The sequence below is a fragment of the Pseudomonas sp. SMN11 genome (assembly GCF_052041945.1).
Taxonomy (GTDB): domain Bacteria; phylum Pseudomonadota; class Gammaproteobacteria; order Pseudomonadales; family Pseudomonadaceae; genus Aquipseudomonas.
Genome location: NZ_JBKGGW010000026.1, coordinates 1 through 55,594 on the forward strand (window position 1 = coordinate 1; position 55,594 = coordinate 55,594).

52 protein-coding genes, 2 pseudogenes and 1 riboswitch (1 of these 55 cut by a window edge) are annotated in these 55,594 nt (G+C 62.5%); of the genes and pseudogenes, 29 read left to right on the top strand and 25 right to left on the bottom strand.

All coding sequences use genetic code 11. The annotated features are described in order from the left end of the window. Nucleotides 1-51: 51 nt before the first annotated feature. Nucleotides 52-984, bottom strand: coding sequence for a LysR family transcriptional regulator (locus tag ACLEJU_RS19710; protein WP_435425393.1), 933 nt, complete (start codon nt 982-984; stop codon nt 52-54). A 124-nt stretch (nt 985-1,108) separates the two neighbouring features. Between ACLEJU_RS19710 and ACLEJU_RS19715 the strand changes: the two genes are divergently transcribed. Next, nucleotides 1,109-1,369 carry a DUF2790 domain-containing protein gene (locus ACLEJU_RS19715; protein ID WP_435425394.1) on the top strand — a complete coding sequence of 87 codons (261 nt, stop codon included), beginning with the start codon at nt 1,109-1,111 and terminating at the stop codon, nt 1,367-1,369. Between the two features lies 1 nt (nt 1,370). Here the strand turns inward: ACLEJU_RS19715 and ACLEJU_RS19720 are convergent, their stop codons facing one another. Further along, complete coding sequence (locus ACLEJU_RS19720) at nt 1,371-2,066, bottom strand: tRNA (adenine(22)-N(1))-methyltransferase (protein ID WP_435425395.1); 696 nt, start codon at nt 2,064-2,066, stop codon at nt 1,371-1,373. A 139-nt stretch (nt 2,067-2,205) separates the two neighbouring features. On the opposite strand from ACLEJU_RS19720, the gene ACLEJU_RS19725 reads away from it, so the two are divergent. The 4 genes from ACLEJU_RS19725 (at nt 2,206) to ACLEJU_RS19740 (ending at nt 7,696) form a co-directional block, all read left to right on the top strand. After that, nucleotides 2,206-2,565, top strand: a complete 360-nt coding sequence (locus ACLEJU_RS19725; RefSeq protein ID WP_435425396.1) for a RidA family protein — start codon at nt 2,206-2,208, stop codon at nt 2,563-2,565. A gap of 59 nt (nt 2,566-2,624) precedes the next feature. Then, on the top strand, nt 2,625-4,721 hold the full coding sequence (locus tag ACLEJU_RS19730) for a TonB-dependent receptor family protein (protein ID WP_435425397.1): 2,097 nt from the start codon (nt 2,625-2,627) through the stop codon (nt 4,719-4,721). A 209-nt stretch (nt 4,722-4,930) separates the two neighbouring features. Further along, complete coding sequence (locus tag ACLEJU_RS19735) at nt 4,931-6,931, top strand: peptidase U32 family protein (protein WP_103447254.1); 2,001 nt, start codon at nt 4,931-4,933, stop codon at nt 6,929-6,931. A 207-nt stretch (nt 6,932-7,138) separates the two neighbouring features. Continuing rightward, nucleotides 7,139-7,696, top strand: coding sequence for a TetR/AcrR family transcriptional regulator (locus ACLEJU_RS19740; RefSeq protein ID WP_435425401.1), 558 nt, complete (start codon nt 7,139-7,141; stop codon nt 7,694-7,696). A 110-nt stretch (nt 7,697-7,806) separates the two neighbouring features. On the opposite strand, the gene ACLEJU_RS19745 is transcribed toward ACLEJU_RS19740, so the two are convergent. The 5 genes from ACLEJU_RS19745 to ACLEJU_RS19765 form a co-directional block, all read right to left on the bottom strand. Continuing rightward, on the bottom strand, nt 7,807-9,210 hold the full coding sequence (locus tag ACLEJU_RS19745; protein ID WP_435425398.1) for an efflux transporter outer membrane subunit: 1,404 nt from the start codon (nt 9,208-9,210) through the stop codon (nt 7,807-7,809). Then, nucleotides 9,197-12,337 carry a multidrug efflux RND transporter permease subunit gene (locus tag ACLEJU_RS19750; protein ID WP_435425399.1) on the bottom strand — a complete coding sequence of 1,047 codons (3,141 nt, stop codon included), beginning with the start codon at nt 12,335-12,337 and terminating at the stop codon, nt 9,197-9,199. Before ACLEJU_RS19750 ends, ACLEJU_RS19745 begins: the two co-directional genes overlap by 14 nt. Nucleotides 12,338-12,352: 15 nt before the next feature. Beyond that, the gene (locus ACLEJU_RS19755; protein WP_435425400.1) at nt 12,353-13,495 is read right to left on the bottom strand and encodes a MexC family multidrug efflux RND transporter periplasmic adaptor subunit; all 1,143 of its coding nucleotides are present in this window, start codon (nt 13,493-13,495) and stop codon (nt 12,353-12,355) included. 220 nt (nt 13,496-13,715) lie between these two features. Next, entirely contained in the window at nt 13,716-15,110 is a 1,395-nt protein-coding gene (locus ACLEJU_RS19760) for an aspartate aminotransferase family protein (protein WP_435423667.1), read from the bottom strand. An 85-nt stretch (nt 15,111-15,195) separates the two neighbouring features. Next, the gene (locus tag ACLEJU_RS19765) at nt 15,196-16,044 is read right to left on the bottom strand and encodes a helix-turn-helix transcriptional regulator (protein ID WP_085678937.1); all 849 of its coding nucleotides are present in this window, start codon (nt 16,042-16,044) and stop codon (nt 15,196-15,198) included. Between the two features lie 875 nt (nt 16,045-16,919). On the opposite strand from ACLEJU_RS19765, the gene ACLEJU_RS19770 reads away from it, so the two are divergent. Together ACLEJU_RS19770 and ACLEJU_RS19775 are read left to right on the top strand one after the other, a co-directional pair. Further along, nucleotides 16,920-17,246 carry a YceK/YidQ family lipoprotein gene (locus ACLEJU_RS19770; RefSeq protein ID WP_435423668.1) on the top strand — a complete coding sequence of 109 codons (327 nt, stop codon included), beginning with the start codon at nt 16,920-16,922 and terminating at the stop codon, nt 17,244-17,246. A gap of 148 nt (nt 17,247-17,394) precedes the next feature. Next, nucleotides 17,395-17,586 carry a hypothetical protein gene (locus ACLEJU_RS19775; protein WP_435423669.1) on the top strand — a complete coding sequence of 64 codons (192 nt, stop codon included), beginning with the start codon at nt 17,395-17,397 and terminating at the stop codon, nt 17,584-17,586. A gap of 22 nt (nt 17,587-17,608) precedes the next feature. Here ACLEJU_RS19775 and ACLEJU_RS19780 read toward each other — a convergent pair whose 3' ends face one another. Further along, entirely contained in the window at nt 17,609-18,256 is a 648-nt protein-coding gene (locus ACLEJU_RS19780) for a lipopolysaccharide kinase InaA family protein (RefSeq protein WP_435423670.1), read from the bottom strand. Nucleotides 18,257-18,526: 270 nt separating this feature from the next. Here ACLEJU_RS19780 and ACLEJU_RS19785 point away from each other — a divergent pair, with 270 nt between their 5' ends. After that, nucleotides 18,527-18,763, top strand: coding sequence for a hypothetical protein (locus tag ACLEJU_RS19785; RefSeq protein WP_435423671.1), 237 nt, complete (start codon nt 18,527-18,529; stop codon nt 18,761-18,763). A gap of 282 nt (nt 18,764-19,045) precedes the next feature. Here ACLEJU_RS19785 and ACLEJU_RS19790 read toward each other — a convergent pair whose 3' ends face one another. Further along, entirely contained in the window at nt 19,046-19,231 is a 186-nt protein-coding gene (locus ACLEJU_RS19790; RefSeq protein WP_435423672.1) for a hypothetical protein, read from the bottom strand. Nucleotides 19,232-19,322: 91 nt separating this feature from the next. Between ACLEJU_RS19790 and ACLEJU_RS19795 the strand changes: the two genes are divergently transcribed. Further along, nucleotides 19,323-19,607: a hypothetical protein gene (locus ACLEJU_RS19795; RefSeq protein ID WP_435423673.1), complete on the top strand. Its 285-nt coding sequence runs from the start codon at nt 19,323-19,325 to the stop codon at nt 19,605-19,607. 489 nt (nt 19,608-20,096) lie between these two features. Here the strand turns inward: ACLEJU_RS19795 and ACLEJU_RS19800 are convergent, their stop codons facing one another. The 3 genes from ACLEJU_RS19800 to ACLEJU_RS19810 form a co-directional block, all read right to left on the bottom strand. Next, entirely contained in the window at nt 20,097-20,432 is a 336-nt protein-coding gene (locus ACLEJU_RS19800) for a hypothetical protein (RefSeq protein ID WP_435423674.1), read from the bottom strand. Nucleotides 20,433-20,873: 441 nt separating this feature from the next. Continuing rightward, a complete protein-coding gene (locus tag ACLEJU_RS19805; RefSeq protein WP_435423675.1) occupies nt 20,874-21,302 on the bottom strand; it encodes a hypothetical protein in 429 nt (142 codons plus the stop codon). Between the two features lie 130 nt (nt 21,303-21,432). Continuing rightward, the gene (locus tag ACLEJU_RS19810) at nt 21,433-21,732 is read right to left on the bottom strand and encodes a hypothetical protein (RefSeq protein WP_435423676.1); all 300 of its coding nucleotides are present in this window, start codon (nt 21,730-21,732) and stop codon (nt 21,433-21,435) included. Between the two features lie 803 nt (nt 21,733-22,535). Here ACLEJU_RS19810 and ACLEJU_RS19815 point away from each other — a divergent pair. Next, nucleotides 22,536-22,970 carry a PRC-barrel domain-containing protein gene (locus ACLEJU_RS19815; RefSeq protein WP_435423677.1) on the top strand — a complete coding sequence of 145 codons (435 nt, stop codon included), beginning with the start codon at nt 22,536-22,538 and terminating at the stop codon, nt 22,968-22,970. A gap of 409 nt (nt 22,971-23,379) precedes the next feature. On the opposite strand, the gene ACLEJU_RS19820 is transcribed toward ACLEJU_RS19815, so the two are convergent. The 3 genes from ACLEJU_RS19820 to ACLEJU_RS19830 are packed head-to-tail and all read right to left on the bottom strand — an operon-like array spanning nt 23,380 to nt 25,284. Beyond that, complete coding sequence (locus ACLEJU_RS19820) at nt 23,380-23,598, bottom strand: hypothetical protein (RefSeq protein ID WP_435423678.1); 219 nt, start codon at nt 23,596-23,598, stop codon at nt 23,380-23,382. Beyond that, nucleotides 23,592-24,866, bottom strand: coding sequence for a Y-family DNA polymerase (locus tag ACLEJU_RS19825; protein ID WP_435423679.1), 1,275 nt, complete (start codon nt 24,864-24,866; stop codon nt 23,592-23,594). The genes ACLEJU_RS19820 and ACLEJU_RS19825 overlap by 7 nt, the downstream gene beginning before the upstream one ends. Further along, nucleotides 24,856-25,284 (bottom strand): LexA family protein, encoded by a 429-nt coding sequence (locus ACLEJU_RS19830; RefSeq protein ID WP_086977640.1) that lies wholly within the window; start codon nt 25,282-25,284, stop codon nt 24,856-24,858. The genes ACLEJU_RS19825 and ACLEJU_RS19830 overlap by 11 nt, the downstream gene beginning before the upstream one ends. 102 nt (nt 25,285-25,386) lie before the next feature. On the opposite strand from ACLEJU_RS19830, the gene ACLEJU_RS19835 reads away from it, so the two are divergent. Then, nucleotides 25,387-26,106, top strand: a complete 720-nt coding sequence (locus ACLEJU_RS19835) for an SOS response-associated peptidase family protein (protein ID WP_435423680.1) — start codon at nt 25,387-25,389, stop codon at nt 26,104-26,106. 763 nt (nt 26,107-26,869) lie between these two features. Here ACLEJU_RS19835 and ACLEJU_RS19840 read toward each other — a convergent pair. Beyond that, the gene (locus ACLEJU_RS19840) at nt 26,870-27,061 is read right to left on the bottom strand and encodes a hypothetical protein (protein ID WP_435423681.1); all 192 of its coding nucleotides are present in this window, start codon (nt 27,059-27,061) and stop codon (nt 26,870-26,872) included. 536 nt (nt 27,062-27,597) lie between these two features. Between ACLEJU_RS19840 and ACLEJU_RS19845 the strand changes: the two are divergent. The 3 genes and pseudogenes from ACLEJU_RS19845 to ACLEJU_RS19855 form a co-directional block, all read left to right on the top strand. After that, a pseudogene (locus ACLEJU_RS19845) lies at nt 27,598-27,804 on the top strand (site-specific integrase); the annotation flags it as partial. A 20-nt stretch (nt 27,805-27,824) separates the two neighbouring features. Beyond that, nucleotides 27,825-29,411 carry an ABC-F family ATPase gene (locus ACLEJU_RS19850; RefSeq protein WP_027919182.1) on the top strand — a complete coding sequence of 529 codons (1,587 nt, stop codon included), beginning with the start codon at nt 27,825-27,827 and terminating at the stop codon, nt 29,409-29,411. A 202-nt stretch (nt 29,412-29,613) separates the two neighbouring features. Continuing rightward, complete coding sequence (locus ACLEJU_RS19855) at nt 29,614-30,807, top strand: MFS transporter (RefSeq protein WP_435423682.1); 1,194 nt, start codon at nt 29,614-29,616, stop codon at nt 30,805-30,807. Here ACLEJU_RS19855 and ACLEJU_RS19860 read toward each other — a convergent pair. Both ACLEJU_RS19860 and ACLEJU_RS19865 read right to left on the bottom strand, forming a co-directional pair. Continuing rightward, a complete protein-coding gene (locus ACLEJU_RS19860) occupies nt 30,778-31,812 on the bottom strand; it encodes an alpha/beta hydrolase family protein (RefSeq protein ID WP_435423683.1) in 1,035 nt (344 codons plus the stop codon). The genes ACLEJU_RS19855 and ACLEJU_RS19860 overlap by 30 nt on opposite strands. A gap of 131 nt (nt 31,813-31,943) precedes the next feature. After that, on the bottom strand, nt 31,944-32,555 hold the full coding sequence (locus ACLEJU_RS19865; protein ID WP_435423684.1) for an FMN-dependent NADH-azoreductase: 612 nt from the start codon (nt 32,553-32,555) through the stop codon (nt 31,944-31,946). 132 nt (nt 32,556-32,687) lie between these two features. On the opposite strand from ACLEJU_RS19865, the gene ACLEJU_RS19870 reads away from it, so the two are divergent. Both ACLEJU_RS19870 and ACLEJU_RS19875 read left to right on the top strand, forming a co-directional pair. Then, nucleotides 32,688-33,590 (top strand): LysR substrate-binding domain-containing protein, encoded by a 903-nt coding sequence (locus tag ACLEJU_RS19870; RefSeq protein ID WP_435423685.1) that lies wholly within the window; start codon nt 32,688-32,690, stop codon nt 33,588-33,590. Further along, entirely contained in the window at nt 33,583-33,942 is a 360-nt protein-coding gene (locus ACLEJU_RS19875; RefSeq protein ID WP_435423686.1) for an MmcQ/YjbR family DNA-binding protein, read from the top strand. The genes ACLEJU_RS19870 and ACLEJU_RS19875 overlap by 8 nt, the downstream gene beginning before the upstream one ends. Here the strand turns inward: ACLEJU_RS19875 and ACLEJU_RS19880 are convergent, their stop codons facing one another. Beyond that, a complete protein-coding gene (locus tag ACLEJU_RS19880; protein ID WP_435423687.1) occupies nt 33,943-34,365 on the bottom strand; it encodes a DUF1294 domain-containing protein in 423 nt (140 codons plus the stop codon). 1 nt (nt 34,366) lies between these two features. After that, nucleotides 34,367-35,197: an undecaprenyl-diphosphate phosphatase gene (locus ACLEJU_RS19885; RefSeq protein WP_435423688.1), complete on the bottom strand. Its 831-nt coding sequence runs from the start codon at nt 35,195-35,197 to the stop codon at nt 34,367-34,369. Nucleotides 35,198-35,585: 388 nt separating this feature from the next. Between ACLEJU_RS19885 and ACLEJU_RS19890 the strand changes: the two are divergent. From ACLEJU_RS19890 to ACLEJU_RS19940, 11 genes and pseudogenes are all read left to right on the top strand, one after another. Continuing rightward, nucleotides 35,586-36,257: pseudogene (locus tag ACLEJU_RS19890) on the top strand (cache domain-containing protein); the annotation flags it as partial. 138 nt (nt 36,258-36,395) lie between these two features. Continuing rightward, on the top strand, nt 36,396-37,130 hold the full coding sequence (locus tag ACLEJU_RS19895) for a methyl-accepting chemotaxis protein (protein ID WP_440776741.1): 735 nt from the start codon (nt 36,396-36,398) through the stop codon (nt 37,128-37,130). Nucleotides 37,131-37,236: 106 nt separating this feature from the next. After that, a complete protein-coding gene (pnuC, locus tag ACLEJU_RS19900) occupies nt 37,237-37,803 on the top strand; it encodes a nicotinamide riboside transporter PnuC (RefSeq protein ID WP_435423689.1) in 567 nt (188 codons plus the stop codon). Then, nucleotides 37,800-38,351 carry an AAA family ATPase gene (locus tag ACLEJU_RS19905; protein ID WP_435423690.1) on the top strand — a complete coding sequence of 184 codons (552 nt, stop codon included), beginning with the start codon at nt 37,800-37,802 and terminating at the stop codon, nt 38,349-38,351. Before pnuC ends, ACLEJU_RS19905 begins: the two co-directional genes overlap by 4 nt. A gap of 298 nt (nt 38,352-38,649) precedes the next feature. After that, nucleotides 38,650-39,081, top strand: coding sequence for a hypothetical protein (locus ACLEJU_RS19910; RefSeq protein WP_435423691.1), 432 nt, complete (start codon nt 38,650-38,652; stop codon nt 39,079-39,081). Nucleotide 39,082: 1 nt separating this feature from the next. After that, nucleotides 39,083-39,661 (top strand): adhesin, encoded by a 579-nt coding sequence (locus ACLEJU_RS19915; RefSeq protein WP_435423692.1) that lies wholly within the window; start codon nt 39,083-39,085, stop codon nt 39,659-39,661. A 56-nt stretch (nt 39,662-39,717) separates the two neighbouring features. Beyond that, entirely contained in the window at nt 39,718-41,208 is a 1,491-nt protein-coding gene (locus ACLEJU_RS19920) for a heme utilization protein (protein WP_435423693.1), read from the top strand. 68 nt (nt 41,209-41,276) lie between these two features. Continuing rightward, entirely contained in the window at nt 41,277-41,957 is a 681-nt protein-coding gene (locus ACLEJU_RS19925; protein WP_435423694.1) for a C39 family peptidase, read from the top strand. Between the two features lie 46 nt (nt 41,958-42,003). Then, nucleotides 42,004-42,750: a hypothetical protein gene (locus tag ACLEJU_RS19930; protein WP_435423695.1), complete on the top strand. Its 747-nt coding sequence runs from the start codon at nt 42,004-42,006 to the stop codon at nt 42,748-42,750. Between the two features lie 47 nt (nt 42,751-42,797). Continuing rightward, nucleotides 42,798-44,078, top strand: coding sequence for a hypothetical protein (locus tag ACLEJU_RS19935; RefSeq protein ID WP_435423696.1), 1,281 nt, complete (start codon nt 42,798-42,800; stop codon nt 44,076-44,078). 102 nt (nt 44,079-44,180) lie between these two features. Further along, a complete protein-coding gene (locus ACLEJU_RS19940; protein ID WP_435423697.1) occupies nt 44,181-46,403 on the top strand; it encodes an LTA synthase family protein in 2,223 nt (740 codons plus the stop codon). Here ACLEJU_RS19940 and ACLEJU_RS19945 read toward each other — a convergent pair whose 3' ends face one another. Continuing rightward, complete coding sequence (locus ACLEJU_RS19945) at nt 46,404-47,729, bottom strand: sigma 54-interacting transcriptional regulator (RefSeq protein ID WP_435423698.1); 1,326 nt, start codon at nt 47,727-47,729, stop codon at nt 46,404-46,406. A 343-nt stretch (nt 47,730-48,072) separates the two neighbouring features. Between ACLEJU_RS19945 and ACLEJU_RS19950 the strand changes: the two genes are divergently transcribed. Next, entirely contained in the window at nt 48,073-48,339 is a 267-nt protein-coding gene (locus ACLEJU_RS19950; RefSeq protein ID WP_027919312.1) for a hypothetical protein, read from the top strand. A 114-nt stretch (nt 48,340-48,453) separates the two neighbouring features. Here the strand turns inward: ACLEJU_RS19950 and ACLEJU_RS19955 are convergent, their stop codons facing one another. The 4 genes from ACLEJU_RS19955 to cobW all read right to left on the bottom strand — a co-directional run bounded on the left by ACLEJU_RS19955 (nt 48,454) and on the right by cobW (nt 54,957). Then, nucleotides 48,454-49,020 (bottom strand): vWA domain-containing protein, encoded by a 567-nt coding sequence (locus ACLEJU_RS19955; RefSeq protein WP_435423716.1) that lies wholly within the window; start codon nt 49,018-49,020, stop codon nt 48,454-48,456. A gap of 101 nt (nt 49,021-49,121) precedes the next feature. Then, the gene (locus tag ACLEJU_RS19960) at nt 49,122-50,123 is read right to left on the bottom strand and encodes an ATP-binding protein (protein ID WP_435423699.1); all 1,002 of its coding nucleotides are present in this window, start codon (nt 50,121-50,123) and stop codon (nt 49,122-49,124) included. A gap of 1 nt (nt 50,124) precedes the next feature. Next, a complete protein-coding gene (gene cobN / locus ACLEJU_RS19965; RefSeq protein ID WP_435423700.1) occupies nt 50,125-53,886 on the bottom strand; it encodes a cobaltochelatase subunit CobN in 3,762 nt (1,253 codons plus the stop codon). 3 nt (nt 53,887-53,889) lie between these two features. Further along, nucleotides 53,890-54,957 carry a cobalamin biosynthesis protein CobW gene (gene cobW, locus ACLEJU_RS19970; protein WP_435423701.1) on the bottom strand — a complete coding sequence of 356 codons (1,068 nt, stop codon included), beginning with the start codon at nt 54,955-54,957 and terminating at the stop codon, nt 53,890-53,892. A 100-nt stretch (nt 54,958-55,057) separates the two neighbouring features. Beyond that, nucleotides 55,058-55,268: riboswitch (cobalamin riboswitch) on the bottom strand. A 251-nt stretch (nt 55,269-55,519) separates the two neighbouring features. On the opposite strand from cobW, the gene fni reads away from it, so the two are divergent. After that, nucleotides 55,520-55,594: the 5' portion of a type 2 isopentenyl-diphosphate Delta-isomerase gene (gene fni, locus ACLEJU_RS19975; protein WP_435423702.1), read on the top strand. 972 nt of this gene lie beyond the right edge of the window; 75 of the gene's 1,047 nt are visible here — the first part of the coding sequence; its start codon is at nt 55,520-55,522; its stop codon lies off the right edge, out of view.

Consider the following 55,594-nt stretch of genomic DNA (forward strand, 5'->3'; position numbering starts at 1 on the left):
TCGCGACACAAGGCCGCTCCTACAATGACCGTGTCAGCCAGTAAGCGGGCCTCAGCGCCAGTAACGTGCGTCGTCGACGATTTTGGCATGCCCTTCGAACAATGCCGGTAGCTGCTCCTTGAGGTAATCGATCCAGGTCCGCACCTTGGCATCCAGGTAGTGCCGCGACGGGTAGATCGCATACAACGCATTCTCCCGTAGCCGATAAGGTGCCAACAGCCGCCGCAGGCGCCCCTGCTCCATGGCCTGGCTGGCGGTGTAGAACGGCAACAGGCCAATCCCCATGCCCAGTTCGCTGGCCACCAGCATCGCGTCGGCGACATTGGTCATGAAGCTGTCCCGCGGGGCGATCACGCAGTGATCGAGGCCCTGGGGGAATACCCAGTCACCTTCGTACATCGGGTAGGCCATGCGCAGGCAGCGGTGCTCGTGCAGGTCTTCCGGCCGCTCGGGGATGCCGTTCAGCTCCAGGTAGCTGGGCGCCGCGCAGGGGATGCTGAAGATATTGCCCAGCGGCACGGCGATCAGTTGCGAATCGGGCAATGCCTCATCCACGGTGATCACCACGTCGTGCCCCTCGGCCAGCGGATCGGGGTTGCGCTGGGACAGGATCAGCTCGATCACCACTTCCGGGCAGATTGCGTTGTAGCCGGCCACCAGCGGCATCAGCAGCATGCCCAGGCCATGCGGGCAATGCAGGCGCAGGCGACCACGCGGGGTGAGGTGCGCGCCGCGGGCTTCGTCCATGGCCTCATCGGTCAGCGCCATGATCTGCCGCGCCCGTTCCAGAAAACGCTCGCCCGCCTCGCTCATGCGCAAACGACGGGTGGTGCGGTGCAGCAGGCGGGTCTGCAGCTGGTTCTCCAGCTCGGCGACGATTCGCGACACCTGCGCTGCGGAAATGTCGAGGGCATTGGCGGCAGCGGCGAAACTGCCGCACTCCACCACCCGGGCAAAGGTACGCATGGCGTGCAGCATGTCCATGGGGCTAGGCTCCTTGATCGATCTTATTCGTACGTTCCAGGCAGGAATCTATCACGAATTAGCCCATTTATTGAGGATCACCAATGAATACATCATTGGTAAAACATTGAAGAAGGAGCCTGTCATGAAACTTTCGATAGCTTTTGTAGCCCTGTCTGCCGCCCTTGCCTCGTTCGGCGCCTTCGCCGATGCGCCGGCCAGCCAGCCGGCCACCAGCAACTATGAGTACGGCATGCCGCTGGATGTGGCCAAGGTCATCTCGATCACCCCAGCCAGCAACGCCGCCGACTGCCAGGTCGGTACCGCGCACATGGTGTATGTCGACCACCAGGGCCAGAAACGCGAAGTCGACTACCGCGAAATGGGTAACTGCTCGCAGCAGTGAGTCAGGCCAGTACCGCGTTGATCCAGCCAATCTGCCGGGCGAAGTCACGCAGCTTTTCTTGCGGGATGGCATCGCGGGCACGCTCGAAGTTGGCCAGGCTCTGCTGCTTCTGGCGCAGCATGCGCTGCCACTTGGTCACGAATGCCGGGCTTTTCTCGCGCATCAGCACAGGGCCGAAATACAGCTCTTCGGCAGAGTAGGCCACCACCTCGCAAGGTTCGGCGACGATGATCTCGTAGTCGAAACGGTTTTCCCGCAGCAATTCTTCACTGACGATCCGGTAGCCGTTGTCCATCAGCCAGCCGCGCAATTCGCGCTCATCGCCATTGGGCTGCAGGATCAGGCGCTCGCTGCCGTTCAGGCGCGCCTTGCCACGCTCGAGAATCTCGCACATGGTCTTGCCACCCATGCCGCACAGGCTGATGGCGGTGATGCGGTCGTCGGGCTCGATGGCTTCCAGGCCATCGGCCAGGCGTACGGTGAGGGTTTGCGTCAGGCCATTGCGGCGCACGTTGCGCTGGGCCGAGGCATAGGGCGTCTGCGCCACCTCGCCGGCCACCCCGGCTTCGATCACACCGCGCAGCGCCAGTGCCACCGGCAGGTAGCCGTGGTCCGAGCCGATATCGGCCAGGCGTGCGCCCTGCGGCACATGCGCCGCCACACGCTCCAGGCGCATCGATAATGTCTGTTCGTTCAACTTCAGCACCTTGCTCAACAATCGGCGGCGATTCTGACCGCCAGGGCGTAGCATTTCAATGCATATGCGCCCACCGGCTCGACCCTTGCGACCGGCTCGCGTAGGCTTGCCGCTTTCCTTCCGTTGCAAGGCGAATACCATGGCAGATCTTATCTACACACCGGATTCCGACGCCGAGTCCATTTCCTCCGACGTCGCTGAGTACAACGGTATTCTAGTGACCACGCAGATTCCGGCCGATCTCGATGCCGACATCACCCAGCAGAGCGAGAGCTCCCTGCAGGCCCTGAAGGACGCCCTGGAAAAGGCCGGCAGCGGCATGGACCGGGTCATGCACCTGACCATCTACCTGACCGACATGGCCGACCGTGCTGCCTTCAACGAGGTCTACCAGCGCTTCTTCAGCAAGCCGTGGCCGGTGCGTGCCGCCGTTGGCGTGGCCGCACTTGCCTACCCGGAAATGCGCGTCGAAGTGACCGCCATGGCCGCCAAACGCTGATTACCGTTTTACCGGCTCCGCCTGCGGGCGGAGCTTTCTTTTCGAAAGCAGGACGCTGCATGCAATTCCCCCCGTTTCGCCGCAAGGCCCTGATCGCCTTGCTTCCCGGTCTGTGCCCATTGGCCCAGGCCGAACCCGCCACCCCCTTCAACCTGCTCGAACCGGTGGTGGTCACCGGCACCTACGCCCCCAACCCGAGCTTCGACCTGCCCTACTCCATCGACACCGTCGATCGCCAGCAGATCGCCGATGGCCAGCTGGGCGTGAACCTGTCGGAAGCGCTCAACCGCGTACCTGGCCTGGTGGTGCAGAACCGCCAGAACTACGCCCAGGACCTGCAGATTTCCTCGCGTGGCTATGGCGCCCGCTCGGCCTTCGGCATCCGTGGCATCAAGCTGCTCAGCGACGGCATCCCGGCCAGTACCCCGGATGGCCAGGGCCAGGCGGCCTCGTTGAACCTGGACGTGGCGGACCGCATCGAAGTGCTGCGCGGCCCGGCCTCCGCCCTCTACGGCAGCAATGCCGGTGGCGTGATCCAGATGTTCTCCCGCGACGGTTCGGGGCCGCCCAAGGTGGGCGCCGAAACCACCTTCGGCAGCGATGGCTTCAACAAGAACCACGTCTACAGCGAAGGCGGCAGCGAGCAGGCCGGCTTCCTGGTCGATGCCTCGCGCATGGACACCGACGGCTACCGCGACCACAGCGCCGCCCGCCGCGACCAGACCTTCGCCAAGGTGCACGTCAAGCCGGACGAAGACAGCCGCCTGGCGCTGATCTTCAGCACCCTGGAACAGAACGGCACCGAAGACCCGCTAGGCCAGACCTGGGACGCCTACAAGCACGACCCGCGCTCGGTAGCAGCGCGCGCCGAGGAGTACGACACGCGCAAGAGCATCCACCACCAGCAGGTGGGCATGAACTACGAGCGTTACTTCGGCGAGGCGACCCTGCAGTTCAACCTGTATGCGGGCAAGCGCAGCGTCATCCAGTACCTGTCGATCCCCAAGGGCACCCCGGCGAACAACCGCGGAGGCGGCGTGGTCGACTTCGACCGCGAATTCCACGGTGGCACTCTGCGCTGGATCCAGCCGGTCAGCGCCGCCCCCGGCAACCTGACCCTGACCTTCGGTGCCGACTACGACCGCAGCCGCGACGACCGCCGTGGCTTCCAGAATTTCAGCGGTGACACCCTGGGCGTGAAAGGCGCCCTGCGCCGGGATGAAAAGGACACCGCCACCAGCCTTGATCCGTATGTGCAGGCCCACTGGGAACTGGACCGCTGGACCGTGGATGCCGGCCTGCGCCACAGCAGCATGGAGATGGAGGTGGACGACCACTTCCTGGCCAACGGCGATGCCAGTGGTTCGAAGAAGTACCAGCGCACCACGCCGACCCTGTCGGTGATGTATGCCTTCACCCCCGCCCTGCATGGCTACATCAGCGCCGGCCAGGCCTTCGAAACCCCGACCCAGGCCGAGATGGCCTATGCTCCCGGTGCCCTGGAAGGCTTCAACTTCGGCCTGGAACCGGCCACCAGTACCCAGTACGAACTGGGTCTGAAGATGCGCCCGGATGAGCGCACGCGGATCAATGCGGCGATCTTCGAGATCCGCACCAAGGACGAGATCGTAGTCGCGGCCTCCACCGATGGCCGCACCAGCTACCGCAACGCCGGCAAGACCCTGCGCCGTGGCTTCGAGCTGAGCGTGCAGCGTGAACTGAGCCCGCAGTGGCAGGCCAACCTGGCCTATACCCTGCTCGACGCCACCTATGACGAGGCCTTCACCCAGGGCACCACGACCATCGACAAGGGCAACCAGCTGCCTGGCGTGCCGCGTAACAGCCTGTTCGGCGAGCTGGTGTGGAAGCCGCGTGATGGCATCAGCATGGGGCTTGAAGGGCAGTACCGGAGCAAGGTGTATGTCGAGGACACCAATGACCAGCATGCGGCGCCGGGTTATGCGGTGTTCAACTGGCGTACGCAGTTCCAGCAGCAGGTCGGGCCGTGGACGTTCCACCAGCTGGTGCGCCTGGACAACTTGCTGGACCGCCAGTATGTGGGGTCGGTGATTGTCGGCGATGGCAATGGCCGGTACTACGAGGCGGCGCCGGGCAGGTCCTGGTATGCCGGGGCTGGGCTGGAATACCAGTTCTGAGCCTTTGGGGCTGCTTTGCAGCCCTTCGCGGGCTTGCCCGCTCCTACAGGTACTGCACAGGTTCAGAGCTTGTGGAAATCCTGTGGGAGCGGGTTAACCCGCGAAAGGGCCGGGCCTGGCTGCACACCTCTGGGCACTCAAAGATGCCACCCGCCCCATTCCCCGCTACAATGCCGCCCTAAACCGTGACAGCCCGAACCTATAACGACATGTCCCTTCCGAAGAACCACCTGGAACTGCTCAGCCCTGCCCGTGACGTGGCCATCGCCCGCGAGGCGATCCTGCACGGCGCTGATGCCATCTACATCGGCGGCCCGAGCTTCGGCGCGCGCCACAACGCCTGCAACGAAGTCAGCGATATCGCCGAACTGGTCGAGTTCGCCCATCGCTACCATGCACGCGTGTTCACCACCATCAACACCATCCTCCACGACAACGAGCTGGAACCGGCGCGCAAGCTGATTCACCAGCTCTACGACGCCGGCGTCGACGCGCTGATCGTGCAGGACCTGGGGGTGATGGAGCTGGATATCCCGCCCATCGAGCTGCATGCCAGCACCCAGACCGACATCCGCACCCTGGAGCGGGCCAAGTTCCTCGACCAGGCCGGTTTCTCCCAGCTGGTACTGGCCCGCGAGCTGAACCTGCAGCAGATCCGCGCCATCGCCAGTGAAACCGACGCGGCCATCGAGTTCTTCATCCACGGGGCGCTGTGCGTGGCCTTCTCCGGCCAGTGCAACATCTCCCACGCCCAGACCGGGCGCAGCGCCAACCGCGGCGACTGCTCCCAGGCCTGCCGCCTGCCGTACACCCTGAAGGACGATCAGGGCCGCGTGGTGGCGTTCGAGAAGCACCTGCTGTCGATGAAGGACAACAACCAGACCGCCAACCTGGCCGACCTGGTCGATGCCGGCGTGCGCTCGTTCAAGATCGAGGGCCGCTACAAGGACATGGGTTATGTGAAGAACATCACCGCCCACTACCGCAAGGAACTCGACGCCATCCTCGAAGGCCGCCCGGAACTGGCCCGTGCCTCCAGCGGCCGTACCGAGCACTTCTTCCTGCCCGACCCTGACAAGACCTTCCACCGCGGCAGCACCGACTACTTCGTCACCGACCGCAAGGTCGACATCGGTGCCTTCGACTCGCCAACCTTCACCGGCCTGGCCGTGGGTGTGGTGGAAAAGGTCGGCAAGCGCGACATGCAGGTCGTCACCGAGGTGCCGCTGACCAACGGCGACGGCCTCAACGTGCTGGTCAAGCGTGAGGTTGTGGGCTTCCGCGCCAACATCGCCGAGCCACGTGGCGAGTTCGAGGAAGACGGCCAGAAGCGCTACCGCTACCGCGTCGAGCCCAACGAAATGCCGGAAGGCCTGCACAAGCTGCGGCCGAACCACCCGCTGTCGCGCAACCTCGACCACAACTGGCAGCAGGCCCTGCAGCGCACTTCGTCGGAGCGCCGCGTGGGCGTGGAATGGCACGCAGTGTTGCGCGAGCAGCGCCTGATGCTGACCCTCAGCAGTGAGGAAGGCGTCAGCGTGCAGGTGGCCCTGGATGGCCCGTTTGGCGCTGCCAACAAGCCGCAGCAGGCACTGGACCAGTTGCACGACCTGCTCGGCCAGCTGGGCACCACGATGTACCACGCCAACCGCATCGAACTGGATGCGCCACAGGCGTTCTTCATCCCCAACTCGCAGCTCAAGGCGCTGCGCCGTGAAGCCATCGAGGCGCTGACCGAGGCACGCGTGAAGGCGCACCCACGTGGCGGGCGCAAGGCCGAGACCACGCCGCCACCGGTGTACCCGGAGTCGCACCTGTCGTTCCTGGCCAACGTGTACAACCAGAAGGCCCGCGACTTCTACCACCGCCATGGCGTGCAGCTGATCGACGCGGCGTACGAAGCCCATGAGGAACACGGCGAGGTGCCGGTGATGATCACCAAGCACTGCCTGCGTTTCTCGTTCAACCTGTGCCCCAAGCAGGCCAAGGGCGTGACCGGCGTGCGCACCAAGGTGGCACCGATGCAGCTGATCCAGGGCGATGAAGTGCTGACCCTGAAGTTCGACTGCAAGCCGTGCGAAATGCATGTGATCGGCAAGATGAAGAACCACATCATCGACCTGCCGACACCGGGTAGCGCGGTGGCTCAGGTGGTGGGGCACATCAGCCCGGAAGACCTGCTCAAGACCATTCCGCGCGGGCCGCACTGAGTTGTAGCCTGTAAGGGCCTCTTCGCGGCTAAAGCCACTCCCACAGTGATTGCGCCAGTTTCAGATACGGCGCGGTCCATGTAGGAGCGGCTTTAGCCGCGAAAGGGACGACAAAGACACAAAAATGTCTCAGATGAGACACCAAGGCTTGATCCCCCTCCTGTTTCCTGCACAATGCCAAGCATGCCACCCATGCGAGGCCCTTCGATGCAACCCACGCCCCACGACGAACGCCTGCTCAAGGCCCTGGCCCACGCCATCGTGGTCCACCCCCGCGCAACCCTCAAGGAACTGGCCGAGACCGCTGGCGTCAGCAAGGCCACCCTGCACCGTTTCTGCGGCACCCGCGACAACCTGGTGGCCATGCTCGAGAACCACGGCGAACAGGTGCTCAACCAGGTCATCAGCAATGCCGCACTGACCACCGCCGAGCCGCTGGACGCCGTGCGTCACCTGATCGCCGAGCACCTCAAACACCGTGAAATGCTGGTGTTTCTGATGTTCCAGTATCGGCCCGATACTTTGCTGGGTGACAGTGAAGACCGCCGTTGGCTGGCCTATACCCAGGCAATGGATGGTTTCTTCCTGCGGGCACAGCAGCTGGGCGTGCTGCGTATCGACATCAGTGCGGCGGTGTTTACCGAGATGTTCATCACCCAGATCTACGGCATGGTCGATGCCGAACGGCGTGGGCGAGCGGCCAGTGCCAATTCGGCGGTGGCGCTGGAGCAGTTGTTCCTGCATGGTGCCCTAGCCCCGACTTGAAACCGGTGCTTGCCCCGCGAAAGGGCAAGCAGCCCTGACACAAAAAAGGCCCCTGGGCACGAGTCTCAAGGGCCGGAGCGGTTGGATCCTCCAACCAAAGGAGCCTGTGCTCAGCCGCGTGCCGGCCAGCCGCCGCCCAGGGCGCGGAACAGGTCGACCAACGCCAGCTGGCGCTGGGTACTTGCCTCGATGTAAGCCGCCTCATTCACAAAATCGCTGCGCTGCGCATCCAGGTAGCGCAGGTGGCTGTCGATCCCGCCTTCATAGCGTGCCTTGGCCAAGGCCAAGGTCGCCCGGCTGGTATCGGCCAGCGCCCGCCGCGCTACTTCCTCACGCCGCAACGTATCGGTTGCCGCCAAGGCATCGGCAACCTCGCGGAACGCCGACTGGATCGCGCCCTCATACGCCGCCACCGCCGAATCCTTGCGCGCCTCGGCCAGGCTCAGCCCGGCCTGGTTGCGCCCGGCATCGAACAGCGGCAACGACAGCTGCGGCATGAAGCTCCAGCTGCGCGAACCGCCATCGAACAGGCCGGACATCTGCGCGCTCGATGTGCCAAAACTGCCGGTCAGGCTGATGCGCGGGAAGAACGCGGCCCGTGCTGCACCGATGTCGGCATTGCGCGCCCGTAGCTGATGCTCGGCGGCGAGGATATCCGGACGTCGCTCCAGGAGCGCCGACGGCGCGCCGGGCGAGATGTCCTGCAGCACGCTCGGCGCAGCCTGGCGTTCGACCGGGATGGCCTTGCCCGCATCCGCGCTGCCGACCAGCAACACCAGGGCGTTGTATGCCTGGCGTTGCTGCCTCAGGTTGCTTTCCAGTTCGGCGCGGGCCTGCTCGACCAGGCCCAGCGCTTCCTGGTGGTCTAGCGCGGTGGCGGCGCCTGCCGCTCGGCGCTGGCCGATCAACGCCAGCGAGTCTTCGCGGCTGGCCAAGGTCTGACGGGTCAGCGCCAGACGCCGCTCGGCACCGTCCAGGCTCAGGTAAGCCTGACTGACCTCGGCGATCAGGGCGATACGTGCAGCGCGACCAGCCGCCTCGGTGGCCAAGTATTGCTCCAGCGCGGCATCGCTGAGGCTCTTCACCCGGCCGAACAGATCGACTTCGTATTCCGGCAGCGACACGCCCACTTGATACGTGCTTGTCACGCCCTCCTGCCCATCAGTGGACAGGCTGCCCGGCACATGCTGCCGATTGCCCGACGCGCTGGCATTCAGGCCTGGCACGCGATCGGCCCGCTGGATCCGGTATTGCGCCCGGGCCTGCTCGATATCGAGCAAGGTCTGGCGCAATGAGCGGTTGTTGTCCAGCGCTGTGCCCACCAGCTGGCGCAACGCCGGGTCGACGATGAACGCCTGCCAGTCCAGCTGGTCCACCTGCTGGCCCGCGTGCCCTGCCCCGTCTTGCCACTGCTTGGCCACTGGCGCCTCGGGGCGCTCATAGGTCGGTGCCAGGGAGCAGCCGCTGGCCAGCACGGCCAGGGCAAACGGCACCACGAGATTACGCATGACCATCAGTCACCTCGGCAGCTTGAGCGTGCGGCGCCGGCTTGCGCTTGAGCAGCGACAGCACCCAGACAAAACAGATCGGCACGAACACCACCCCCAGCAAAGTGGCGCTGAGCATGCCGCCGATCACCCCGGTGCCGATGGCCCGCTGGCTGGCGGCGCCGGCGCCACTGGCAATGGCCAGGGGCACCACGCCGAGGATGAACGCCATGGACGTCATCACGATCGGCCGGAAGCGCAGGCGCGCAGCCTCGATGGCGGCGTCGCGCAGGCTATAGCCCTTCTCCCAGAGTTCCTTGGCGAACTCGACGATGAGGATCGCATTCTTCGCTGCCAGGCCAATGATGGTGATCAGGCCGACCTTGAAGTACACATCGTTGGGCAGGCCGGTGACCATCACCGCCAGCACCGCGCCCAAGGCACCAATGGGTACGATCAGCATCACCGTCAGCGGGATCGCCCAGCTTTCGTACAGCGCCACCAGCAGCAGGAACACCACCAGGATGGCCAGGGCGAACAGGCTGGTGGCCTGGCCGCTGGAGACCTTTTCCTGGTACGACAGGCCGGTCCAGGCATAGCCGATACCCGGTGGCAGCTCGCTGACCAGGCGCTCCATCTCGGCCATGGCCTGGCCGGTGCTATGGCCCGGCGCGGCGTCGCCGGCGATGCGGATCGACGGGTAGCCGTTGTAGCGCACGATCTGCACCGGCCCTTCTTCCCAGCGGGTGGTGACGAAACTGCTGAACGGTACCTGCTGGCCCTCGGCGTTCGGTGCGTACAAGCGCAGCACGCTTTCCGAGGTCATCCGCTCGCCCTGATCGGCCTGCACCACCACGCGCTGCTGGCGGCCGGCGTTGGTGAAGTCGTTGATCACCGCCGAACCGAAGGCGGTGGCCAGGGTGTTGTTGATGGTCTCGAAGCTCACACCCAGGGCGCGGGCCTTCTCGCGATCGATGGCGACCCGCAGTTGCGGCGCCTCGGCCAGGCCTTCCATCATCGCGTAGAGGATCACCGGGTTGCCGTTGGCCTGGCCCAGCAACTGGTCGCGCGCCGCCAGCAGCGCTTCGCGGCCCAGGCCGCCACGGTCGAGCAGGCGCAAGGCAAAGCCGCCGGAGTTGCCCAGGCCATCGATGGGCGGCGGGTTGACCGCCATGATCGCGCCATCGCCATAGCCCGCGAACTGGGCGTTGATGGCGACGGTTTCGGCGTCCACTGACTGCTCCTTGCTGCGCACCGACCAGTCCTTGTAGGTGGGGAACGCCAGTGCGGCGTTCTCACCCATGCCCGAGAAGCTGAAGCCGCTGACCATGAACGCCGAGGCCAGCGCCTCACGCGACATCAGGAACTGCTCCAGCGCCTGGGCGGTGGCATCCGTGCGCACGCGGCTGGCACCGGGTGGCAACTGCACATCGACGATGGCATAGCCCTGGTCTTCCACCGGTACGAACGATTCCGGCAGGCGCAGGTAGAAGTAGCCGAGCATCGCCAGGATGCCGGCGTACACCAGCATGTAACGCCCGGCGCGCTTTACCAGGGCGCTGTTCATGCCCGAGTAGCGCTCGGTCAGGCGGGCGAAGCCGCGGTTGAAGGCGCCGAAGAAGCCGCGTTTCTCGTGGTGCCCAGGGGCCACCGGCTTGAGCAGCGTAGCGCACAGGGCCGGGGTGAAGGTCAGCGCCAGGAAGCCGGAGAACAGGATCGACACGGCCAGCGACAGCGAGAACTGCTGGTAGATCACCCCCACCGAGCCTGCCATGAACGCCAGCGGCAGGAACACCGCCGAGAGCACCAGGGTAATGCCGATGATCGCCCCCGACACCTGGCCCATGGCCTTGATCGTCGCCTGACCCGGCGACAGCCCCTCCTCGGCCATGATCCGCTCGACGTTCTCCACCACCACGATGGCGTCATCGACCAGGATGCCGATGGCCAGCACCATCCCGAACATGGTCATCATGTTCACCGAGAAGCCGAGAAACTTCATCACCATCAGCGTGCCAAGCAAGCACACCGGCACCACGATCGACGGGATCAGGGTGTAGCGGATGTTCTGCAGGAACAGGAACATCACCAGGAACACCAGGACCATGGCTTCGATCAAGGTATGGATGACCTTTTCGATAGCCACGTCGACAAAGCGCGACGTGTCGTAAGGCACCGAATATTCGACCCCCTCTGGGAAGAATTCGCTCAGCTCGGCCAGCCGTTCCTTGACCAGCTCGGCGGTTTTCAGCGCGTTGGCACCGGGCGCCAACTGCACCGCGCCGGCCACCGCCGGCTTGCCGTCCAGGCGCGAGGAGAAGTTGTAGCTCTCCAGGCCAATTTCCAGGCGCGCAACATCAGCCAGGCGCACCAGCGAGCCATCCGGGTTGGCGCGCAGCACCACGTGGCCAAAGGCCTCTGGGTCGTCCAGGGTGCCCTGCACCGCCAAGGTGGCGGTCAGTTCCTGCTCGCTGCTGCCCGGCGCACTGCCAAAGCTGCCGGCCGGCACCTGCACGTTCTGCCCGCGGATGGCGTTGCTCACGTCATCGATCGACAGGCCATAGCCGACCAGCTTCTGTGGGTCGACCCACACCCGCATGGCCGCTTCCGAAGAGAAGAACTGCAACTTGCCGACACCGGGCACCCGGCGCAGCTCGTTGTTGATGTTGCGTGCGGCATAGTCGCCCAGCGCCGTAGTATCCGCCTTGCCGGCGCCATCCTTGTAGTTCAGGGCGTAGATCAGCAAGAAGCCCGCGCTGGTCTGCTCGACCTGGATGCCTTGGGTGGTCACCGCCTGGGGCATGCGTGCCTCGGCCTTTTTCAGGCGGTTCTGCACGTCCACCTGGGCCAGTTCCGGGTCGGTGCCCGGCTCGAAGGTGACCACCACCTCGGCCATGCCGTTGGAGTTGTTGGTGGACTCGAAATACAGCAGGCTCTTGGCGCCGTTGAGCGACTCCTCGATGATGCTGGTCACCGACTCCACCAGCACCTTGGCCGAAGCACCCGGGTAGGTGGCGGTGATGGTGATCTGCGGTGGTGCCACGTTGGGGTACTGGGCGACCGGCAACAGCGGCATCACCAATAACCCGCCCAGGGAAATGAACAGCGCCATGACCCAGGCAAAGTTCGGCCGCTTGATGAAGAACTTGGACATCTCGCTACCCTCGCCTTACCGCACCGCGGCCTGTTGTGCCGGGGACGGCGCCACCGGCATGCCGGCAGCCAGGCCCGCCGGGCTGCCGACGATCACCTGGTCACCCGGGTGCAGGCCTTCGGTGACCTGCCAGCGGGCGCCCTGCATGGCACCGGTACGCACGCTGCGGGCCTCGGCGATGCCGCTCTTGCCGACCAGCATCACCCGTGCCTCGCCGTCGCTGCCGCGCTGAATGGCGCGTTGCGGAACGAGGATCGCCTGGTTGTCGGTGCCCTGGGGCGTCAGCACGCGCACATACATGCCCGGCAGCAGGATGCCGTCAGCGTTGTCGAAGCGCCCGCGCAGGGTCACCTGGCCGGTACCGCGATCAACCGCAACGTCGGTGAACATCAGCGTACCCTGGCGTTGGTAATCGGTGCCTTCCACGCGAGCGGTCAGGGCCGGGTTTTCACCTGCCGCCAGCGCGCCGTCCTTGATCGCCTGGCGCAGGCGCAGGGCATCGGCAGCGGACTGGGTGAAATCGACGTAGATCGGGTCGAGTTGCTGGATACGCGCCATCAGCGTGGCGTCGCCCTGCCCGACCAAAGCGCCTTCGGTGATCAGCGCACGGCCGATGCGGCCGGAGATAGGTGCCTTGACCGTGGCGTATCCGAGGTTCAACTGTGCCGTCTCGACATCGGCCTGGGCCGAACGCACGGCCGCCTGGCCGCTGCGCAGGTCGGCACTGGCGCTGTCGAAGTCTTGCTGGCTGACCGCTTCGATTTTCACCAGCGGCTGGTAGCGGCGCACTCGGGCCTGGGCCTCGAGCATCACCGACTGGGCCCGCGCAAGTTCAGCTTCGGCACGCGACAGCGCGGCCTTGAATGGCGCCGGATCAATCTGGAACAGCACGTCACCGGCATTGACGTCGGCGCCCTCTTCGAAGCGTTTGTGCAGGACGATGCCGGCCACCCGGGCGCGGACTTCCGCCACACGCATGGGCTCGACCCGGCCAGGCAGGGTCGAGGCCAGAGCCAGGGGTTCGGCGGCGACCGTGACGGTCTGGACGGGAACGGTGGTGTTGGCGGCGGACGGTGGCGCGTCCTGCTCGCCGCAGCCGGCTAAAGCGACGGCAGCGGCCAGGCAGCTGGCCATTCCTAATGCACGCAAGTGGCTCATGATTCACCCGAGCTATAGATAAAAACGGCCCGAATGATATTTCCGAGGGACTAATGAGTAAATTTTGTCTCATTTGAAACTTTGTGAATATTGGTGAAGTCCGGGGCTGCTGCGCAGCCCTTTCGCGACACAAGGCCGCTCCTACAGGGGATTGCATTCTCTTGTAGGAGCGGCCTTGTGTCGCGAAAGGGCCGCAAAGCGGCCCCAGCAATCTCAACCCTTACAACAATCCCAACCCACGCGCAGTGCGATCCACCGCAATCCGTGTCTTCTCAACCAACTCATCCAGCTCGCTGTGGTTGGCCACCAAAGCCGGCGCCATGATCATCCGCCCCAAGGTCGAACGAATGATCACCCCTTCGTCGAAGCCATAAGTACGGCACTGCCAGGCCAGGTCATTCTCATTGGCATAGCGCTTGCGGCTGCCCTTGTCCTCGGCAAACTGCAGCGCCGCCACCAGGCCAGCGCCTTGCACCTGGCCAATCAGCGGGTGGTTGGCAAACACCTCGCGCAGGATGCGCTGCAGGTACGGGCCAGTGTCTTCCTTCACCTGGCGCACAATGCCTTCATCGCGCAGCGCCTTGAGGTTGGCAATGGCCACTGCCGCCGCCACCGGGTGCCCGGAATAGGTCAGGCCGTGGGCAAACACCCCGCCCCGCTCGACCAGTGCCTCGGCAATGCGCTTGCTCAGCACCAGGCCACCCATCGGCACGTAACCCGAGGTCAGACCCTTGGCAATCGACAGCGTGTCCGGCTCGAAGCCGAAGTATTCGTGGGCGAACCACTCGCCGGTGCGGCCAAAGCCACCGATCACTTCATCGGCGCACAGCAGCACGTCGTACTGGCGGCAGATGCGCTGGATTTCCGGCCAGTAGCTTTCCGGCGGGAAGATCATCCCGCCCGCACCCTGGAACGGCTCGGCGACGAAGCCGGCGACGTTCTCGGCACCCAGTTCGAGAATCTTCTCTTCCAGTTGCAGGGCGCAGCGGCGGCCGAACTCGGCCGGCGTCAGGTCACCACCAGCGGCGTACCAGTACGGCTCGTCGATGTGCGCCACGTCCGGGATCATGCCGCCCATTTCGTGCATGAACTTCATGCCGCCCAGCGCGGTGGCCGCCAGGGTCGAGCCGTGGTATCCGTTCCAGCGGCCGATCATGATCTTCTTGTTCGGCTGGCCGACCACTTGCCAGTAGCGGCGCACAGTGCGGATCAGCACCTCGTTGGCCTCGGATCCGGAGTTGGTGTAGATGGCGTGGCTGTAGTGGCACGGCAGCAGGCTGAACAGCAGCTCGGACAGCTCGATCACCGCCGGGTGGGTGGTGTGGAAGAACATGTTGTAGTAGGCCAGCTGGTCCATCTGCGCGGCGGCGGCGGCAGTCAGGTCCTTGCGGCCGTAGCCGAGCTGGGTGCACCACAGGCCCGACATGCCGTCCAGGTAGCGCTTGCCGTCGCTGTCCCACAGGTGCAGGCGCTCGCCACCGACCATCACCCGTGGGCCTTCGGCGTTCAGCGCCTTCTGGTCGAGGAAGGCGTGGATGTGGTGGGCGGCATCGCCGGCCTGGTAGTCACGGGTGTCGCGCTGGGCTTGCAGCTTGGCTTGGAACGGTGCGTTCATTGTTGTTCTCCAGGGTAAAACGCGGCGTGCAGTTGGCCCTGCCAGACCGCTGACAGTAGAAATCGGGTGGGGTGAAACGGCGCGATCAGCGCCTTCGCAGGTAGCTTTCCAGCGGGTCCTTGCTCAGGCCCTCCTGGGCCTGGGCCAGCGAGTCGATGAACAGCGAAAACAGCTCGGACTGCTTGGCGATGTCGAGCTTGGTGTAGAGGTTCTTGCGATGGGTCTTGACCGTGTCCTCGCTGATGCCCAGGCGCTCGGCCAGGGAACGGGTCGAGTGGCCGCGCAGCAGGTACTGGGCGATGCGGCACTCGCGCTCGGTGAGCAAGGAGGAGCCGAAGTTGTTCAGCGCGGCGTTGATCTGCCGGCCCAGGGCACTCTCGAAACGTCCACCCAGGGCATCGACATCCAGGTGGCTCCATTGCCGCCGCACCGTGGCCACCACCCACGGCGCCACGCACTTGAGGTCATTGACCTGCTGGCGGTCCAGGCGGCGGGTGCTGGCCAGGGCCACGGCGATGGTCAGGTGCTCGTCGAGCGGCACGATGAAGTTGAGTTCGTCTTCCAGGTGGGCGTGCTGATAGAACGCCAGGTAGTACTCGCTGCGCTTGAAGTGATCGGGAGCGACGTCGCTGAGGCGATAGCAACCCGGGGCGATGCCGTCCATGCAGGCGCGGTAGAACGGGCACAGCAGGTAGTAGCCTTCGAGGTACTTCTGGATGTTGCCCTCCGGCAGCCACGGGCCTTCCTCGTCCTTTTCGAACAGCGCCGACGGCAACCCCTTGCGCGGGTAGAGGAACACGGTGATGGCCTGGCACGGAGCAATCAGCTTGAGCGCGGCAAACAGCGCCTCGACAAAGCCCGGCGAGCCCTGGGCATCGACGACACGGGCCATCTGCGCGTACCAGTCGGGCGATTTCAGCCGGTCTTTGCTCATTGTCTTGATCCCGTGCCAGGGTTGTTGTGGCAGGGATTCTTGCATGGGGCCTGGTTACAGACCATCACCCTTCGGGGTGAGCCCCGGCCCGGTTCAGGGTGAGCCAGGTCCCAGGAATGGGCTCAGCTGATGGCCTCGAGAAACACCCAGGACGCCACCGCAGTCAGGCCCACCACAGCAGCCACAACGAAGATCATGTAGCGGTAGTCGTTCTGAGTCATCACAGCGTCTCCCCAAAAAATCCCCGGTTTTCAGGGAGAGAGCAATTCCCATTCCACATCGTGCGGCTGGCCTATCTCATGCTTGGCTGCTTGTGAGCTTCCAATCGCTGAACGTCCCTGGCGAACCATATTCCTACCGCAATCACCATCAGGCAGATGAACACAACGTCCCATGCCCTGTGCTCGATGGCGGCGACGATCGCGAAAAACTGCAGGGCGCCTGCCCACCATAGAAACGGTCTGATTTTCGAGTAGCGCATAACCCACCTCACTGCCCCCGACTATTGAAAGTCTAGTTGCATCTCGAGGGGGGAGATGTGTCCTTTCCGGCCCTGAGGCGTCCCATGGGGACTGAACCGGAATGGATTAGAGTGATGCGAAAGGAATTGGCAATACTGGTAGTGGTATGTGTGCTCTTCACAGGCTGCGCGAACATGTCGCCGGGAAGTAGTCGGGACACCCAGGCGCAGGGCATCCCTTGCGATGGCGACCCACCCAATCAGCCTGGCTGCTTCTCCCGCGAGCAGCGGACTGGCTGGTGGAACGAACGAAATTACTGAGTGAGTTCGCGCGGCCGGGCTTGAGCAACTTGGCGGTCACGATGCGGGCACTGAAACAGATGCGCTATTATTCGGCCATCACCAATGGAGCAGCATGATGAAAAAGCTATGGATGGGAGTGGCGCTCGCCATGGCCCTCGGTGGGTGCGGGACCGTGCGCACAGTGTCCGACGAGTCGAAAGCCGTGGACGACCTGGCGAAATGGCAGACCAACTGCCATACGATTAGCCGAGCGTATAGCGGCGTCGCTTATCAGTTTTGCAACTTGAACGGTCCGCAAAGAAGCGGGTCGCATTGGGCGCCGTTCCCTATTCTGATGGACATGGCAGCGTCGGGCATTGCCGATACGGTCATCCTGCCCTACACCGGCTACCAGCAGTACAAGCGAGGCAATGTGGCTATTCGTAGGCTCGAGTACTGACGCCACATTTAAGGCTGCGGGTGTTTCAGGCTGCCGGGGCTGGCCAGCCGGTAAAAAGGTGACCTCTGCCCCGCCGACAATCACCCCATACTTACCCCCACTTGGACTATCCTTGCCATCTCCAGTCACTCAAATGAAGGATGCGCAGATGCCCGACGATGAGAAGCTGAGTTTTGCCGAGGCTATGGAACACTGGGTGAGAACAGTTGATTCGCTGCGGGCTCGAGAGCGCGCAGGGACTATCGCCCGACTGGAAGAGATTGAGAAGGATCGGCTCATGCAAGTCTTCCTCAGTAGTGCGTTAGGCTTGCACCACAGCATGAAATCCGAAAAGTCATAAGTGATAGCGGTATGCGCCCCCCTCAAAGCAGCAGTTCTGCAGTCTGTCCGAACGAGTATCGGTAGCCCCTGCAGAATGCTTCCCACTCTTCAGCCGACCATCCTGACCTTCGTTTGACTTGTCTCAAGTCATGGCGGCCGGCCTGCTTCGCGGTGAGGCGCTTCCTGGCTTTCTCCAGGTCAAGCAGTGCGACTTTCACGCACGCTTCGCTGAAGTCAACAAAGACATGTTTCAGGTACAAGCAACCGTGCTGCCAGCGGCCAAGGTTCAATCTGGCAAGTTCTCGCCCATACGCTTCTAAAATCTCGTGGTGGCGCCTGGATGCAAGTGATTTGTCGAGGCTGCGGGCGTAATAGTCTTCCAGCGACAAATAGCCGTCCAGAGCTGCCGTCACCATCACTGCATGCCAATCTCCGTCGCGTTTACGGACTTCGGCGTGGAGAAGCGATGGCGTGGCCACGCCTAATGACGCTGCCGCACGCAAAGCCTTCGCTTCGCGGGCAACAGTCGGATACCCAAACGGGTGTAAAAGGCTTCGATAGACATGCCCGACTTGCTGCTTTTTGTAGAAGGTCCGGCCCTCTAGCTCAACCCGGAGAACTCCACTTTCCCCACCCCTGCGGATATTGGGGGGCTCTACCCAGCTCCCGGGGGCATTCAGGATGTCCATTACAGATGGGTGGGAGGTTCTCAGGCTTGTAGAATTATTATTTGTCATTGAGCACTCACTCATTTGCCAGCCTTGGCGCGGCGAGAAGCGAAATATAACAGTCACCTCGCAGAAAAATCGACAACGTGGCTAGACTCATGCCCGCTCGCGGCTTTGCTTAAGCCATGTTCAAGACTTGAACAGCTGACCAGACACTCTGTACGCAAAGCCAGTAACCAAACAGAGTGGTACCGTAGTAGCCTCGAGGTGGGGCCTAACAGGAAGCGCTTTATGACCATTCGCAGCTTGGTGAAAAACCTGCCTCCAGATCCTGACAAGGAAGGTTGGGTGCTTGGGTGGGGCGTTCTTCGGGATAGATATCCATGGCATTTTGTCGACGTCTATGCCGACCAGAAAACAGCCAAGGCGGAAGCGCAACGCCGCGGCGATGGCTACGTCGTGGAGTACGGCTCTCACCGTCTTGGCTCGAAAGAATTTGTGTGCGGCATCACGCTGCCTGAGGGCTGAGCAGTCAGCGTGAATGAAGTGCCACTACTGCGCAGCGACATAGCGGCCAAGGGATTAGCTGCGCGCTCTCTTGATGATCCCGGCGGCCATGAGCGCGGCGCCTGGTACCCATAGACCAGCGTTCGAAGTGGCCAACCCGACAACAAGCAGCGCGATACCGACAGCAAGCATAAGCGTTCTCCCTAACAAGAAATATCCATTTCATAACCTGCCGATTTAAGCGCAATCCGGTCGCAGGAGCGGCCAAGGAGTCGCCGTGCCGAACGCATGCCTCCGCCGGATTCAATGTTTGCCCATTGCGGACACTGCGGCCCGCCTCAGCTCATTGAACCTCAGCGCACCATGATTTCGTCGGCTTCGCGGAACCAGCAAGCCTATCAGGCCGGCGATGAAAAGCCAGAGAAAAACCTCGGAAAAAATGTAAATCATGTAGCCAAGCAACATGACAGGCATATCGACGGGAATCATGGACGTCCTTGTGAACCCTCACGTGAACGCCGCAGAATATGCCCGTTGGCAGTGATGCCCCAAGCCCGGACATAGAAGGATATTTCACGCAATGACGCCCGACGAGGCTTTAAGATTTACCCGCACGGTGGCTGGCCTTTCGATCACAACAGTGATCCTTGGCCCGATCCTCGCGCTCTACGTGCTTCAATCGCCAACCACTTCCCCCGTCAAGATCTCGGGCATCCTTGCATTCGCCGTGCTGGGGTTCACCAATTTGATTTCAATGATATTAAACGCGGTTTACTGGTTTATCCGGCGGGAGCCAAAATGGCTCTCGGTAATGCTCTTGGTTCAAGCCGGTGTGGCAGTTGCCACGTTAATTCCATTCTTATAACCCGTTCATTTCTTCGGCTGAGCAGTCTCAACAAGGACCGAGCCCGCAGCGCCACACTGCCAAGGAAGCAATCTGCATGAAACCGGCAAATTTCTGAAAGCACGCACATTGCCCGCATCGAGAGGACTTTACGCTTTCAATCAGACAACGAGCGCATGGAGCCTTTGACACAGCCATTCAAACACTGAGGTCGACATCGCCAGTGGCAAGATTCGCTATTCCCTGACACTCCCGGGGCAGGACTTCTGGGCACCGCAGTGTGCTCGCCTGACGGTCGACCGCTGGCAATGGGCACCGGCGGCCTGCAAAGCGGGCGTTCGCTGACACTGAAAACCGACGACGCCAAATGCAGTGGCATTGAGCAACTGCAATGGAGCCTGTCAGGTAAACACCTTTGGGGGCGATGCTGGAACGGGCTGATTGCCTGGGATGTGCCTGGAAGTTGGTGAGCCTTGGTTTTCCCTGAGAGTCGTCGCCTTCGCGCAGTTGTCAGGAGCGATGCCACAGGCAGGCCCCCGCCAAGGCAAAGCAGCCGGCCACCAGGAACGTCCACAGGTTCAGCCAGCCAAAAAACACAAACGTATCTGATACGCCCGATGCGTCGCTGCCGCTTATCCCTGCGGCACTGATGCCGATGATGAGCAGTCCTACCAACGGTGCAGTGATCAGGTAGAGCACGCCAAGAAAGAGAAGTCGCCGCCGCGTCAAAAAGGTCCGAATGTCCTCGGATCGGCGCTTCATGCCAACGATCTTGCACGGCAATGTAGCAAGTGACCCGATCGCGTATAGCCACATGCCAAGAACAACGATTGCTGTAAAGGACATGGTGCTTGTATCTCCTGAGACTACCGTGTGGGGCTGGCTGCTATCGACCCATATGTGTGGGCGGCGGCCCGCAGTCATGCCAAATGCAGGGCGTACCAGGCACTGGCCGACTGCTTCAACCACGCCGCTGCCGCCATGCTCTCCTTCAAGGTCGGAGCCGCCGCGTAACGCTGTGAGGGAGAACGTATCTGTGCCCCCTCGGCAGCGCTCCTGCTTGATTGACGATTAAAGACCTGTGTGCCGAAGTAGCTCGGTGATCAGTTCGATAATCGCTGTAACCAGTGGCAGCCAGTAAATCACTCTTTCCATCTAAATCTCCTCTTGGGCGAAAACCCTCAAGGAGATGCGTAACGCCGTATGATAAAACTCGTGACACGCGTCTTGTCATCGAACACTCGAAACCCAATCCGGCGCTGACCGCCACTCAAACGACGGCCTGAGTCATTGCGAGCGATTTCGTTGCTCACTTCGTTTGCGGATATACGAACGTATCATCCGGCGTTGAAACCAGCCGATAACAATGACCTGCAGTGCAACGCAGAGCACCACGAATGCGGTCCTGGCATATTGGCTTAATGGAAGCTCAAAAGCCAAAACACCCCACACAAGCATCAAGCTCCCTTGGAAGAACAGGCCCGTCATTGCAGACAGAAAGGAGTTGGCCAAAAACCATCTATCTGGCATGAACTCCAACGGCCCCATGGCAAAGAGAGCGATGCCGAAAGGCATACTAAACACTGTGAGAAGCATACCCAGGTCACCGTACCGCAACAGGATGCACCAAGTCACGAACCCTAACAAAGATCCGGTGCGCCAGCGATTCGTCGTCAGCGGTGAAAGAAGAGCCTTCAATCTGTTACGTCGCACCATTACCACTCAGCAACTGAATTGGTTTTTCCCATAATCGACGCCCGCGTTCTAAGGCCGGTGACTCTACCTCGTCCGTGTCGTGGTCTTCCACTGTCCTGCGTCAACGCCCAACTGTACCCCCTCTCCCCTTCTATTCCGAGGTGGCGATTGGGCCAGCAGCGCGGGCGCCTGCATCGGCGACCCGGCGCGCTCGATCGATTCCCCAGGCTAGCGCCCGGTACATCGACTCGCTGGGTCTGGAGCCGAATGCCTCCTCATGCAATGCCATACCAGATCGCGCGTAAACGCCCAAGAAAAGCTGCGTTGCGCCAATGCGAGAAAGTCGGACCTGGACATCTATGTGGATGCCGTCATGCAGCGTCTCTTCATGACTCCGATGGTGCAGCGTAGGGTCTGCCCAAGCCCAGTACACGTTGCCTCGCATGCGCATGCAGCTCTCCTCCAGCGGATGATGAACAGTCCAACTAGACCGGGCAGGCCCCTCATTTGTGATTAGGCCTATCCAACTAGCTTGACCATCTGTCGCGGACAAAAGCTCCATTTTTCTTTGAGCTGGAAAACTCCAGATTGGTCCGAAATGGGTCCGCAGCTGCGAAGAAGCCACGTAAGTTATTGATAGGTTGGCTCCTTGATCTCCACCGCTACTATCACCATGCGGTTTTTTAAGGGTGTTTGGCGGTGCTAAAGGGTTGATTTCAATGGGCGAAACACCCCTCTTCACCCCCTCATCCTCCCATCACAGGTATCAAAATTAGTATCACTTGGCAGGCGCCGTTAATTGACCGCTCTCGACCCATCTCGGTCTTTCGCGAACACGAATAGGATTACCAGGACGCTCAACAGGGGTGCGCTGCAGCGTCATACCTGTCTCCGGAGAGTCCTGCCAGTGAACTGGCCCGGACGGAAGTGGGCAGACCAAAATGACGGCCATCCGCACCACCGCTTCAGTCGTCGCCCCACCGCTGGTCGCAAATAGCGAACGGCTGGTTAAGCTGACCGCTCTCCTATTCTGAGCGCCGCAGAAACGCATCCAAGCCATCGAAGCTTAGTGCCCTAGCCCGTCGCTCGCTGCCCCGCCCGCCTCTCTTGCGAGCCTTGCTAAATACTGGAGAGATATCGTGCGGTTAAAAAATCGTCTGATCACGCCGGGCACTCCCGCCGGCATCACCCGAGCAGCCTTAAACCAAGAGTCGAGATGCTCTACTGCCTATGGCCTCTGGCCAGGAGCGCACTATGAACTTCGAAGAACGCGATAAGTACGGTATGTACAAGGGACGGACCGATTTCACTGCCGAGGGAGACCGCGGCCCGGGGCCGCGGCTGATGGGTGCGGATACCCTCATCGGCAACGACGTGTATAACACGCAAAACGAAGACCTGGGTGACATCAAGGAAATCATGTTGGACACCGCCAGCGGCAAGGTTGCGTACGCTGTACTGTCGTTCGGTGGCTTCTTGGGGATGGGTGAAAAGCTTTTCGCCGTGCCGTGGGGTGCTTTGCGCCTGGATACAGTGAACAAGCGCTTCGTCCTTGATGCCGACAAGGACCGCCTGAAGAACGCCCCAGGCTTCGATAAGGACAACTGGCCAAACATGAGCGACCCGATTTGGGGCAAAGGTATCCACGACTACTACGGCACCACGTGGGAAAACGATCCCCGGCTGTGATGGGCCAACCTGCTTGGCCGGGTTTCCGGCCAAGCCTATCCTGACCAACAGGACTATCCATATTGGGTCGAAAGCGACCGGTCCATGCCTTGGGTTAGCGTGGGGTTCGGATGTGTTCGCCGTGAAATTTTCAGCGCCTGTCAGATCGAGCGCCGCCCGCGCGGCGCATCGCGAGCTGTGCTCGCTCCTACGTTTGTTTCGGGCCAATTATTCCTGTGGGATTGCGCGCGAATGTCTTGGTGCATGGCTCGATATCGCACCGTACCAACAAGGTCGTCGCGCGCGCTTGTCACAGACTTTACTGGCCCGAAAAACGTAGGAGCGCGCACAGCTCGCGATGCGCCGCGCAGGCGACGCTCGATCTCATCCATCCATCTATCCCTACCGCATGCTCGTCCTATTGCCGTTGTTAGCAGAAGGCAGCCAACTCCTCATGCTCGATTAGCGCCCACAGCCTCGCCGCTTCGGCGAACTCCAGCATCTCGGCCAGCTGGTATGCGTCGACGTCGCGGCGCCTGTGCGCGGAAATCGCAAGTCCGGCCAGCACTGCAGCTCTGCCATCAGGATCCGCCAGCAAGGCCGGCTGGTCATTAAGCTCCGCCAACCACGGCGCTGGAAGGCTCAACATTTCACTGTCCACAGCTGATCGATCCGGGTCGTATAGGAGTGGCTCATCATTTCCCGCCTCATTCCCCAGTCCGGCGTCGCAGGTACGCTGGCTGCCCGCATTGTCCCCCTCCCCCAGCGCTCGTTGATGACGTCCATCACCTGCATCAGCCGATCACAGGTCGCTGACTGCTTCAGCGCAAATAAATCCTCTGAAAACTCGCTTCGCTGTCGCAGATCCATCAGCAAGACCTCAGCTTTGCTGTACCTGAAGCCGGGCCGGAAAATGCGCTCGACAGCATCGGTTGCAAGCCGAGTCATCAGCAACGTGTCACACGTAGGATATGGGAGCTCAACGAGGGCGCCCTGAGCGTGGTGGGCCTCATCAGGATTGAACATCCCCGTGCGGATACTCACCCGCATGCGCTTGCAGACTGAGCCCTGGGCCCGAAGCTTTTCCGCCGCACGCCCCACGTAAGTGGCAACCGCCTGCTTGATGGGCGCCAAATCGGTCAGGCGTTTGCCGAACATCCGGCTGCAGCAGATCTCCTGCTTCGGCGGCTCGGCTTCGTCCAGCTCAAGGCACGGCGTACCAGCCAACTCCCGAGCAGTCTTCTCCACCACCACACTGAATTTCTGTCGTAGGGTCCAAGCATCGGCCTTGGCCAGATCCATCGCCGTGTGGATGCCCATCGCCTCGAGGTGCGCAGTCATCCGCCGGCCTACACCCCAGACCTCCTTCACCTCGGTATTGCGCAGAACCCAGTCACGCTTGAACGGATCGGTGATGTCGACCACTCCCCCTGTTTGCGCGAGCAGGCGCTTCGCAGTGTGGTTGGCGAGCTTGGCCAGGGTCTTCGTGCCGGCAATACCGACACCCACCGGAATACCGGTGCACTGGAAAACCCGCGATCGGACCTTTCGCCCGAACTGGGTCAGATTCTCCCGGATACCGGTCAGATTCGCGAAGCATTCGTCGATGCTATAGACCTCGGTCGCGGGCACCATCGACTCGATAACCGTCATCACGCGCTCGCTCATGTCGCCGTACAGCGCGTAATTACTGCTGAAGGCCATGATGCCGTGCCGGCGCAGTTTGTCCTTCGCCTGGAAGTAAGGTTCCCCCATCTTCACGTAAGGCTTGGCGTCGTACGACCTGGCAATCACGCAGCCATCGTTGTTGCTCAACACGACGATCGGGGTCTTGGCCAGGTCTGGCCTGAACACGCGCTCGCAACTCGCGTAGAACGAGTTGCAGTCGATCAGCGCGAACACCTGGTCACTGCGCATGATCGCGGACGCTATATCGAACCACGCCCCAGATGACGAGCTCGTCCCCCTCCATGATGTACCGCGGTGGGTAGGCCGGATTCTCCGACTTCAGGATCACCACGCCATCGCGCCGGTGCAGGCGCTTGCATACCGGCTCGCTGTTAACGGCGGCAATCACCACATCGCCGTGCTCGGCTTCACGGCCGCGGTCTACGATGACGATGTCGCCTGAGTAGATTCCGGCGCCCTGCATGCTATCCCCCTCCACTTTCACCAGGTACACATGGGGCGCGCGGAGGTCGAATAACTCATCCAGGGAAATATGACCTTCCAGATGGTCTGCCGCAGGCGAAGGAAACCCGGCCGGGACATGGAACGAGTACAGCGGTAGCGGTTCGGTACCGCCGGTTGGCGTTCCCAGGAATGTGATGGTCATGACGGAAGGTCCAATGCAGGCTGTATGCATATACAGTAGATCTGGCATCGGGTGTCCGGTCAATCCTGGGCGGTAATATTTCTGACAGGCGAGAGGTGGGATATGTGCGGACGGTACTCGATCTACGAGTCGATGGATCACTACCTGCGCCAGCTATCGCTGGACCTGGTGGTGATCAATGGCTACGACCATGAGCCGGTCAACCGATACAACGTAGCGCCGTCCACTCGCGTAGAGATCGTCCGCCAGGTAGGCGATGGGTTGAGCGTGGATAGGGTCAAGTGGGGATGGTCGCCCTTTTGGGCGAAGGGCAAGCGCCCGGATCCGATCAATGCGCGAGCCGAGACCGTGATAACCGGAAAGTTCTTCCAGGCTCTTTGGCCCCAAGGTAGGGCACTGGCACCCGCGAACGGTTGGTATGAGTGGATACCCGATCCGGCTGACCCGAAACGCAAGCAGCCGTACTACATCACGAGCGCAGATGGAGCCCCGCTCTACTTCGCTGCGCTTGCAGAAGTTCACGAGCATTTTGAGCCTGACCAGCGCGATGGATTTGTGATCATCACAGCAGCAGCTGATCAAGGGCTGATCGATATCCACGACAGAAAGCCCCTGGTCCTGACGCCTGAGCTGGCAAGGGAATGGATCGATCCCGCTACTTCACCGGAGCGGGCTTCAGCGATTATGGAAAACGGCTGCAGGCCAGCAACGGACTTCCGTTGGCATCAGGTAGGGAAGGCGGTGGGTAATGTCAAGAATGAGGGACAGGCACTTGTCACGCCCATAGATAACGAAAACCATCAGGGTGAGCTAGAGTTTTGATGAGAGTTGAACCGTGAGGTAACGACCATGATAAAACAAGAAGCATACGAGGTGGTTGAGCGTATAAGGGCCGATCTTGAGCGACATGGTGTAGTGATTGGGTTCGACCCAGAACTTACGCCCCCTGGATTCGGGTGTGACCTTGATTATCAGGATGCCCCGGTCCAAGAGGATCCACAAAAGCGGGTAGTGGGTATCGTAATACATGACGCAGGCTTGTGGGCCCAGCTCGAACAAGGGGCTGTGTGCCGGTGCAGCATCAGTGAATGTGGCTGTAAGCTGTTCGGGTTGCCGATTACCATAGAGCTTAGAGATGATGAGTCCTACACCATCGAATACAAGCTCTAGGCATCAGCACGGTAGCCCGGTTGCGGGCTACCCGCTGAAAAATCCTCCCGGTAGGGACTTGCGCCCAAGGCCGATTGCTGAGAACAAGCATCGAAAAAAATTTTGAATTCGACAGTTGCCTTATCGGTCAGGATTTATGAACGCAGTAAATCTGACGAGGTAACAGCAATGACTATCGAAGCAGAGACACTCGCTCAACTGGCCGAAGCTCTTCAGAAACGGGGCATGACGCTGGTCACCGACGTGGCATTTACCAGGGCGCCATACCGGCACAACCATCGCTGGACTTGCATCGTAAGGTAACAGAGCTCCACGCCGACGGTCCGGGCCGCTGAGGCTGAGCCGAGGTCGGTCGAGTCTTTTAAAAACTCCACAATCAAAGGCCCGCACTTGGCGGGCCTGAGTGCTGCGTGGCTTATTGCTTGGGCGTATCCTCGTCCAAGGCAGGGTTTTCACCGCCCGGCGAACGGCCACCACCTTCCTCTTCATTCATGAGCGGATCATCATCCGGGTCAGGAACGGTTGGCAGGTCCGGATCTACCGCTGGATCGGGTGAAGCAGGCATGTCTGGATTGGTGCCGCCTTGCGCTTTCGGATCGTTGCTCATTGCGGTGTACCTCACTTGGATGCAGCCCTTTTCAGGGCCTCACCAGGCAAATGACGAGCTCATCGAGGTTCGGGATGCTCGCTGGACACAGCGTTGTTGGCTTCCACGTCTTTCATCTCTTCTTCGACCGGAGCGTCGTCGTCGGGTGATAGGGGTACCTCACCACCTGTCTCTGTCGGGTCCGGCGCCTTGTCCTCGTCAGTACGCGCAGTACCGTTGTCGCGTGGAACTTGTGAGTCTTGGTCGGAGCCTGGGTTTCCGGGAGGAGGATTCCAATCCTCAGGCCGCTTTTCCGACCAAGCCTCACCGACGCCCTGCTTGGGCTCGGAAGCCGTTTTTTCCAATCCAGATCCGTGACCCTGGCCTGCATCAGGGCTGCCTTCAGCTGGCCCTGGGTACGCTGCATCCGGGCCATTGTGGTCAATCGCCATAACCGTTCTCCCATCTCAGGCGCAGGATGTCTGCGCATACGATTGGGAAAATTTCGGCTGGCATGAAGTGCCGAGCGCTCGACAGGCGGGCACAAGGAGGTACCGCCCCCGTATAACTGCCGCCACACCTATGCGACAATAGGCTCAATGTCTGGTCTCAACCCCGCATTTATCGCCCAACAGCTCGGGCATGGCGTGCAGATGCTCTTATCGACTTATGCGCGCTGGATTAACTCGTCCAACGACTGGCAGGAGCTGGAAAAGCTCCAGATTGGTCCGAAATGGGTCCGCAGCTGCGAAGAAGCCACGTAAGTTATTGATAGGTAAGCTCCTTGATCTCCACCGCCAACATCACCATGCAGTTCGGCTCCAAGCCGCTGTTCGAAAACGTTTCGGTCAAATTCAACAACGGCAACCGCTACGGCCTGATCGGTGCCAACGGTTGCGGCAAGTCGACCTTCATGAAGATCCTCGGCGGTGACCTGGAGCCGTCCGGTGGCCAGGTCATGCTCGAGCCGAACACGCGCCTGGGTAAACTGCGCCAGGACCAGTTCGCCTACGAAGAATTCACCGTGATCGACACCGTGATCATGGGCCACGGCCAGCTGTGGAAGGTCAAGGCCGAGCGCGACCGCATCTACTCGCTGCCGGAAATGACCGAGGAAGACGGCATGGCCGTCGCTGAGCTGGAAACCGAGTTCGCCGAAATGGACGGCTACACCGCCGAATCCCGTGCCGGTGAACTGCTGCTCGGCCTGGGAATTCCGCTGGAGCAGCACTTCGGCCCGATGAGCGAAGTGGCGCCGGGCTGGAAGCTGCGTGTACTTCTGGCCCAGGCGCTGTTCTCGGACCCGGACGTGCTGCTGCTCGACGAACCGACCAACCACCTGGACATCAACACCATCCGCTGGCTGGAAACCATCCTCACGGCGCGTAACAGCACCATGATCATCATTTCCCACGACCGGCACTTCCTCAACAGCGTGTGCACGCACATGGCCGACCTGGACTACGGTGAGCTGCGCCTGTTCCCGGGCAACTACGACGAGTACATGACCGCGGCCACCCAGTCGCGCGAGCAACTGCTGTCGGACAACGCCAAGAAGAAAGCCCAGATCGCCGAACTGCAGACCTTCGTCAGCCGCTTCTCGGCCAACGCCTCCAAGGCCAAGCAGGCCACTTCGCGTGCCAAGCAGATCGACAAGATCCAGCTGGCCGAGGTCAAGCCTTCGAGCCGTGTCAGCCCGTTCATTCGCTTCGAGCAGACCAAAAAGCTACACCGCCAGGCGGTGGTCGTCGAGAAGATGGCGAAAGCCTTCGACGACAAGGTGCTGTTCAAGAACTTCGACATCACCGTCGAAGCGGGCGAGCGCGTAGCGATCATCGGCCCCAACGGTATCGGCAAGACCACCCTGCTGCGCACCCTGGTCGGCGAGATGACCCCGGATGCCGGCTCCGTGAAGTGGACCGACAGCGCCGAAGTGGGCTACTACGCCCAGGACCACGCCCACGATTTCGAAGACGACATGACCCTGTTCGACTGGATGGGCCAGTGGACCAGCGGCGAGCAAGTGATCCGCGGCACCTTGGGGCGCATGCTGTTCTCCAACGACGAGATTCTCAAGTCGGTGAAGGTGATTTCCGGTGGTGAGCAAGGCCGCATGCTGTTCGGCAAGCTGATCCTGCAAAAGCCGAACGTGCTGGTGATGGACGAGCCGACCAACCACCTGGACATGGAATCGATCGAAGCGCTGAACCTGGCGCTGGAAAACTACCCAGGCACCCTGCTGTTCGTCAGCCATGACCGCGAGTTCGTGTCGTCGCTGGCGACCCGCATCATCGAGCTGAGCGCTGATGGTGTGGTGGACTTCAGCGGTACCTATGACGATTACCTACGCAGCCAGGGCGTCGTGGTCTGAGGTAGATCAGTTGGCCTGGTCGCCTTGTTGGTGGCTGGGCCGGCCTCTTCGCGGTGCGGCGATCCGACTTGTCCCGCGAAGAATCCACCGCCAATCCCACAGACTGGCACTCCCCGACGAATAATTCGTTAGCCTGCTTTCATTTACTTCGCTCAGCGGCCATGATTAGGGCACGCCCAACCGCCCGCCCGCGAAAGAGCCCATGACCGCGCAACAGCCCGCCCCCGCCAGCAGTAACTTCAGTATTACCCTGCAGATCCTGTCGATCGTCTTCTACACCTTCATTGCCTTCCTCTGCATCGGCCTGCCGATTGCGGTGCTGCCCAGCTATGTGCACGACCAGCTGGGCTTTGGTGCGGTGATCGCCGGGGTGACCATCGGCCTGCAGTACCTTTCCACCCTGCTCAGCCGTCCTTTTGCCGGGCGCGTGGCCGATACCCTGGGGGGCAAGAAGGCGATTGGCTATGGCCTGCTGGGCATCGCTGGCTGTGGGGTGCTGACGCTGCTCTCGGCCTGGTCGCTGCAGGTGCCGCTGCTGAGCCTGGCCCTGCTGCTCGGCGGCCGCGTGCTGCTGGGCCTGGCACAGGGGCTGATTGGCGTCGCCACCTTGAGCTGGGGCATCAGCCAGGTCGGCCCGGAGCACACGGCGCGGGTGATCTCGTGGAATGGCATCGCCTCGTACGGCGCGATCGCCATCGGTGCGCCGGTCGGTGTGCTGGCGGTCGCCGGCCTGGATTTCAGCGTGCTCGGCCCTGCTTTGCTGGTGTTGGCGTTAGTGGCCTTGCTGGTGCTGCGCAAACGCCCCGACGTCGTGGTGACACGCGGTGATCGGCTGCCATTCTGGTCGGCCTTTGGCCGCGTCGCACCCTGCGGCCTGGGGCTGACCCTGGCGTCGATCGGCTACGGCACCCTGACCACCTTCGTCACCCTTTATTACCTGGAGCGTGGCTGGGTCGGTGCGGCCTGGTGCCTGAGTGCCTTCGGCCTGTGCTTCATCATTTCGCGGCTGTTGTTCGTCAACGCGGTCAACCGCTTCGGCGGCTACAACGTGGCCATGGCCTGCATGGCCACCGAAGTGCTCGGCCTGAGCCTGCTGTGGCTGGCGCCCTCGCCGCCTTGGGCGCTGGTCGGGGCCGGCCTGACCGGCTTCGGCCTGTCGCTGGTGTACCCGGCACTAGGCGTCGAAGCGATCAAGCAGGTGCCGAGCAGCAGCCGTGGTGCGGGGCTTGGAGCTTATGCCGTGTTCTTCGACATGGCACTGGCCATCGCCGGCCCGGTGATGGGCGCGGTGGCGGTGCACTTGGGTTATGCCTCGATTTTCTGCGCCGCGGCCCTGCTGGCCTTGGGCGGGGTTGGCCTGACGCTGCTACTGGCGCGGCGCAGTCGCCGCGGCTGAACGCTCGGCGTGCTCCGGTGCACCCAGGGCCTGGGTGAAGAATGCCGCCGTATCACGCTGCAGCGAATGATGAATGTGGCGCCGATCGACACCGTCGGCGTCCTTGCACAGCGCCGGCATGCGCGCATGCTGCTCCTCGTCGCAGCGGGCCATGAACACGAAGTGCCCGGCCCCGGCCAGCAAGCGGTAGTCCGGAGTGATCGGCAGCTTGCGCGCCAGTTCCTCGGCATTGCGGTCCACCGCCACCAACTGATCGCTGTCGCCACTGTAGATCAAGGCAGGCACCTTCACCCCAGCGAGGGCATGGCGGCCGAACATCAGGCTCAAGGGGGCCATCAACATCACTGCACCGACCCGTGAGTCGGCCTTGGGCGCGAGCTCGCTGCGGTCGGCAATCAACACGCCATGGGTCTTGCAGGCATCGGCATCACCAGGGCGCTCAAGGCAGTAGCGGCGCAGGCGATCCAGATCAGGTTGGGCGCCAGACAGGATCAACGCGGTTTCACCGCCGGCCGAATAGCCGATCACACCGACCTTGCCGTCATTCAGGTAAGGGCCAAGCAACGCGTCTTCACGGGCGGACGTGATGGCCTCGCTGACCTGCAAGGGCCGCCCATAAAGGTTGCTAAGCGTGCCCAGGCGGCTGTGGTCGCGGGCATTGTCGCCCGGGTGCACCACCGCCACCACGACAAAGCCCTGGCGGGCCAGGGAGGTGGCCAGGTAATGCAGCGCCAGCGGGCTGCCGGTGTTGCCGTGGGACAGCACCACCAGCGGAAACTGCCCGAGGGCGACCGGGGCCTCTTCAGCGACGTCGATAGGGTAGCCGTCGATGCGGATATTGCGCGGTGTGCCATGGGATGGGTAGAACGCCAGGGCCTGCATCGGCCTGGCGTCGACCGGGTCGTCGAGGGTCATGTGATGCAGGCCGGCCACCCACGGGGCAGCCTCGGCATGGGCCAACAGGCCACCGAGCAGCAATGCCAGCAAACAGCGGGGAGTGTTCATCGGTCAGCTATCGCGCAGCGGGCCTCAGGATAGCGTCAGCATAGATCCGGCCCTACCACCGGCAGATGAAAACTGGATGAAAAAAACGGCTGGTGCACGGGGCTCCAGCCGTTTTTTTTGTCGCCCGGCGATCAGGCCGCGGCGAACAGCTCGTTGGCAATCTGCGCCTGGGCAGCGTCGATGGCCTGGGTACGGTGTTCCGGGCCATAGGCCAGACCGTGGGCACGGACCACTTCCAGGTCGGTGATGCCGATGAAGCCGAGGAATACCTTGAGGAAGTCTTCATGACCAACGCCGGTCGGCTGGCCAGCGTGCAGGCCACCGGCGGTGGAGACCAGCACCACTTTCTTGTCTGCGCACAGGCCTTCCGGGCCGGCTTCGGTGTAGCGGAAGGTCTTGCCGGCGACGGCCACGCGGTCGATCCAGGCCTTGAGCTGGGTCGGCACGCTGAAGTTGTACATCGGTGCGCCAATCACCACGGCGTCGGCGGCGAGGAATTCTTCCAGGGTTTCGGCGCTCAGCTTGGCTTCGAAGGCCTGGGCGGCGTCACGGGCTTCTTCCGGGGTGCCGGCAGCCACCAGGGTGGCGGACGAGAAGTGGGCGATGGCGTCGGCGGCCAGGTCACGGTAGACCACTTCGATGCTCGGGTCTGCGGCTTTCCAGGCTTCGACCACTTCACGGCTCAGTTGGCGAGAGGCGGAATTGTCGCCCAGGATGCTCGAATCGATATGCAACAGTTTCATGGAACTCTCCTGTGAATGAAGACCGCGGCGGTGGGCGATCACGATGGGGAGAATCCTAGCGGGATGCCGAATGGCTGAAAAGTCAGTAAAAATGCGTTAGTTTGTCCCACAGGTAGAACAGTGAGACAGCCCATGCAAGACCTCAATGACCTCTTCTATTTTGCCCAGGTGGTCGAAGCCGGCGGTTTTGCTGCGGCCGGGCGCCAGTTGGGCATTCCCAAGTCGCGACTGTCGCGGCGGATTGCCGAACTGGAAGAACGCCTTGGCACCCGCCTGCTGCAGCGCACCACGCGCCAGCTCAAACTCACTGCCGTCGGCGAGCGCTACCTGCACCATTGCCAGGCCATGCTGCTGGAGGCCGAGGCCGCCGACGAGGTAGTGGCGAGCATGAGCAGCGAACCGCGCGGGCGCCTGCGTGTGTCGTGCCCGGTAGCCCTGGCCCATGCTTTTCTGCCAGAGGTGATCAGCCGTTTCCTCGAGCAGTACCCGCAGGTGCAGCTGGACATGGTCCTGCTCAACCGCCGTGTCGACCTGATTTCCGAAGGCATCGATGTCGCCCTGCGCGTACGCGACCTGGGCGACGAAGACCCGGCACTGGTGACCCGTCGGCTGCGCCAGGCGCAGATGCAACTGGTGGCAGCGCCCGGCTTTGCCGACCATATCCGCGAGCCCTCCGAGCTGGCCACGCTGCCCGTGCTGGGCGCCGCCGAAGCCGACCGGCTGGTGCACTTCCGCTTGCACGGGCCCGCTGGGCGTCAGCAGGAAATCGCCCTGGAGCCACGCCTGGCCATTGACGATTTTGTCGTGCGCAACGCCGCCGTGCGCGCCGGGCTGGGCTTCACTGCCCTGCCCAGCATGTTCTGCGAAGAGGAGCTGGAGCGCGGCGAGCTGGTGAAGCTGTTGCCGGACTGGTCATTGCCAGGCGGCTACCTGCAGGCGGTCTACCCTCATCGACGTGGCTTGTTACCGGCCGTGCGGGCATGGATCGACCACCTGGCGGCGTCGTTCGAAGCGTGTGGGGAGCGTTATGTCTAAGCAAAAAATGACCGAAGAACAGGTGGCAGCATTCTGCCTGAGCCTGCCGGGTGCGCGGGAAGACTACAAATGGGGCGGCATCCGGGTATTTTCCGTGGCCGGCAACAAGATGTTCGCGGTGCTTGACCTGGCCGGAGCTGGCTTGTCGTTCAAGGTGGCCGACGAGCTGTTTCTGGGTTATTGCGACCGGCCTGGCGTGCGGCCGGCGCCTTATCTGGCACGTGCCAGGTGGATCAGCATGACGCCACCCTACCCCATGGGCCGGGATGAACTGTGCGACCTGCTGCAGCGCTCACACCAGCTGGTAGTGCGACGATTGCCAAAACGGCTGCAGCCAGGGCTGCTGAGCTGATCAGTTGAACGGCAGGAATCGGCTACCCAGGAACAGGTAGTCGAGCCAGAACACTTGATGCAGCAGCACGATGCCCCAGAACACCAGTTGGTAAGACAGTTTGCGTGTCTTGTGGCGGAACAGCTGCTGGGCAACCAGCGCGCCGGGCCAGCCCCCCAGCAACTCGCTGGCATGTAGCACCTTTTCAGGCGTGCGCCAGGTATTGCCCTGGGCCTGGCGCTTGTCCTGCCAGTACAGCAGCAGGCTGATCAGGCTGACCAGCGGGTACAACGCCAGTGGCACCCAGGTCTGCCCGCTCCAGCCCATTTGCGCCGCACCAAGCGCCGGCAACAGGCACAGCACCCCCAGCAACAACAGTTTCAATCGCCCATTGCGCACGCCCTGTTCGGCGCCGCGTGGCGCCGTGTTCTGTGCCCGCGCCATATCAGCTGTGCGCCGTCGACCAGTCGACCCAGCCGAACTGCCAGGTCGCCAGGATCAGCAGACCAAAGACGATGCGGTACCAGGCAAAGGCTGCGTAGCTGTGGTTGGCGATGAACTTCAGCAGCGCACGCACGGCAATCATCGCGAAGATGAACGAGGTCACGAAACCGAGGGCGAACACCGGCAGGTCACTCGGCTCGAACAGGTGGCGGTACTTGTAGCCCGAATAGACCGCCGCACCGACCATGGTCGGCATCGCCAGGAAGAACGAGAACTCGGTGGCCGCCTTGCGCGACAGGCCGAACAGCAGGCCGCCGATGATGGTGGAACCGGAGCGCGAGGTACCTGGGATCATCGCTAGGCACTGCACAAAGCCGATCTTCAGGGCATGGGTCCAGCGCATGTCATCGACATGGTCCACCGCCACGGTGTGCTGGCGACGTTCTGCCCAGAGCATGATCACACCACCGATCACCAGCGCCGTCGCCACGGTGATCGGGTTGAACAGGTATTGGTGGATCAGGTCGGCGAACAGCACGCCCAGCACCACCGCCGGCAGGAACGCCAGCAGCAGGTTACCGGTAAACCGCCGGGCCTTCGGCTGGCTGGCCAGGCCGAACACCACTTCGAGGATCTTGCTGCGAAACTCCCACACGACCGCCAGGATCGCCGCCAGCTGGATAATGATGTTGAACGCCATGGCCCGTTCGCCACCAAACCCGATCAGGTCGGCGACAATGATCTGGTGGCCGGTACTGGAAATCGGCAAGAACTCCGTGAGCCCCTCGACCACACCTAAGATGATTGCCTGGAAGGCAGTCCAAAAATCCATTGTTCCCCCGATGAAGCACTGCTTTTGCAGGCCCCTTATTCTTGATTTGCTTGTGATTGCCGCACGCGGCGCGGCCTATTTACAGCGACTTCTGGGACCGGCGCCAGTGGAAAAGTTCAGCCTGACTAAAGGTTTCATCTTGCCCGGCCGAAATCCTAACAAAGCGGCATGACAAAGGCGCGCGCAGCCTGTGGCAGAGTAGCCAATAACTAGCACTTAGCCATTAGTCGAGTGCCTGCCGCCTGCAAAGCGTGCTTGGATGCACCTGAATAAAAAGAACAAGGCAGGAGTGGATTCGATGAAGGCATTGCGGTCGATGTCGATCAGCCGTCGTCTGTGGCTGATTCTGGTGGTAGCGGTGGGCATGCTGGTGGTGCTCGGCCTGCTGATGCTGCGCCAGATCCATGGCGACCTGTACCAGGCCAAGGCGGAAAAGACCCGCCACGTGGTGCAGACCGCAGCTGGCGTGTTGGCCTACTACCAGGGCCTGGAGGCCGCCGGCACGCTCAGCCGCGAGGCTGCACAGCAGCAGGCCCTCCAAGTGGTGCGGGCGCTGCGCTACGACCAGAACGACTACTTCTGGATCAACGACCTGGGGCCGAAGATGATCATGCATCCGGCCAACCCCAAGCTCGATGGTCAGGACCTCTCGGCCATACGCAACCCGGACGGCTTCGCCGTGTTCAACGAGATGGTTGCCCTCGCCAGCAGCCAGGGCGCCGGCCCGGTCGACTACCGCTGGCCGAAGCCGGGTGCCAGCGAGCCGGTGGCCAAGACTTCGTATATTCAGCTGTTCAAGCCTTGGGGCTGGATCATCGGCTCTGGCGTCTATGTCGATGACGTGCAAGCCGAATTCGCCCGCCAGCTGCGCGATGCCTCGCTGGTCGGATTGGGCATCGCCCTCGTACTGGGTCTTGTAGTCACGCTGATCGCCCGCAGCATCGCTCGTCCGCTGCAAGAGGCAGTGCAGGCCATGGGCAATATCGCCAGTGGTGAAAGTGACCTGACCCGTCGCCTGGACACCCACGGCCGTGACGAAATCACCCACCTGGGCCAGCACTTCAACGAGTTCAACGGCAAGCTGCAGGGGGTGGTCGGCCAGCTTCAGGGCGCGGCCCACGCCCTGGCACAATCGGCCGGGCACGTCGGCGACAATGCTGGCGCCGCCCAGCAACATAGCGCCCAACAGTCCCTGCAGATGGACCAGGTGGCGACGGCGGTCAACGAAGTCACCTATGCCGTGCAGGATGTGGCCAAGACGGCCGAACAGGCCGCCGGTGAGATGCTCGCCGCGCAGCAACAGGTTGAACACGGCCAACAGGCCATCTACGGCAGCCTGCAGCAGATCGACCGCCTTTCGGCGACCATCGAGCAGGCCGTGCAGGTCATCCGTGACCTGGCCGGGCACAGCACGAAGATTGGCGGGGTGCTGGACGTGATCCGCGCCATCGCCGAGCAGACCAACCTGCTCGCCCTCAACGCTGCCATCGAAGCCGCTCGCGCCGGCGAACAGGGCCGCGGCTTCGCTGTGGTGGCCGACGAGGTACGCCTGTTGGCGCAACGTACCGCGCAATCGACAGCGGAAATCCACACCATGATCGAGCACCTGCAAGGCCAGTCCGATGCGGCGGTCAAGGCCATCGACACCAGCAGCGAGGCTTCGCGCCAGACCGTGCAGCAAGCCCGCGAGGCCGGTTCCAGCCTGGATGCCATCAGCCAGGCACTGCACAACCTCACCGCCCTCAACGCCTCGATCGCCAGCGCCACCTTGCAGCAGTCCCATGTGGTCGAGGAGATCAACCGCAATGTGCTGGACACCGCCGGGCTGTCGCAGCAGACCGCCGATGCCGCGCGCCAATCCAGCGACGCCGGTTTGGCCCTGGGGCAGCTGAGCGAGGAGCTGGAGCAGCTGCTGCGTCAGTTCCGGGTTTGAACAGGCTGTAAATACCGGCCCCTGAGCGGGCCGGTGCCGGTTGCGCGCTACACCTCCCGCCCTGCACAAGCTACAATCGCCGCCCTTTGCCAACCAAGGATCGCCGATGTCCGGCCTCGAACTCATCGCCGCCGTGCTCGGCGTCACCGCCGTGTGGCTTACCGTCAAGCAGAACGCCTGGTGCTGGCCGATCGGCCTGGTCATGGTGCTGATCTACGGCTGGCTGTTCTACGAAGTGAAGCTGTACTCGGGCATGCTGCTGCAACTGGCCTACGCCGTGCTGCAGCTGTACGGCTGGTGGCAGTGGAAGCGCCCGGACCGGGTCGAAGACGCTCGCCAGGTCTCACGCCTGCCAACCCCGGCACTGTTCGGCGGGTTGCTCGCCGGGCTGCTGCTGAGCATTGCACTCGGTGCGGCGATGGCCGGCTGGACCGATGCCGCCCTGCCCTGGCTGGATGCCACGCTGACCGGCTTCAGCCTGGTCGCACAACTGTGGATGGCACAGAAGCGCGTGCAGTGCTGGCCGCTGTGGATCGTGGTGGATGTGGTCTATGTCGGCCAGTACCTGCACCAGCAGTTGTACTTCACGGCCGGGTTCTTTGCCGTACTGACGCTGATCGCGGTACGTGGCTGGCTCGAATGGCTACGTGACCCCGCATTGGTGCAGCCATGAAGGTCCTGGTGCTGTGCGGCCCCGAATCCAGCGGCAAAAGCTGGCTCAGCGGTGAAATCCAGGCGCATTTCGGCGGTATCGTGGTGGCCGAATACGTCCGCCACTTCATCGACCAGGAATGCCGCGATACCTGCTATGCCGATATCCCCACCATCGCCCGCGGCCAGTTGGCCTGGGAAGACCAGGCCCGCCAGCAGGCGCCTGAACTACTGATTCTCGATACCCACTTGCTCAGCAACATGCTGTGGAGCCGCGCCCTGTTCGACGCCTGCCCGCCCTGGCTGGAACAGGCTTTGCTTGCCCGTCGTTACGATTTGCACCTGCTGCTCAGCCCGCAAGGCGTCGGCTGGGTCGCCGACGGTCAGCGTAGCCAGCCGGCACTTGCCGACCGCCAGAAGTTCTTCGACGACAGCCGCCGCTGGCTGGAACGCAATGGGCAACCTGTACAGATCATCGAAGGCGACTGGCCGCATCGCAGTGCCACGGCCTTGCTTGCAGTTCAGCGCCTGCTGCAAGGAAAATTACCGCTCTGCCCCACCGAGTGTTAACCCCATGACACACTCGGCTGAGGTCAAGTCCCCGTTTTTGCGGGCTCCCTCACCTTTGACGGTGGCAGTGTCAAGCGTGTGAAACATTCGTGAAAAGCGCCCTTCGGGTAACGCAAATGCTGGACCAAACGCCGATTTGCAGAAAAGTTGTCTCAAGGCTGATACAACAAATTCACGACAAGTTCAGGCAGTGCGCCTAACCAGCTGATTTTCAATACATATTCAAAAACGGCACGACTTTCGCTCTGCTCCCTGGCAACGCTGAACAAGACCAGCGCTTGGAGAAGGAGTAGCCGTCATGGGGAAACTGGATAAAGGCATTTTTCGCCTGTTGCTGGTCGGTTGTGTGATGGGTTCTGCGCTGCCGGTTCACGCCGAAAACGGCATCATCGTCATCACCCGCGACGTGCAACCGCGCATGGCCATCCGAGCGCCCATGGCGCCCGATCCCAATCCTACCACCGCCAATGCCAACCCTTCCGCGTATGTCATCAAACAGACCAACGAGTTGAGTGATGGCGACTTCGCAAGTATCACCAGTGGTACCGGCATCTCCTCGCTGATCACCCAGCAGACCAACAACCTGGGTGGCCATATCAGCAATCAGACGCAATTGGCGAATCAGGCTGGGGGACGTGGTACCGGCTCGGGCAACGGCATCGCCAACATGGTCAACTCGAGCGTCCAGCGCGGCCTCGCCCCTCTGCAAATCCTCACCGGAGGCAAATGACATGAGGCAGACGCTGTTCATTCTAGCCCTCTTGAGCAGTGCCCCAGCGTTCGCGCAATCGCCGGTTCCGGTGATCAATGGCGCCACTATCGATAATTCCGGCGCGCAGTACCAAGGCAACTTCAGCATCAACCAGGCCGCTGGCGATCTGCAGCAACAAGCCAACGCTCGTGCACTGGCCACGGGGCACGAGGCTGCCGCGACCACGCAGATCCGCCAACGCCAGCAGGCCATCGTCGACCCCAACATGGGCGCCAGCGCCAGTATCCAGGGCAATGCCTTCAGCCATGGCAGCGGCGCTTTGGGCGTCAACCAGAGTGCCGGGGCTGCGACCCAGCAGGCCAACGCCCTGCGCATCAGCATCAGTACACAACCGCAAAGCATCGATGACAGCGTCCTGCTGCAACAGAACGTGGCGCTGATCAACAGCTCCGATCCATCTGATACCTCACCCGGCTATCGCCAGGTCACCACCGGTGACCAGGCATTCACCGGTAGCCGCGGGGTCATCCAGCTGAATCAGAGCGCCGGGGTGGGCAACCAGACGGCAAACACCCTGAGCGTAAGGGTCGCGAACTGACCCAGATAGATAGGTACAGGTAAGAACAACACTTAACCTAAAGACGGAGAAACACCATGAAACCCTCGATGGCAATCAAACCTCTGGTTTTCGCAATTGCTGCGGTCATGGCTGTTGCTGCACAAGCGGATCAGAACGATCGTCGTGGCCACGGCCACAACAACAATAACCACACACCACCAGCACGTGCGGTGATGACCGATGCCACCGCCAACGCAAATGACGGCCAGAGAAGCACCGGCAATACCATCCGCAACCAAGGCACCATCAACGAAGCCGAGATGAGCAGCTCGGGCGCGGGTGCCAGCGGCAACGTGGGTGTCAACGTGGCGGCCGGTAACGGCAACCAGCAAGCCAACGCATCGGCAATCGCCAACACCTCGTCCGACAACGCAGCCATCGACAATAGCTTCGTCTTCGGCACCTCGAATGCGACCGCCGAAATCACCCAGCGCAGCAACAACAACAAGGTCAACAACTGGTCGACCCAAAGCTCCGCCGTCATGAGCGGCTCGGCCGAAGGTAGCAGCGGCAACCTTGGCATCAACATCGCTGGCGGCGATCTCAACCAGCAGAAAAACAGCATGGCCATCGCCAACAACGCTGCAGCCATCGGTAACGCTACCGCCACTGCTTCGGCCAACCAGAATGGCCCTGGTCTGGAAGTGAACAACTCTGCCGACCGCACCTACACCGTCGATACGCTGACCTTCACCACCTCCTCGAGTGGTTCGTCCTCTCGTAGCGGTGCATTCGATGCCAGTGTCGACAAGAGCTCCAGCTCGAGCTACAGCGCGTCGGGTAGCCAGAGCGCCAGCGCCAGCGGGTCGAAGAGCAGCAGCTCCAGCGGCTCGACCAGCATGACCGCCAGCGGCTCCAACAGCAGCAGCGCCAGCGGCAGCAACAGCTCGACCGCCAGCGGTTCCAACAACTGGGCTGCAAACGGCTCTTCCAGCCGCGACCACAGCTCGTCGTCCAACACCACGGTTAGCGCCTCGCTCGATGCCAACGTCAATGGCAGTGCATCGTCGTCGCAAACCTTCGGCAACTTCACCCGTTCGCGCAGCTCGGACTTCGACGCAACCTTGGGTGCTTCCCTTGATGCATCGATCGACAAGTCGCATGAGTCGGCCAGCAACTCGTCCTTCGACAAGTCGCTGAGCTCATCCTTCGACAGGGCTCGTGATTCTTCGTATGACCGTTCCCGTGACTCGTCCTACGACAAGGCTCGCGATACGTCCTACGAGAAAGCCAATGCGTCTGACTGGGAAAAAGCCAGTGCGTCGGCTTACGACAAAGCCGGCGAGAAAGCTTCGCAGTCTTCGGACAGCATCTCGAAGAGCTTCAGCGAGTCTAGCGAGTACGCGCTGAGCAACACCGTGTCGTTCCAAGTGCTGACCCCGACCGGCTGGGCCAACCCTGTGACCAACACCGCCACCCTGAGTGGTTCGGTGAACGGTGGCAGCGGCAACCTGGGCGTGAACGTGGCGGCGGGTGTAGGCAACCAGCAGAGCAACTCGCTGGCCATCTCCAACACCTCGATGTAACAGCTGCGCTGTGGAGGCTCCCTGCGGGGAGCCTCTTTCTAACAAGAAGAAGGCAGGGGGCGTCGAACATGCGCATTATCGCCTTGGCATTTCTGCTGTGCATCGCCACGGTCGGCGAAGCGTCCCAGATGCCGTTGTCCGTGCTGCCGGGTGGTGCGGTGATCTACAAGCCGATCCAGAGCATTCGCGAACGCAAGTTTGCCGACCTGGTTCAACAGAAGACCGATTTCAGCTGCGGTGCAGCCTCGCTGGCGACCATCCTGCGCCAGGCCTACTGGCTGGATGTGGATGAACACCAGGTCATCGAGGGCATGCTGGCCCATGCCGACCAGGATCTGGTGCGCACCCAGGGGTTCTCCATGCTCGACATGAAGAAATATGTCGAAAGCCTGGGCATGCGCGCACGTGGCTACAAGGTGGCCCCAGACACCCTGCACAGCATCCGCATCCCAGTGGTGGTGTTGATGGATATCCGCGGCTACAAGCACTTCGTGGTGATGCAGAAAGTCGACAGAGGCTGGGTGTACATCGGTGACCCGGTGCTGGGCCATAAACGCTTCAAACTCGATGACTTCGTCAAGGGCTGGAACGGCATCATCTTCGCCGTCATCGGTCAGGGCTATGACAAGAGCAACATTCTCCTCGACCCGCCGCTGCCGCTGAGCGCCAAGAACCGCGTCAGCAATTTCACGCCGGTGCAGGATGCGGAGCTGATGGACTTCGGTTTCATTCAAAGCGACTTCTTCTAACGACCTACTTGCAATGAAGTAGGGCAAGACGTTCCGGGAGCATTCCATGAAGACTTCCCTGTGGCTGGCCGTCATGTGCCTGGCCGCCAGCCTGCCGAGCCAGGCAGAAACGTTCAAACCGATCGAGCTGAAGGATCAGGAGCTGGCCAGCCTGCGCGGGCGCTATGTGATGCCTGGGCGAATTGTCAGCTTCGGCGTGGTCATGAGCAGCACCTGGCAGAACGCCAACGGCGAAGTGATCGGCGCGACGTCAACGATGCAAATTCAGCAATCGACCATCAAGCCACAGTTCTATGTATCGATGATCGATGAAAAAGGTACTGGCCGCGGACAAAGCAGCAGCGCCGGTACCGGTACCGTCACCGGCGGCAGCGGCCTCAACTCCACCGAGGGCGTGACCCAGGTAGTTCGCGCGGCCGGCGATTTCAACATGGCCCACAACAATGTCGACATCAACGTCAGCAAGGGCAATGAAGCGCCAGCCGACCCACCGCAGGGTCAGGCCCTGGCGGCGGGCTCCACGCTGGTGGTGGCCAACGGCGCAGGCTCGATGAGCGTGTCGGCAGGCAGCGGCGGCGTTCAGATGAACATCGTCGCCAATGGCAACCAGGGCAGCAGCCTGCAACGCCTGGGTCAGGGCGGCCTCATGCAGAACACCACGCTACTGGGCTCCAGCAACCGGGTCAGCAACTTGACCTCGCTCAATGTGGTACTGCGTGAAAACGCACCGGTAGCCGGGTCTGTAGGGGCTAATCTTGATCAGCTCAAAGGCCTTCGCAATCTCGGATACTGATCTACGCTCAAGTCTCATCGTATGTAGTCAGAAGGGACGGCTAATCCATGCACCGTTTGTCGACGTTCAGAGCTATCGTTTATATTTCAACATTGGCCCCGGCCACTCTGCTGCAAGCGGCAACCGACCCTCAGGTCGAAGCACTAAAACAGGAACTGATTGCGCTGAAACAGCGCTACGAGGCCCAACAGAACGCACTGATGGTACTGGAACAGCGGCTCAAGCAAGTCGAGGAGGCCCCCGCTCAGCCTGCACCGAAGCGCCTGACCAAGTCCCCTGCAGAGGGGGTAAAAGGTGGGCAGACCGTAGCTACCGGCACACCGGGTAGCAGCGGCAGCTCCTATGGGCAGTCGCTGCAGGACAACTCGGAGCCGGCGCAAAGTGTTTCCAACCTGTATGACGAAGCGAGCGGCTTCTTCGGTGGCGGCAAGTTCAGCGTGGAAACCGGGGTGACCTACACCCATTACGATACAAGGGCGCTGACCCTCAACGGGTTCCTGGCCCTGGACTCGATCTTCCTGGGTAACATCAACATCGACCGCATCAAGGCCGACAACTGGACCCTCGACCTCACCGCCCGCTACAACGTGGATCAGCGCTGGCAATTCGATATAAACGTTCCCATCGTCTACCGCCAGTCCACCTACTCCTCTGGCGGTGCAGGCGGTGCTGCAGGGACCACCAACGACGAGTCAGTGACTCGCGACCCTGCCATCGGCGACGTCAACGTCGGTATCGCCTACAAATTCCTCGATGAAGACGAAACCTGGCCGGACGCCGTTGCCACACTGCGGGTAAAAGCGCCGACTGGCAAGGACCCGTATGGCATCAAGCTGATCCAGAGCCCTGGCAACGACAACCTGGCCGTACCGGAAGACCTGCCTACCGGCAACGGTGTCTGGTCGATCTCGCCAGGGCTCTCTTTGGTCAAGACGTTCGACCCGGCGGTGCTGTTCGCCAGCCTGCAATACACCTACAACATGCAGGACTCGTTCAGCGACATCAGCCCGCAGGTCAACACCAAGGTGCCTGGAGACGTAAAACTGGGTGATTCCTGGCAGATCGGCGGCGGTATCGCCTTCGCCTTGAACGAGAAGATGAGCATGTCGTTCTCGGTCACCGATCAATTCTCACGCAAGAGCAAGATCAAGCCCGACGGCGGCGACTGGCAGTCGGTCACCAACAGCGACTACAACGCAGCCAACTTCAACGTCGGCCTGACCTTTGCCGCCACCAACAACCTGACAATCGTGCCGAACTTGTCGATTGGCCTGACAGAAGATGCACCGGACTTTTCCTTCAGCCTGAAATTCCCGTACTACTTCTGACCGCCGGGGGCGCCTCGCGCCCCCAATTGGTTACCAACATTGTAGCCAACGGCTTTCCTGGGATCGGCCTGTTATCATCGCGCACAAATGTGTGACGATTTCATGTCAAAAAGGAAAGTTTTCGTGAAAAACCTGCAAGGCCCAGCACATACCCGGCTTCTCATCCTGGCCACCCTGGTGCTGGTGATCCCCCTGGTCATGCGTGCCCTGCTGGGCTGGTCGAGCCTGTATGGCTACCTGTCGGATCTGGCGCTGGGCAGCCTGCTGTTGCTGCTGTTACAACGCCGCCCGTGGTGGCTTGCGTTGCCGGTTCTGCTGGCCTGGGCCGCGCTTTGGGTGGCTTCGGCCGAACTGGTCAGCGCCGTTGGCAGGCTGCCGACAAGTGCCGACCTGACCTATCTGTTCGACCCGCAGTTCATGGAAAACTCCACCGGTGGCAGCCTGGCCCATGCCTGGCTGCCCATAATGCTCGGTGGCGGCCTGCTGCTCTGGCTGGGGAGCGCCTTGCGCAGCCGCAGCCAGCCTGCCGACAAATTCACTCGCAAGGCCTGGGCCATCCCGGCGCTGCTGTTCGCGGCCCACTGGGGTAGCCAGCACCTGGCACCCAGCGATGCTGACCAGTGGCGCCAGTACAATCTCCCCCATCAGTTGCTGACTGCCGCCACCGGTGACCTGCAGCGTCAGCTCCAGCACTGGGCCGGCCACACGCCCACCATCACGCCGCTGCCAAGTGCCGGCCTGACCCAGCATGACCTGAGCGGGCAAACGCTGCTGGCAGCGCCAGGCCGCGCCCGCAACCTGCTGGTGATCACCCTGGAAGGCATCCCGGGTGCCTACGTGCGCCCCAACCGCCAGGCCCTGCAAAGCCGTTTCGACGAAGACCTGATGCCCAAGCTCAGCCACTGGGCAGAACGGGGCATGAACACCCCAGACTATGTACTTCATACCCACCAGACCATCCGCGGCCTGTATGCGATGCTGTGCGGCGACTACGACAAGCTGGCCAACGGCACGCCGAAGGGTGTCGAACTGCTCACCCAGCAACAGCGCAACCAGGCCTGCCTGCCGGCACAGCTGCGCCAGGCCGGGTTCACCACGCATTACCTGCAAGGCGCCGGCCTGCGCTTCATGGCCAAGGACCGGATCATGCCGCATATCGGCTTCGACTCGGTGCACGGGCTGGAGTGGTTCAGCAACAACAACTACCTGGAGTTCCCGTGGGGCAAGGATGATCGAGCGTTCTTCGAAGGCGCCCTGGATTATGTCGGCCAGCTGCGCCAGCAGGACCGCCCGTGGATGCTCACCCTGCTGACCGTGGGCACCCACCAGCCCTACTCCGCCCCCGAGGAATACCTGCAGCGCTACGACACCGCCAAGCAAGCGGCGGTCGCCTACCTCGATGATGCAATCGGCGCCTTCCTCGACAACCTCGACCGCCAGGGCGTGCTCAAGGACACTCTGGTGGTGATCACCTCGGACGAATCCCATGGTATCGATGGCGTGCGCCTGGCGTCGTCCTGGGGCTTCAACCTGACCCTGGCACCCGAGCAGGCAGAACTGCCGAGCGTCAAGAACGGGACCTACGGCCACATCGACCTGGCCACGTCGCTGCTTGACTACTTTGCCCTGCCGATCCCGGTCGCACTCGGCGGGCGCTCGCTGTACCGTGATTACGACAGCGGCCGGGAGATGATTTCCTACACCAACGGCATGCTGCGCTACCACGACGGCAAGGGCGTCTTCACCGAGTGCGACTTCCAGCAGCGCTGCCGCCGCTACGAAAGCCCAGGTTTCATCGCCGACAAGGCCCGCTATCTCGGCCCCGGCGACGGTACCCTCGGCGCACAGATCGGTGCGCTGGCCGGGGTGCTCGACCAGTCCCTGCTGCAGACGCCGCTCAACCTGCGCTACCAGTTCGGCGGGCCGTCCGCCATCCAGTTGCAGGCACGCATTCGCGACGACTGGGCCGACAACCTGATCGGCGCGCAGTACCTGGAAATGCCCGAGGGCTCGCACACCCGGGTGCGGGTCAAGGTTCGTGCGCTGGACCCGCAGCACGCGGCCTATATCCAGCTCAAGGCCAAGGAACTGGAGCAGGATGTACCGCTGGGCTTGCCCGAGGAGATTCAGGTGACGGCCGACAAACCGCTGGAAATGGAATTCGGCTTCGATAACCCGACTATGCGCAAGGCGTTTTCCTTCCACTTGCTCGGTTATGGCGGCGGCGAGGTTGAGGTCAGCGACTTCAGCGTGATCACCGCGCTACCGGGCGAAGAAGAGCCGCTGGAAGACTTGTCTGACGGGCATATCGCCCAGTCCAGCTGATCAGCGGATCTGGTGCTTGTGCAGCAGCCGGTAGAACGTCGGCCGTGAGACCCCAAGCGCCTTCGCGGCGATGCTCATGTTGTTGCTGTGCCGGTCCAGCACATCGCACAGCGCCTGGCGCTCAGCCCGGTGCTTGTAGTCTTCCAGAGTGCCCAGGGGCTGCTCTTCCTGCTCCAGCCCCTGCAGGCCAAGGTCCTGGGCCTCGATCTGACGCCCTTCGGCCAGCACCAGCCCGCGCCTGACCCGGTTGGCCAACTCGCGTACATTGCCCGGCCAGTTGTGGCGCCCCATCGCCGCCAGCGCGTGATCGCTGAACGACCGCGGCCTGCGGCCTGTTTCCAGGCTGTAGAAGTGCGAAAAGTGATTGGCCAGCATCGACAGGTCGCCGTGGCGGTCGCGCAGCGGTGCCGTCACCACCTGCAGCACGTTGAGCCGGTAGTACAAGTCTTCGCGAAACCGCCCATGCTCGATGGCTTTCTCCAGGTCCACATGGGTAGCCGCCAATACCCGTACGTCCACCGGTATCGGCTGGCTTCCGCCAACCCGCTCAATGTGCTTTTCCTGCAGAAAGCGCAGCAAGTTGGCCTGCAACTCCAGGGGCAGGTCGCCAATTTCGTCAAGGAACAAGGTGCCGCCATGGGCCGCCTCGATCCGCCCCACCTTGCGCTGGTGGGCACCGGTGAAGGCGCCTTTCTCATGCCCGAACAACTCGGACTGGATCAGGTTCTCAGGGATGGCCCCGCAATTAATGGCGATGAACGGCATCTCGCTGCGCTGTGATTGCCGGTGCAACGTGCGCGCCACCAGTTCCTTGCCAGTGCCGCTCTCGCCGCGGATCAGCACGGGTGACTCGGTAGGGGCCAGCTTGCCGAGCAACTTGCGCAATTCCAGGATCGGCCGGCTGTCACCGAGCAGTTCATGCTCCAGCCCATCCACCCTCACCGCACCCTTGCCACGCAGGCGAGCCATGCCGAACGCCCGCCCCAGCGTTACCAATACGCGGGAAAAGTCGAACGGCAAGGTGTGGAAGTCGAAGAACCACTCGCAGACAAAATCACCGACATTCTGCATGCGCAACTGCTCGGCGTTGAGCACGGCGATCCACTCGGTATTGCTGCGCTTGATCATGTCCTTGACCGCATCAGGATGGCGCAGGTGCGACGCCTGCAGGCGCAACAGGCCAATATCGCAACGATGCTCCAACGCCAAGTCGAGGCTACAGCTGTGAACGTCCCAGCCGGCACTCTCCAGGCCTGGTAACAGACGGTGACAATCGTCGCAGGGGTCGACGATGAGTAAGCGACGCAGAGCGGCAGTCTCGTGCATGACCGTTCCTTGGCGCCAATTGTTGGTTTTTTATGTGAAAACAGTAAGTTGCGGCGCCGAATTAACAGTAGCAACGAACTTGACACTGCCCACGACCGTCTGTCTGCCGGATTCTGCACGGCCAGAGCCGTTCGGGAATTTTTCATATTTATTGGCGTCACAGCGGCGCCGGGAAACAGAAAATTTGTAACTCGCAAAAAATTTACACGCGCTGTGTGACTCCACCCCTAACTTGGAGCATCAGTACGAGTAACCCCGCGCTGCGGATCGCGATAACACCTGAAGCGACGTAGCAGTTACGCGGACCTAATTTCGATGTTTGGGACCATAGAGAGACCGAACCATGAATGCACCGCTGCGTGTCAACGAGGCACTGCTGATTGCCGACCACGCCTTCGAACCCTTCCAGTGCGTTGCCTGGGATGCACCCAACGGCACCGGCGAGCTGAGCCTGGCGGTGATTGACCGGACCAGCACCCGTATCGGCAGCAAACAAGTTTCGTCGCGTATCTATTCGGACCCTGCACAATGGGCCAGCCTGATCGAGGAAGTACGTGCCGAACTGTGCCAGAAAGGTTATGACCTGCAGCCTTGGTCGATGCCGAAGTAATATCGCTGCGTCTCTGCAAGTGCGTGCCCGGCACGCACTTGAACAACTTTTCATTCCCCTGCCAGGCAACTTCCTTATTGCGACATAGTGTCGCGCCTATCCCTTTCGCCTAACTCACTCCATTACCTTGAATTGCTCAAGATGCTGATAGTCGGCCTGTAGTTCCGTGGCCAACTGTTGTGCCCGGCCCAGGCGAACTGGCGCCAATTCCATGTCCACCACCACGGTGGCGCAAGGCATGGGATGCACGGCCTGCCAGCGCTGCAGGCGACCATCGGTGAACACCAGGCAGCGCTGCAACTCATGGGGATGAGCTTTCTGCCGGGCCTGCAGCCAACGCCGGGCTTGCTCCAGTGCCGCGATCAAAGGCGTGCCACCGCCAGCCCCCAGGGCCTGCAACCAAGGCTGCAGGCTTGCCGACGCCTTGAGGCCATGGCGCTGCCATTGCGGTGCACCGCCGCTGGCCGTGAGAAGGGCAAGACGGCCGCGTTGCCGATAGGCTTGGTCGAACAATTCGGCCAGCAGGCCTTTGCACTGCGCCAGGGCCTGATGACGCCTCGTCGAAGCCGAGGCGTCGACGATCACCAGCCACAGTTCATTGGCTTGGGCTTGGCGCTGCTGCCAGCAAAGGTCCTGGCGCAGCTTCGGGCGCCCCTTGAGCAAGGTCGGCAGCCAGGCCACCCGGCCAGAGGATGCCGCACGGGCGCGGCCACGGCTGGCACCCGCCAGTTTTCCGGCACGAGGCACGGCATCCGCCCTCCTCAAACCTGGCTGGCGGATGCTCAGGGCTTTTTTGCCCAGTTCGGCACCTCTCGCCGCGCACCGCTGCTGACAGGCTGCGCGGGCAGCTCGCCCCAATCGCTCTGCCCGCCCTCGCCCTGCCGGTCGCGGCCAGCCGCGGCACCCGGTGGCGCAGCGGCTGGCGCATCGGGCGCCGCGCGCCGGCGATGTCGCAAGGCGAATTCGGCCACGGCATCGACATCCTCCTCCTCGATCACCTGGCCACCGCGCCAGGCACAATGGGCCCGAGCCGCGCGCAGCCAGACCAGGTCGGCACGCAGACCATCGACGCCAGCGGCGAAACAACGCTCGGTGATCCATGCCAGGGCCTGATCGTCCAGGGCAATTGCCGCCAGCCCCTGGCGCGCCGCCTGGCAGCGCTCGCGCAGTTGCGCCTGGGCACTGGCCCACTGCTCGCAGAATGCCTGCGGGTCGCTGTCGAAGGCCAGCCGCCGGCGAATGATCTGCTGGCGCGCCTCTGGGGCTGGCAGGCCATCGAGCGCCACATTCAGGCCGAAGCGGTCGAGCAGTTGCGGGCGCAACTCGCCTTCCTCGGGGTTCATGGTGCCGATCAGGACGAAACGGGCACTGTGCCGATGGGAAATGCCGTCACGCTCGATGCGGTTGGTGCCACTGGCGGCCACATCCAGCAACAGGTCGACCAAGGTGTCGGGCAGCAGATTGACTTCATCGACATACAGCACGCCACCATCGGCGTGGGCGAGCACGCCGGGGGAAAACTGCGATTTGCCCTGGCCGAGTGCGGCATCCAGGTCCAGCGTGCCGATCAGGCGCTCTTCACTCGCCCCCAGCGGCAAGGTCACAAACGGGCCTTCGCCCAGCAGGTCGGCCAGGCCGCGCGCCAGGGTGCTCTTTGCCATGCCACGCGGCCCCTCGATGAGCACGCCACCGATCTTCGGGTCGATGGCGGTCAGGCACAGGGCCAGCTTGAGGTCATCGGCACCGACCACGGCTGCCAGCGGAAATTGTACGGGTTCACTCATTTCAAGCCTGTTCCTCGCCGTCGAGCAACTGCTCCTCAAGCGCCTCGCGATATTCACCGGGGGCTTCCCAAAGCCCGCGTTGCTGGGCTTCCAGCAAGCGCTCAGTGAGGTCGCGCAGGGCCTCGGGGTTGTGCTCGCGCATGAAGTCTCGGGTCGCCGGATCGAGCACGTAGGCATCGGCCAGCGACTGGTAGTGATGGTCGTCGATCAGGTGCGTGGTGGCGTCGAAGGCGAACAGATTGTCGACGGTCGCGGCCAGCTCGAACGCGCCCTTGTAGCCATGGCGTTTCGCCCCGTCGATCCATTTCGGGTTCAAGGCACGGGCACGGATCACGCGGTTGAGCTCTTCCTTCAAGGTGCGGATCCGCGGCCGGTCGACCTGGCTGTGGTCGCCGTGGTAACTGGCCACTGCCCCGCCAGACAAGGTCTCCGACGCCGCCAGCATACCGCCCTGGAACTGATAGTAATCGTTGGAATCGAGCAGGTCGTGCTCGTGGTTGTCCTGGTTCTGCAACACCGCCTGCACCTGGCCCAGGCGCCGGGCGAACTGAGCGCGCGCCGGGGTGCCTTCATCGCTGGCACCGTAGGCGTAGCCACCATGGTTGAGGTACACCTCGGCGAGGTCGTCGCGATTGTGCCACAGGCGGCCATCAATGGCGTTCTGCACGCCGGCACCGTAGGCGCCAGGTTTGGCCCCGAACACCCGCCAACCCGCCTGGCGCGCCGCCTGTTCGGCATCCACGCCCTGCGCCTGCAGGCTGGTGCGCTCGTTGCGCACCCGTGCGGCCAGGGGGTTGAGGTCGTCCGGCTCGTCCAATGCCGCCACGGCCTGCACCGCCGCATCGAACAGTCGGATCAGGTTGCCGAAGGCATCGCGGAAGAAGCCCGAAACACGCAGCGTCACGTCCACCCGTGGGCGATCAAGCAGGCTCAGTGGCAGGATCTCGAAGTCGTCAACCCGCTGGCTGCCGGTGGCCCACACCGGGCGCACGCCCATCAGCGCCATGGCCTGGGCGATGTCGTCGCCACCAGTGCGCATGGTCGCCGTACCCCACACCGACAGGCCCAGCTGGCGCAGATGGTCGCCATGGTCCTGCAGATGCCGTTCGAGGATCAGGTTGGCCGAGGCGAACCCCAGGCGCCAGGCCGTGGTGGTCGGCAGATTGCGCACATCCACGGTGTAGAAGTTGCGGCCAGTGGGCAATACGTCCAGGCGGCCGCGGCTGGGTGCGCCGCTGGGTCCTGCCGGCACGAAACGCCCGGCCAGCGCAGCAAGCAACCCATTGATTTCTGCCGTACCGCAGGCATCCAGGTCCGGTGCGACTTGCTCGCGCAGGGCTTTTATCACCTCGTGCACCGGATGCCAATCGGGCTGCTCGGGCAGTTGCACCTGCCCCTCCAGTGCCTGCTCGATGATGCGCAACGCAAGCAGCTCAAGGCGCTCACGAGTATCCCCGCAAGTGCGCCACGCGCCGTTTGTCACGGCCTGCAGCAGCGCCGGCTGTGGCCCTGACCAGGCCTCGCCGAGGTCGCAATCGAGGGGATCGAAGCCCAGCGCCAATGCCTTGGCCAGCGCCCGCAGCAAACTGGCATTGCCACTGCGGCCGTCGCCACGCTCAACGCGCAGCAAGGCCAGCAAGGTATCGAGGCGCAGGCGGGCCTGCGGTGACTGGCCAAATACATGCAAGCCGTCGCGAATCTGCGATTCCTTGAGGTCGCACAGGTAGGTGTCCAGGCGCGGCAGCCAGACGGCGGCATCGTCCAGCTGGCCTTCCAGCTGCAACTCACGGTCGATATGGTTGGCCTTGACCAGCTCGAGAATGTCGCGCTGCAGCTCACGCGCGCGCCGCGGGTCGAGCAACTGGGCTTCGTAGAACTCGTCCGCCAGCTGTTCCAGATGGCGCAAGGGCCCGTAGGTTTCGGCGCGAGTCAGCGGCGGCATCAGGTGATCGATGATCACTGCCTGGATCCGGCGCTTGGCCTGGGCGCCTTCGCCTGGGTCGTTGACGATGAACGGGTAGATGTTCGGCAGCGGGCCGAGCAGTGCGTCCGGCCAGCATTGTGCGGAAAGGCCGACGCCCTTGCCGGGCAGCCATTCCAGGTTGCCATGCTTGCCGACGTGGATGACGGCATCGGCAGCAAAGGCATGGCGCAGCCAGAAGTGAAAGGCCAGGTAGCCATGGGGCGGCACCAGGTCCGGGTCGTGGTACACCGCGCTGGGATCGACGTGATATCCGCGCGCCGGCTGGATGCCAACGAAGGTCAGGCCAAAGCGCAAACCAGCCACCATCAGGCGGCCTGCGCGGTACATCGGGTCTTGCTCGGGCGGCCCCCACCGTTCCAGCACGGCCTGGCGGTTGGCCTCGGGCAGGCGTTCGAACGCCGCCTGATAGTCCGCAAGGCTCAGGCTCTGGGCGCAGGGGCGCTGGTCGAGGTGCTCGAGGTCATTGGTGACGCCGCCGAGCAACTGATGAATCAGTTGCGTGCCGCTGCCTGGCAGCTCCGCAAGCGGATAGCCCTCGGCCTGCAGCGCCTTGAGGATGTTCAGGGCGGCAGCTGGAGTATCCAGGCCAACGCCATTGCCAATGCGGCCATCGCGGGTCGGGTAGTTGGCCAGCACCAGGGCCACACGCTTTTGCCCATTGGGCAGGCGCGCCAGTTCGACCCAGCGCCGTGCCAGCTCGGCGACGAAGTCCATACGCTCGGGGTGTGCGCGGTAGCAGACCACGTCGGACTGGCTGCGCTCGCTGCGCCAGGCCATGTCCTTGAAGCTCACCGGGCGGGTGATGATGCGCCCGTCCAGCTCCGGCAAAGCGATGTGCATGGCCAGGTCGCGGGCACCGAGGCCCTGCTCGCTGGCCTCCCAACCGGGTTGGTTGTCCTGTGCGCAGATGGCCTGCAACACCGGGACATCACGGCGGAACGGGCGCAGGTTGGGGCGTTCCGGGCTGGACAGGGCAAACCCTGTGGTGTTGATCAACACCTCCGCGCCCACTTCGTCCAGCCAAGCCTCGACCTGCTCCAGGCAGGCACTTTCCTTGAGGCTGGCTACTGCGATGGGCAACGGGTTGAGGCCCGCCGCCTGCAAGCGCTCGCAGAACACGTCGATAAAGGCGGTGTTGGCGGCCTGCAGGTGTGAACGATAGAACAGCAATGGCGCCACCGGGTGTTCGGGGTTCCACTGGCTGTACCAGTCCTCGAGCAGCGCGCCAGGTTTGCGCGGGTGATACACCGAAGTCCGCGGCAAAGGCTGCGGTTCGTCCCAACGGTAATCGCGCCCCAGCCACTGGTTGGCCAAGCATTTGAACAGGTTGACGGCGTTGCTCTTGCCGCCCTGGCGCAGGTAGTGCCAGAGGCGTTCGGCCGGCTCGCCGGTGACGGTTCCGAGGCCGGTCAGCTCCGGGTCCGGGCGGTCATCGCCGGGGACCAGAATCAGCTGCACGCCCCGTGCTGCCAGCTCGACCAACTGTTCGACGCCATAGCGCCAGTAACCGACGCCGCCATGCAGCGACACCAGAATCACCTTGGCATGGCGCAGTACCTCGTCGACATACAGGTCGACCGAGGCATGGTTCTGCACCTGCATCGGGTTGGCCAGGCGCAGGCTGGGGAAATCGTCCGGCAGTTGCTCGGCGGTTTCGGCGAGCAACGCCAAGTGCGAGTCGCCGCTGCAGAGGATCACCAGGTCGGCGGGTGTCTGGCCGAGGTCGGCGATGCTGTCGTCCGGCACGAAGCCGCCGGGCTGGGTCCGCAGCAGGTGCATGGGTCAGGCGCCCAGGGCCTGGCGCAGGCGCGCTTCCAGTTGTGCGGCATCGAGGTCCTGGCCAATCAGCACCAGGCGGGTAATGCGTGGCTCGTCGGCGCGCCAGGCACGGTCGAAGTGCTTGTCAAAACGGGTACCCACGCCCTGCACCAGCAGGCGCATCGGTTTGCCGGGGATGGCCGCGAAACCTTTGGCGCGCAGGATGCCGAACTCCACCACCAGCTGGGTCAGTGCATCGAGCAGCAGGCTTTCGTCGGCTTCGGGCAGGTCGATGGAGATCGAGTCGAAAGCGTCATGGTCGTGATCGTCGTGATCATCGCCGTCATGGTGGGAATCGTGATGGGTGCGACGGCCATCGATGTGCGCTTCGGACTCCGCGCCCAAGCCCAGCAGTACTTCCAGCGGTAGCCGGCCGCTGCTGGCCTCGATCACTTTGACCGCCGGTGGCAGCTCCCCGGCCACTTCGGCACGGACCTTGGCCAGGCCTTCGGCGTCGATCAGGTCGGCCTTGTTCAGGACCACCAGGTCGGCGCTGGCCAGTTGGTCGGCGAACAGTTCGTGCAGCGGCGATTCATGGTCCAGGTTGGGGTCCAGCTTGCGCTGCGCGTCGACCTGGTCTGGATAGGCGGCGAAGGTGCCAGCGGCCACGGCCGGGCTGTCGACCACGGTGATCACCGCATCAACAGTGCAGGCGTTGCGGATTTCCGGCCACTGGAAGGCTTGCACCAGGGGCTTGGGCAATGCCAGGCCGCTGGTTTCGATGAGGATGTGATCGAGGTCGCCGCGGCGTGCGACCAGTTCGCGCATCACCGGGAAGAACTCCTCCTGGACGGTGCAGCACAGGCAGCCGTTGGCCAGTTCATAGACGCGGCCGCTGGCTTCTTCCTCGGTGCAACCGATGCTGCATTGCTTGAGGATTTCGCCGTCGATGCCAAGCTCGCCGAATTCGTTGACGATGACCGCGATGCGGCGGCCCTGGGCATTGTCGAGCATGTGGCGGAGCAAGGTGGTCTTGCCCGAGCCGAGGAAGCCGGTAACGATGGTGACGGGGAGCTTGGCCAGTGTTTTCATGTCGCGTTGCCCTTGGCAGGTTGGCGCGGGCACACGGGACGAAAGCCGCAGGCCAGGCCGGCCGGGCTTGTTCGCCACCGGATCACCCCGCCCGGTTGAAAGTCGAATTCGGCTCGAGGCAGGTCTCCTGGCTTGCACCGTTCCAGTTCTTTACAGGCAAGAAGCTGGCGGGATGACGCCTTCCCGCGCGCGGCGCAGTGGCTGTGTCGATCCGTTGTCGGTGCTTACAGTTGCGGGGGCAGCCGCGGCTTGTACCGCGTTCCCGTCTTAGCTTCGGCAGGGCCGAAGAACCTCGAAGACGCAAGGCTACGCGGGGGGTGGCGGGTGGTCAACTGGTGCCCGCCGAAAACCTCGCGGCGCCTGTCCGATCGAGCGCCGCCCGCGCGGCGCTCGATCTCATGGACGCTGCAAGACTACCGGCGATCACCTGCCAGCCCTCACACAATCACAAACCAAGCATCCATTGAAAGGAACCGGTGGCACACGCCAATGCCTGATGTTGTGCCAATTTTCAGCTTATCTATATTTTGCATCCCAGCTGCCCCTTCGAAACGGAGCCGGCATGAAAAAAAGCCCGCTAAGCCAACGCAAGGACGATCACCTGGATATCGTGCTGACCGCCGCCGCCACCGCGCAC

What these genes read in the sequence shown, in the direction of transcription:
- ACLEJU_RS19835 (WP_435423680.1), top strand. Translation starts at nt 25,387, where the DNA reads ATGTGCGGACGGTACTCGATCTACGAGTCGATGGATCACTACCTGCGC.
- ACLEJU_RS19800 (WP_435423674.1), bottom strand. Translation starts at nt 20,432, where the DNA reads ATGTCCTTTACAGCAATCGTTGTTCTTGGCATGTGGCTATACGCGATC.
- ACLEJU_RS19790 (WP_435423672.1), bottom strand. Translation starts at nt 19,231, where the DNA reads ATGATTCCCGTCGATATGCCTGTCATGTTGCTTGGCTACATGATTTAC.
- ACLEJU_RS19840 (WP_435423681.1), bottom strand. Translation starts at nt 27,061, where the DNA reads ATGAGCAACGATCCGAAAGCGCAAGGCGGCACCAATCCAGACATGCCT.
- ACLEJU_RS19870 (WP_435423685.1), top strand. Translation starts at nt 32,688, where the DNA reads ATGCAAGACCTCAATGACCTCTTCTATTTTGCCCAGGTGGTCGAAGCC.
- ACLEJU_RS19935 (WP_435423696.1), top strand. Translation starts at nt 42,798, where the DNA reads ATGCACCGTTTGTCGACGTTCAGAGCTATCGTTTATATTTCAACATTG.
- ACLEJU_RS19860 (WP_435423683.1), bottom strand. Translation starts at nt 31,812, where the DNA reads ATGAACACTCCCCGCTGTTTGCTGGCATTGCTGCTCGGTGGCCTGTTG.
- ACLEJU_RS19875 (WP_435423686.1), top strand. Translation starts at nt 33,583, where the DNA reads ATGTCTAAGCAAAAAATGACCGAAGAACAGGTGGCAGCATTCTGCCTG.
- ACLEJU_RS19895 (WP_440776741.1), top strand. Translation starts at nt 36,396, where the DNA reads ATGGACCAGGTGGCGACGGCGGTCAACGAAGTCACCTATGCCGTGCAG.
- ACLEJU_RS19925 (WP_435423694.1), top strand. Translation starts at nt 41,277, where the DNA reads ATGCGCATTATCGCCTTGGCATTTCTGCTGTGCATCGCCACGGTCGGC.
- ACLEJU_RS19880 (WP_435423687.1), bottom strand. Translation starts at nt 34,365, where the DNA reads ATGGCGCGGGCACAGAACACGGCGCCACGCGGCGCCGAACAGGGCGTG.
- ACLEJU_RS19750 (WP_435425399.1), bottom strand. Translation starts at nt 12,337, where the DNA reads ATGTCCAAGTTCTTCATCAAGCGGCCGAACTTTGCCTGGGTCATGGCG.
- ACLEJU_RS19830 (WP_086977640.1), bottom strand. Translation starts at nt 25,284, where the DNA reads ATGACCATCACATTCCTGGGAACGCCAACCGGCGGTACCGAACCGCTA.
- ACLEJU_RS19930 (WP_435423695.1), top strand. Translation starts at nt 42,004, where the DNA reads ATGAAGACTTCCCTGTGGCTGGCCGTCATGTGCCTGGCCGCCAGCCTG.
- ACLEJU_RS19920 (WP_435423693.1), top strand. Translation starts at nt 39,718, where the DNA reads ATGAAACCCTCGATGGCAATCAAACCTCTGGTTTTCGCAATTGCTGCG.
- ACLEJU_RS19865 (WP_435423684.1), bottom strand. Translation starts at nt 32,555, where the DNA reads ATGAAACTGTTGCATATCGATTCGAGCATCCTGGGCGACAATTCCGCC.
- ACLEJU_RS19740 (WP_435425401.1), top strand. Translation starts at nt 7,139, where the DNA reads ATGCAACCCACGCCCCACGACGAACGCCTGCTCAAGGCCCTGGCCCAC.
- ACLEJU_RS19770 (WP_435423668.1), top strand. Translation starts at nt 16,920, where the DNA reads ATGATGAAAAAGCTATGGATGGGAGTGGCGCTCGCCATGGCCCTCGGT.
- ACLEJU_RS19760 (WP_435423667.1), bottom strand. Translation starts at nt 15,110, where the DNA reads ATGAACGCACCGTTCCAAGCCAAGCTGCAAGCCCAGCGCGACACCCGT.
- ACLEJU_RS19915 (WP_435423692.1), top strand. Translation starts at nt 39,083, where the DNA reads ATGAGGCAGACGCTGTTCATTCTAGCCCTCTTGAGCAGTGCCCCAGCG.
- ACLEJU_RS19885 (WP_435423688.1), bottom strand. Translation starts at nt 35,197, where the DNA reads ATGGATTTTTGGACTGCCTTCCAGGCAATCATCTTAGGTGTGGTCGAG.
- ACLEJU_RS19910 (WP_435423691.1), top strand. Translation starts at nt 38,650, where the DNA reads ATGGGGAAACTGGATAAAGGCATTTTTCGCCTGTTGCTGGTCGGTTGT.
- ACLEJU_RS19780 (WP_435423670.1), bottom strand. Translation starts at nt 18,256, where the DNA reads ATGGACATCCTGAATGCCCCCGGGAGCTGGGTAGAGCCCCCCAATATC.
- ACLEJU_RS19710 (WP_435425393.1), bottom strand. Translation starts at nt 984, where the DNA reads ATGGACATGCTGCACGCCATGCGTACCTTTGCCCGGGTGGTGGAGTGC.
- ACLEJU_RS19820 (WP_435423678.1), bottom strand. Translation starts at nt 23,598, where the DNA reads ATGTTGAGCCTTCCAGCGCCGTGGTTGGCGGAGCTTAATGACCAGCCG.
- ACLEJU_RS19945 (WP_435423698.1), bottom strand. Translation starts at nt 47,729, where the DNA reads ATGCACGAGACTGCCGCTCTGCGTCGCTTACTCATCGTCGACCCCTGC.
- ACLEJU_RS19775 (WP_435423669.1), top strand. Translation starts at nt 17,395, where the DNA reads ATGCCCGACGATGAGAAGCTGAGTTTTGCCGAGGCTATGGAACACTGG.
- pnuC (WP_435423689.1), top strand. Translation starts at nt 37,237, where the DNA reads ATGTCCGGCCTCGAACTCATCGCCGCCGTGCTCGGCGTCACCGCCGTG.
- ACLEJU_RS19815 (WP_435423677.1), top strand. Translation starts at nt 22,536, where the DNA reads ATGAACTTCGAAGAACGCGATAAGTACGGTATGTACAAGGGACGGACC.
- ACLEJU_RS19805 (WP_435423675.1), bottom strand. Translation starts at nt 21,302, where the DNA reads ATGGTGCGACGTAACAGATTGAAGGCTCTTCTTTCACCGCTGACGACG.
- ACLEJU_RS19735 (WP_103447254.1), top strand. Translation starts at nt 4,931, where the DNA reads ATGTCCCTTCCGAAGAACCACCTGGAACTGCTCAGCCCTGCCCGTGAC.
- ACLEJU_RS19940 (WP_435423697.1), top strand. Translation starts at nt 44,181, where the DNA reads ATGTCAAAAAGGAAAGTTTTCGTGAAAAACCTGCAAGGCCCAGCACAT.
- ACLEJU_RS19725 (WP_435425396.1), top strand. Translation starts at nt 2,206, where the DNA reads ATGGCAGATCTTATCTACACACCGGATTCCGACGCCGAGTCCATTTCC.
- ACLEJU_RS19715 (WP_435425394.1), top strand. Translation starts at nt 1,109, where the DNA reads ATGAAACTTTCGATAGCTTTTGTAGCCCTGTCTGCCGCCCTTGCCTCG.
- ACLEJU_RS19730 (WP_435425397.1), top strand. Translation starts at nt 2,625, where the DNA reads ATGCAATTCCCCCCGTTTCGCCGCAAGGCCCTGATCGCCTTGCTTCCC.
- ACLEJU_RS19960 (WP_435423699.1), bottom strand. Translation starts at nt 50,123, where the DNA reads ATGAGTGAACCCGTACAATTTCCGCTGGCAGCCGTGGTCGGTGCCGAT.
- ACLEJU_RS19755 (WP_435425400.1), bottom strand. Translation starts at nt 13,495, where the DNA reads ATGAGCCACTTGCGTGCATTAGGAATGGCCAGCTGCCTGGCCGCTGCC.
- ACLEJU_RS19855 (WP_435423682.1), top strand. Translation starts at nt 29,614, where the DNA reads ATGACCGCGCAACAGCCCGCCCCCGCCAGCAGTAACTTCAGTATTACC.
- ACLEJU_RS19950 (WP_027919312.1), top strand. Translation starts at nt 48,073, where the DNA reads ATGAATGCACCGCTGCGTGTCAACGAGGCACTGCTGATTGCCGACCAC.
- ACLEJU_RS19825 (WP_435423679.1), bottom strand. Translation starts at nt 24,866, where the DNA reads ATGCGCAGTGACCAGGTGTTCGCGCTGATCGACTGCAACTCGTTCTAC.
- ACLEJU_RS19745 (WP_435425398.1), bottom strand. Translation starts at nt 9,210, where the DNA reads ATGGTCATGCGTAATCTCGTGGTGCCGTTTGCCCTGGCCGTGCTGGCC.
- cobN (WP_435423700.1), bottom strand. Translation starts at nt 53,886, where the DNA reads ATGCACCTGCTGCGGACCCAGCCCGGCGGCTTCGTGCCGGACGACAGC.
- ACLEJU_RS19765 (WP_085678937.1), bottom strand. Translation starts at nt 16,044, where the DNA reads ATGAGCAAAGACCGGCTGAAATCGCCCGACTGGTACGCGCAGATGGCC.
- ACLEJU_RS19785 (WP_435423671.1), top strand. Translation starts at nt 18,527, where the DNA reads ATGACCATTCGCAGCTTGGTGAAAAACCTGCCTCCAGATCCTGACAAG.
- ACLEJU_RS19810 (WP_435423676.1), bottom strand. Translation starts at nt 21,732, where the DNA reads ATGCGCATGCGAGGCAACGTGTACTGGGCTTGGGCAGACCCTACGCTG.
- ACLEJU_RS19795 (WP_435423673.1), top strand. Translation starts at nt 19,323, where the DNA reads ATGACGCCCGACGAGGCTTTAAGATTTACCCGCACGGTGGCTGGCCTT.
- ACLEJU_RS19905 (WP_435423690.1), top strand. Translation starts at nt 37,800, where the DNA reads ATGAAGGTCCTGGTGCTGTGCGGCCCCGAATCCAGCGGCAAAAGCTGG.
- cobW (WP_435423701.1), bottom strand. Translation starts at nt 54,957, where the DNA reads ATGAAAACACTGGCCAAGCTCCCCGTCACCATCGTTACCGGCTTCCTC.